Source organism: Moraxella sp. CTOTU49803 (assembly GCF_032097965.1).
Classification (GTDB): Bacteria; Pseudomonadota; Gammaproteobacteria; order Pseudomonadales; family Moraxellaceae; genus Faucicola; species Faucicola tetraodonis.
In genome coordinates this window covers 57,672-100,594 of the sequence record NZ_DAMCJP010000009.1, presented here as the reverse complement: position 1 = coordinate 100,594, position 42,923 = coordinate 57,672, and the positions used below count along the sequence as shown (strand labels likewise).

The 42,923-nt window shown below is 42.2% G+C and carries 35 protein-coding genes and 2 pseudogenes (1 of these 37 only partly in view); 20 read left to right on the top strand and 17 right to left on the bottom strand.

Features of this window, described 5'->3' with window-relative positions; genetic code table 11:
- Nucleotides 1-285: 285 nt before the first annotated feature.
- The 5 genes from dnaK to RT422_RS09850 all read right to left on the bottom strand — a co-directional run bounded on the left by dnaK (nt 286) and on the right by RT422_RS09850 (nt 6,321).
- Nucleotides 286-2,208, bottom strand: a complete 1,923-nt coding sequence (gene dnaK, locus RT422_RS09870) for a molecular chaperone DnaK (RefSeq protein ID WP_284034825.1) — start codon at nt 2,206-2,208, stop codon at nt 286-288.
- Between the two features lie 161 nt (nt 2,209-2,369).
- A complete protein-coding gene (gene grpE, locus RT422_RS09865) occupies nt 2,370-2,951 on the bottom strand; it encodes a nucleotide exchange factor GrpE (RefSeq protein ID WP_096488251.1) in 582 nt (193 codons plus the stop codon).
- A gap of 212 nt (nt 2,952-3,163) precedes the next feature.
- Nucleotides 3,164-3,769 carry an L-threonylcarbamoyladenylate synthase gene (locus tag RT422_RS09860; protein WP_284034826.1) on the bottom strand — a complete coding sequence of 202 codons (606 nt, stop codon included), beginning with the start codon at nt 3,767-3,769 and terminating at the stop codon, nt 3,164-3,166.
- A gap of 49 nt (nt 3,770-3,818) precedes the next feature.
- Entirely contained in the window at nt 3,819-5,048 is a 1,230-nt protein-coding gene (gene dprA, locus RT422_RS09855; RefSeq protein WP_096488247.1) for a DNA-processing protein DprA, read from the bottom strand.
- A 169-nt stretch (nt 5,049-5,217) separates the two neighbouring features.
- Nucleotides 5,218-6,321, bottom strand: coding sequence for a LysM peptidoglycan-binding domain-containing protein (locus RT422_RS09850; RefSeq protein ID WP_313422096.1), 1,104 nt, complete (start codon nt 6,319-6,321; stop codon nt 5,218-5,220).
- Nucleotides 6,322-6,703: 382 nt separating this feature from the next.
- On the opposite strand from RT422_RS09850, the gene def reads away from it, so the two are divergent.
- Both def and hisB read left to right on the top strand, forming a co-directional pair.
- Nucleotides 6,704-7,234 (top strand): peptide deformylase, encoded by a 531-nt coding sequence (gene def / locus RT422_RS09845; protein ID WP_313422095.1) that lies wholly within the window; start codon nt 6,704-6,706, stop codon nt 7,232-7,234.
- Between the two features lie 22 nt (nt 7,235-7,256).
- Nucleotides 7,257-7,859, top strand: coding sequence for an imidazoleglycerol-phosphate dehydratase HisB (gene hisB / locus RT422_RS09840; protein ID WP_007117432.1), 603 nt, complete (start codon nt 7,257-7,259; stop codon nt 7,857-7,859).
- Nucleotides 7,860-7,938: 79 nt separating this feature from the next.
- Here the strand turns inward: hisB and RT422_RS09835 are convergent, their stop codons facing one another.
- Complete coding sequence (locus tag RT422_RS09835) at nt 7,939-8,427, bottom strand: YajQ family cyclic di-GMP-binding protein (protein ID WP_036591734.1); 489 nt, start codon at nt 8,425-8,427, stop codon at nt 7,939-7,941.
- 279 nt (nt 8,428-8,706) lie between these two features.
- On the opposite strand from RT422_RS09835, the gene RT422_RS09830 reads away from it, so the two are divergent.
- On the top strand, nt 8,707-9,453 hold the full coding sequence (locus tag RT422_RS09830; protein WP_284034829.1) for a glutathione peroxidase: 747 nt from the start codon (nt 8,707-8,709) through the stop codon (nt 9,451-9,453).
- A 48-nt stretch (nt 9,454-9,501) separates the two neighbouring features.
- Here the strand turns inward: RT422_RS09830 and RT422_RS09825 are convergent, their stop codons facing one another.
- Nucleotides 9,502-11,475 carry an ATP-binding cassette domain-containing protein gene (locus RT422_RS09825; protein WP_284034830.1) on the bottom strand — a complete coding sequence of 658 codons (1,974 nt, stop codon included), beginning with the start codon at nt 11,473-11,475 and terminating at the stop codon, nt 9,502-9,504.
- Between the two features lie 132 nt (nt 11,476-11,607).
- On the opposite strand from RT422_RS09825, the gene erpA reads away from it, so the two are divergent.
- The 4 genes from erpA (at nt 11,608) to RT422_RS09805 (ending at nt 15,119) form a co-directional block, all read left to right on the top strand.
- Nucleotides 11,608-11,940 carry an iron-sulfur cluster insertion protein ErpA gene (gene erpA, locus RT422_RS09820; protein WP_050326059.1) on the top strand — a complete coding sequence of 111 codons (333 nt, stop codon included), beginning with the start codon at nt 11,608-11,610 and terminating at the stop codon, nt 11,938-11,940.
- 383 nt (nt 11,941-12,323) lie between these two features.
- The gene (locus RT422_RS09815) at nt 12,324-12,680 is read left to right on the top strand and encodes a hypothetical protein (RefSeq protein WP_050326054.1); all 357 of its coding nucleotides are present in this window, start codon (nt 12,324-12,326) and stop codon (nt 12,678-12,680) included.
- A gap of 214 nt (nt 12,681-12,894) precedes the next feature.
- Complete coding sequence (gshA, locus tag RT422_RS09810; RefSeq protein WP_007117438.1) at nt 12,895-14,460, top strand: glutamate--cysteine ligase; 1,566 nt, start codon at nt 12,895-12,897, stop codon at nt 14,458-14,460.
- 134 nt (nt 14,461-14,594) lie between these two features.
- Nucleotides 14,595-15,119, top strand: a complete 525-nt coding sequence (locus RT422_RS09805) for a disulfide bond formation protein B (RefSeq protein WP_284034831.1) — start codon at nt 14,595-14,597, stop codon at nt 15,117-15,119.
- 74 nt (nt 15,120-15,193) lie between these two features.
- On the opposite strand, the gene guaA is transcribed toward RT422_RS09805, so the two are convergent.
- Nucleotides 15,194-16,777 carry a glutamine-hydrolyzing GMP synthase gene (gene guaA, locus RT422_RS09800; RefSeq protein ID WP_095356239.1) on the bottom strand — a complete coding sequence of 528 codons (1,584 nt, stop codon included), beginning with the start codon at nt 16,775-16,777 and terminating at the stop codon, nt 15,194-15,196.
- Nucleotides 16,778-17,265: 488 nt separating this feature from the next.
- Here guaA and RT422_RS12170 point away from each other — a divergent pair.
- Together RT422_RS12170 and RT422_RS12165 are read left to right on the top strand one after the other, a co-directional pair.
- A pseudogene (locus RT422_RS12170) lies at nt 17,266-17,730 on the top strand (hypothetical protein); the annotation flags it as partial.
- A gap of 66 nt (nt 17,731-17,796) precedes the next feature.
- A pseudogene (locus tag RT422_RS12165) lies at nt 17,797-18,159 on the top strand (glycine zipper domain-containing protein); the annotation flags it as partial.
- 539 nt (nt 18,160-18,698) lie between these two features.
- Here the strand turns inward: RT422_RS12165 and RT422_RS09785 are convergent.
- The 5 genes from RT422_RS09785 to dnaA form a co-directional block, all read right to left on the bottom strand.
- Entirely contained in the window at nt 18,699-19,289 is a 591-nt protein-coding gene (locus tag RT422_RS09785; RefSeq protein ID WP_284034832.1) for a manganese efflux pump MntP family protein, read from the bottom strand.
- A gap of 103 nt (nt 19,290-19,392) precedes the next feature.
- Complete coding sequence (gene gyrB, locus RT422_RS09780; protein WP_313422094.1) at nt 19,393-21,885, bottom strand: DNA topoisomerase (ATP-hydrolyzing) subunit B; 2,493 nt, start codon at nt 21,883-21,885, stop codon at nt 19,393-19,395.
- A 262-nt stretch (nt 21,886-22,147) separates the two neighbouring features.
- Nucleotides 22,148-23,320, bottom strand: coding sequence for a DNA replication/repair protein RecF (recF, locus tag RT422_RS09775; protein ID WP_095356242.1), 1,173 nt, complete (start codon nt 23,318-23,320; stop codon nt 22,148-22,150).
- 52 nt (nt 23,321-23,372) lie between these two features.
- Entirely contained in the window at nt 23,373-24,548 is a 1,176-nt protein-coding gene (gene dnaN / locus RT422_RS09770) for a DNA polymerase III subunit beta (protein WP_065253946.1), read from the bottom strand.
- 103 nt (nt 24,549-24,651) lie between these two features.
- A complete protein-coding gene (gene dnaA / locus RT422_RS09765; protein ID WP_007116624.1) occupies nt 24,652-25,992 on the bottom strand; it encodes a chromosomal replication initiator protein DnaA in 1,341 nt (446 codons plus the stop codon).
- Between the two features lie 501 nt (nt 25,993-26,493).
- Here dnaA and rpmH point away from each other — a divergent pair.
- From rpmH to RT422_RS09725, 8 genes are all read left to right on the top strand, one after another.
- A complete protein-coding gene (gene rpmH / locus RT422_RS09760; protein WP_050326012.1) occupies nt 26,494-26,628 on the top strand; it encodes a 50S ribosomal protein L34 in 135 nt (44 codons plus the stop codon).
- Between the two features lie 224 nt (nt 26,629-26,852).
- Nucleotides 26,853-27,290, top strand: coding sequence for a ribonuclease P protein component (rnpA, locus tag RT422_RS09755; RefSeq protein WP_313422093.1), 438 nt, complete (start codon nt 26,853-26,855; stop codon nt 27,288-27,290).
- Between the two features lie 63 nt (nt 27,291-27,353).
- Nucleotides 27,354-27,653, top strand: coding sequence for a membrane protein insertion efficiency factor YidD (gene yidD / locus RT422_RS09750; protein ID WP_284034837.1), 300 nt, complete (start codon nt 27,354-27,356; stop codon nt 27,651-27,653).
- Nucleotides 27,654-27,834: 181 nt separating this feature from the next.
- The gene (gene yidC / locus RT422_RS09745; RefSeq protein ID WP_065253944.1) at nt 27,835-29,526 is read left to right on the top strand and encodes a membrane protein insertase YidC; all 1,692 of its coding nucleotides are present in this window, start codon (nt 27,835-27,837) and stop codon (nt 29,524-29,526) included.
- Between the two features lie 160 nt (nt 29,527-29,686).
- Nucleotides 29,687-31,078 (top strand): tRNA uridine-5-carboxymethylaminomethyl(34) synthesis GTPase MnmE, encoded by a 1,392-nt coding sequence (gene mnmE, locus RT422_RS09740; RefSeq protein WP_284034838.1) that lies wholly within the window; start codon nt 29,687-29,689, stop codon nt 31,076-31,078.
- Between the two features lie 32 nt (nt 31,079-31,110).
- Entirely contained in the window at nt 31,111-31,635 is a 525-nt protein-coding gene (gene nrdR, locus RT422_RS09735) for a transcriptional regulator NrdR (protein WP_203171251.1), read from the top strand.
- Between the two features lie 8 nt (nt 31,636-31,643).
- Nucleotides 31,644-32,723, top strand: coding sequence for a bifunctional diaminohydroxyphosphoribosylaminopyrimidine deaminase/5-amino-6-(5-phosphoribosylamino)uracil reductase RibD (ribD, locus tag RT422_RS09730; RefSeq protein ID WP_313422092.1), 1,080 nt, complete (start codon nt 31,644-31,646; stop codon nt 32,721-32,723).
- A 466-nt stretch (nt 32,724-33,189) separates the two neighbouring features.
- Nucleotides 33,190-33,858: a riboflavin synthase gene (locus RT422_RS09725; RefSeq protein WP_313422091.1), complete on the top strand. Its 669-nt coding sequence runs from the start codon at nt 33,190-33,192 to the stop codon at nt 33,856-33,858.
- 122 nt (nt 33,859-33,980) lie between these two features.
- Here RT422_RS09725 and RT422_RS09720 read toward each other — a convergent pair whose 3' ends face one another.
- Entirely contained in the window at nt 33,981-36,803 is a 2,823-nt protein-coding gene (locus tag RT422_RS09720) for a response regulator (RefSeq protein WP_313422090.1), read from the bottom strand.
- A gap of 136 nt (nt 36,804-36,939) precedes the next feature.
- Here RT422_RS09720 and fmt point away from each other — a divergent pair, with 136 nt between their 5' ends.
- The 3 genes from fmt (at nt 36,940) to thrC (ending at nt 40,808) form a co-directional block, all read left to right on the top strand.
- A complete protein-coding gene (gene fmt / locus RT422_RS09715) occupies nt 36,940-37,956 on the top strand; it encodes a methionyl-tRNA formyltransferase (protein WP_095356251.1) in 1,017 nt (338 codons plus the stop codon).
- 15 nt (nt 37,957-37,971) lie between these two features.
- Complete coding sequence (gene rsmB / locus RT422_RS09710; protein ID WP_256999081.1) at nt 37,972-39,324, top strand: 16S rRNA (cytosine(967)-C(5))-methyltransferase RsmB; 1,353 nt, start codon at nt 37,972-37,974, stop codon at nt 39,322-39,324.
- A 68-nt stretch (nt 39,325-39,392) separates the two neighbouring features.
- A complete protein-coding gene (gene thrC, locus RT422_RS09705) occupies nt 39,393-40,808 on the top strand; it encodes a threonine synthase (RefSeq protein ID WP_313422089.1) in 1,416 nt (471 codons plus the stop codon).
- Nucleotides 40,809-40,873: 65 nt separating this feature from the next.
- Here thrC and RT422_RS09700 read toward each other — a convergent pair whose 3' ends face one another.
- The 3 genes from RT422_RS09700 to RT422_RS09690 form a co-directional block, all read right to left on the bottom strand.
- On the bottom strand, nt 40,874-41,620 hold the full coding sequence (locus tag RT422_RS09700; RefSeq protein ID WP_095356254.1) for an enoyl-CoA hydratase-related protein: 747 nt from the start codon (nt 41,618-41,620) through the stop codon (nt 40,874-40,876).
- A 280-nt stretch (nt 41,621-41,900) separates the two neighbouring features.
- A complete protein-coding gene (locus RT422_RS09695) occupies nt 41,901-42,158 on the bottom strand; it encodes a GlsB/YeaQ/YmgE family stress response membrane protein (protein WP_036601338.1) in 258 nt (85 codons plus the stop codon).
- Nucleotides 42,159-42,417: 259 nt separating this feature from the next.
- A protein-coding gene (locus RT422_RS09690) for a ParA family protein (RefSeq protein WP_313422088.1) crosses the window boundary here: on the bottom strand, nt 42,418-42,923 show its 3' portion. It continues 337 nt past the right edge of the window; 506 of the gene's 843 nt are visible here — the last part of the coding sequence; its start codon lies off the right edge, out of view; its stop codon occupies nt 42,418-42,420.

Sequence of the window (42,923 nt, the reverse complement as noted above, 5' to 3'; positions counted from 1 at the left end):
ACAAGTTGTTCTTGTGTTTGTTGTTATTTAGTGTACCAAAGATATCGTCTATCATATGGTGAGCTTGATATTGTAATACGTTTTGTTTTACGCTGTCAAGCTTTATTTAATTCTTGCTAAGCTTCGTAATTTGTTTTACTTGTTTGTAAACTCTTCGTCGCTCAGTGGTGGCGTATTATACGTGAATCTAAATGGGTGTCAACACCTTTTTCTTAAAATTTTTAAATAAAATAAAAATACCGCCTTGCGGCGGTATTTTTATTGATGCTCTAATCAGTAAATTGATTATTTGTTGTCATCTTTTACTTCGGTGAATTCTGCATCGACAACCCCATCATCTTGCTGGGTTTGTTGTGGCTGTGCATCACCCGTTTCTGCAGTAGCGCCTGCGTCAGCGTAGATTTTTTGACTAACCGGTAAGAAGGCATTGTCTAGGGCTTCAAGTTTTGACTTGATGTCTTCTAGATTATCTTCTTTGACAGCCAATTCTAGCGCTTTGATAGCTTCTTCTACTGCGGTTTTGTCGCTATCGGTTACTTTGTCAGCCGCATCTTTCATGGCTTTTTGCACGCCATGAATACGACCATCTGCTTCGTTACGTACTTGCGCAAGTTCAGCAAATTTGGCATCTTCAGCGGCATTAGCTTCAGCATCACGAATCATCTGCTCAATTTCAGCATCTGATAGACCTGAATCGGCTTTAATTTGGATACTTTGTGCTTTACCCGTACCTTTGTCTTTAGCCGAGATATTCATGATACCGTCAGCGTTGATGTCAAAGGTAACTTCAATTTGCGGTACGCCACGCGGTGCGGGTGGAATATCGGTCAAATCGAAACGTCCAAGCAATTTGTTTTGTGCGGCAATTTTACGCTCACCTTGGTAGACCTGAATAGTTACTGCTGGTTGGTTGTCATCCGCTGTAGAGAACACTTGTGATTTCTTGGTTGGAATCATGGTGTTTTTCTCGATGATTGGCGTCAACACACCGCCCATGGTTTCGATGCCTAGGGTTAACGGTGTCACATCAAGCAGTAGTACGTCAGTTTTGTCACCAGACAGTACCGCACCTTGAATCGCTGCACCCATCGCTACGGCTTCATCAGGGTTCACATCTTTACGAGGTTCTTTACCAAAGAATTCTTGAACACGCTGTTGCACCAGTGGCATACGGCTTTGACCACCCACCAAGATAACGTCATCAATATCAGACGCTTTTAAGCCCGCGTCGCTCAGTGCGATTTTACAAGGCTCAATGGTACGGTTGACAAGCGCTTCAGTTAAGCTTTCTAACTTGGCACGGGTTACGTTTACCACTAAGTGTTTTGGACCTGTGGCATCGGCAGTGATATACGGTAAGTTAATATCCGTGCTTTGTGAGCTTGAAAGCTCGATTTTCGCTTTTTCTGCCGCTTCTTTTAGACGCTGCATCGCCAGTGGGTCACCTTTTAGGTTCACACTGTTTTCTTTTTTAAATTCTTCAACCAAGTAGTCGATTAAGGTTAGGTCAAAGTCTTCTCCGCCTAAGAAGGTGTCACCATTGGTTGAAAGCACTTCAAATTGCTGCTCGCCATCAACGTCTGCGATTTCGATGATTGAAATATCGAAAGTACCACCACCTAAGTCATAAACCGCAATCTTACGGTCTGCCCCGCCTTTTTTGTCCATACCGTAGGCTAAAGCTGCCGCTGTAGGTTCGTTGATAATACGTTTGACATCAAGACCTGCGATTTTACCTGCGTCTTTAGTGGCTTGACGTTGGCTGTCATTAAAGTAAGCAGGTACCGTTACTACCGCTTCAGTGACGTTTTCACCCAGATAATCTTCTGCAGTTTTTTTCATTTTCTTCAAAACTTCAGCAGAGATTTGAGGTGGTGCTAATTTTTTACCGTTGATGTCAACCCAAGCGTCGCCATTGTCAGCTTTGACAATTTTATATGGCACCATACCGATGTCTTTTTGCACGACTTTATCTTCAAACTTGCGACCAATCAAACGTTTGATAGCAAATAAGGTATTTTGTGGGTTGGTTACCGCTTGGCGCTTGGCTGATTGACCGACTAGGATTTCCCCGTCATCTTTATAAGCAACGATTGATGGGGTGGTACGTGCGCCTTCAGCATTGTCGATGACTTTAACTTTGTCACCTTCCATCACTGCAACACATGAGTTGGTTGTACCTAAGTCAATACCAATAATTTTAGCCATAATTAAATTCTCCAATTTTTATTTTGATGGTAAGTGGTGATGAGCACCACGTTGTCTTGTATTTTTATATCGGTTTACCGAGGGTTTTTTTCAAGCAGTTAGCAAAAGTTTTTTGCTACGCTTGTTACCAATCGGTCAATCCGTTGTTTACTGCTTGCCTACTAGCTGCCCACGCGAACCATGGCTGGGCGCAATAAACGCTCATTTAGCGTATAACCTTTTTGTAGTACTTGACCGACTTGGTTGGCGCTTGCCTCTGGGTCGATACCCACGGCTTCATGCAGGTCAGCATTGAATGTTTCGCCTTGTGGATCGACCACTTTTACGCCGTATCTTTCTAGCACCGTAAGCAGCGATTTGTGGGTAAGTTTGACGCCTTCAAGCACGGGATCATTGTCAGATTGGCTACTTTCAATTGCACGTTCAAGGTTATCCACGGTTTCTAATAGGTCTTTGGCAAACTTTTCTAAGGCAAATTTTTTGGTTTTTTCGGTTTCTTGCTCCATGCGGTTGCGCGCATTGTAGGCTTCAGCATTGGCACGGGCATGGGCTTCTTTGGCTTCTTTGACTTGACCTTCAAGCTCGGCAATACGCTGCTCGTAAGTGCTCAAATTAATGTCGCTAGGAATGGTTTTTTGCTCGTTACTTGGCTCAAACTGTTCCATGGCATCTTTTAACTCCGTTGAGACGGCGTCAGTTTGATTTTGCGGTTGCGTATTTTGGTTGTTATCAGCTGAATTCATCAATCATCACTCCTATTATCAAAGTAACCGTCACCAAGGTAACAGTTACACATTAAAACAGTTAAAGTTATTGGCTTTGATAATGGTTAATCCCTTTGATTTCAAGAGTGATTCGCATTATTTGCGGGTCAAAATGGCGTTTTTCCTATGAAATCCACACTAAATTTGCGTATTTATGACATGAGAAGATAAAAATTGCCAAAAACAAGGTGTTAAGCGCGTACTTGTTGTTGGGTTAGTGCATCAAAAATTTGGCTAGGTCGAACAAATCCAAGGGTGTCGCCGAGTAAATAACCGATGGCATCACCAAAGTATTGATAAGCAGCCGCGAAATCAGTAGCAGGTGTTAGACCAGATAGGTTACAACTTGTGGATACCAAAAATCCAAACGGGTTATTGTTGTCTACATGGGCGATGTGATTGCAAAGTTCGGCAATCATCGGATGGCTAATCACCCGTATGGCTAAGCTATCTCGCCCACCTGTGACCCACTCGGGGATTTTGCCTTGCAATGATGCAGGAATCGGTAACAACCAAGTGGTGGCTTGTGCATCGCTAGACTGCCAACTTGCCGCAATGCTATCGACTACTTGCTGTGGTAACGGCTGTAAGAATGGCTGAATATGGGCGATATCGCCTGTGATAACAATCATACCTTTTTCGATTGGACGTTGTTTAATCGCTAAAATCTGTTTCACTGCGGTTTCGTTAAATGGGTCACAGCCGATTCCCCACACCGCTTCGGTTGGATAAGCCAGTAGATTGCCGGCTTGTAGAAATTGCTGAACTGCATCGAGCTGGGTGTCATTAAATTGCATTATATACCTCGATTATTTTGTAGTTTTTTTTGCTTATCGCTTATCAAAATTAAGGGCGGCAGCGCATATACAGACCGCCGCGCTGCATCACCAATCCCATTAGCTCAAGCTCAATCAGCCAGCCCATAAGTGTCGCAATATCGGTGCGGGTCTTATCGACCAAGCTGTCTAAATCTTGCCCGACCCAATCGAGTTGATTAAGTAGTGTCTGCAAATGCGGGGGCACATCCATCGCCAATGTCGCTTGGTGCGGCTGGGTTTTTGGTGCTGATTCGGACGGTAATTGAGGGCTATTGCTCACTGCCTGTGCAACTATCGGCGCTGTTTCAACCTCGGTGGCTTTGACAATCGGTGATTTAAAAATTGATAAATCTTCCAAAATTTGTGATGGATGATCGACCAAGGTCGCACCTTCACGAATCAATTGGTGGCAACCTTTGGCGTTGAGGTTATCAATATGACTAGGAATAGCAAAAACTTGTTTGCCTTGCTCGTTGGCTTCTCTGGCCGTGATGAGCGAGCCACTTTTTGCAGCCGCTTCTACAACCAAAGTTGCTAAACTTAGCCCAGCGACGAGACGATTGCGCCTTGGAAAATGGTAGCGATTGCTCGGCATATCAGGCAATAATTCACTAATGACGCAGCCACCTGACGCAATAATATGGGCTTTAAGGCTGGCGTGATTTTTTGGATAACAATGTTTAATACCATTGCCCAGTACCGCAATAGTACCACCTTGTGTGGCCGTCATCTGTAAACTTAACGCACCTAAATGTGCTTGTTTGTCAATTCCTTCTGCCATGCCACTGGTGATCCATAAGCCTTCGTGCGCCAAATATTGCGCCATATCAAAGGCAATTTTTTCGGCATGTGGGCTAGGTTTACGACTTCCAACGATCGCCAATTGTGGTTGGCTTAAGGCAGATAAGTTGCCTTGGTACAATAGCAAAGGGGGTGGGTCATAGATGTTTTTTAACTGACTCGGATATAAAGGGTCATTATCAAACACCACACCATACTGCCCTTGTGATAGTTCTAATAGCGTATCATTCAAAAATTGGCTGGTTCGACTGGCGCTGATAAACTCAGCAAAGCGTTTATGGTGATTATCATGCAAGCCCAGTGCTTGCCAATCTGCCAGCGTGGCTTGAATCGCTTGTTCAGCGCTACCAAAACGCGCTACAAGCTTATTATAAACAGGTACAGATAAGTTCACTAAATGCCATAACAATAGGGCAGCCTGCTGCGCCGGGTTTAGGTTAGGCTGATAGTCCTGCATCACGTATATTCCTTAGGCATGTATATGGCTTATGGTGTTTGCTATTATAAATTTTTCTCACGATAAAAACTTTAAAGACAGCAAAGCCAGTCAAGGTGACTGGCTTTTGAACAATCGCTTACCAAGCCAAGCAAGCATAACCAAGGGCAAGCAAAGGTAAGCGAAAGCGTTAGTTGCCGACCGCAGGCAATAAAAAATCTTGCTCATGAATTGGTGCTTCTGCATCGAGTACATAAGCGTAGCTAATATCGTTAAATGCTTTAAATACCATCACATGACCGATTTGCTCACTTGGCAACCGTACTGCCCCACCTTTCACGGATGAATAGTCGTCCAAGACTAAAGCGCCTTTTTGATAAACCGTTAACACATCGCCTGGCTCAGCGCCTTGGCTGGTGCCCAAATTAATGGCAATCACCCCATCTCGACCCGCACTACTAATTGAGTTTAAAATACGAATCACGCGACCGCCACGAGTAACGCTGGCAGGTTTTGGATAAAAAGCGGGTGGCAAGTACTGACCGACTTCGACAAATACACGGTCACCTTCGCGCACTTCTTGACCATACGATTTTTTAAGCTCGATACTAGAAACACCGTTTGATGCTACGCTAGTGACGATACCTGCAGCAACCTGGGTGACTTCAAGACCGATGACTTTACGGGTAGTTGGGTCAACATACGGTTCGCCCTCACGATACACGCCATAGCGTTGTCCCACAATGAGTGGCACGCCTTTGGCATAAATTTTGTTACCGACACCTGTGATAATGTTTTTATCTTTTGAAGCCAGCACATAGGGAGTAGTTTTAAAGTCATCAGGCGATACGATGATATTGCGTTCAAGCCATGTTTCAATGGCAGTCAAAGGAATCGCAGGGATACTACCGGCAGCACTCACCACGGTGGTTGTAGTGGTTGGCGCGCTCATGGCTTTTTTAATGCCTGCACAGCCTTCCCCCGTATCTACACCGACCAATTTTTGCCCTTTAATCACACATAAGATAATCACATCTTTTGGATAAATCAGATGCGGATTACGAATCTGTTTATTAGTCGCCCAAATTTCTTTCCAGCGCCACGGACTTTCTAAGAATTTACCGGAGATATCCCAAAGCGTATCACCTTTTTTTACCACATAACGGTTGGGCGCATCGGCTTTGATACGAGGTGGCGGATTATTAGCAGCGGCTAGCGAAGTCACTGTCATACCTAGGGTTGCCAACAAAGCGAAGGATAATTTTTTCATTGTCGTGGTGTTATAGTTCATCATAGCCCAATACTCAAGGTTAACGGCTTAACGCTTTAAAATGGCATATGCTTTACCATCACTTATAAAAATCATAGCCGAATGTTGTGTTATGTGTCGCAAAATCACCCATAATTTGCACTATGTAAATTTTGGTTAGCATAGCATAAAATAATTGGGGCTTCATAAATTTTCTCTTTAATTCTCTTTAAATAGTTTTTTTAAATAATTGGTTTTTGGTAGATTTTAATCACTCAATAATTATCATTGATTATTTGCTATTGTGAAGCGATTGGATTGCACCTATATATAGGTTATAGTAGCCAAACTTTAGCGTTTGCGTTACCCTATGCCAATTTTTTTAGAGAATTTTTGCCAGATTAACCAAATTAAAAGTTGACCCATTATGGCCTTACGTACTATTTTAAACTACCCAGACCCGAGGCTTCGTACCCTTGCCAAGCCTGTTACCCACTTTGATGATGACCTAAAAACCTTGATTGATGATATGTTCGAAACCATGTATGCCGCCAAAGGTATAGGTCTGGCGGCAACGCAAGTGGATGAGCACATTCAATTGGTAGTGATGGACTTATCTGAAGATGGCAGCCAGCCTCGGGTGTTTATCAATCCCATTGTGACCCCGTTAGCCGATGAATTATATAGCTACGAAGAAGGGTGTTTGTCTGTGCCCGAGTATTATGACAAAGTCGATAGACCCAAACATGTCAGAATTGAGGCTGTCGACGCGCAGGGCAACCCGTTTGTTGAAGAAGCACAAGGCCTACTTGCCGTATGTATCCAACATGAAATTGACCACTTAAACGGTAAAGTTTTTGTGGATTATTTATCCAAGCTCAAACAAGACCGTGCACGTGATAAGGTGCGTAAAGTTGTCAAACAACGTGAAAAAGATGCTGAACATAAAAGATTGTGATTTTTAACTGTAAGGGAAAACCATGACCACTCGCCCATCGCGTATCGCCACCGTAACACGAAATACTGCCGAAACCCAAATCACCGTGTCTATCAACCTTGACGGTACAGGTCAAGGCAGCATTGACACGGGTGTGCCATTTCTTGACCATATGCTTGACCAAATCAAACGTCATGGCTTAATTGACATGGATATCACCTGTAACGGCGACACCCACATTGACGACCATCATAGCGTCGAAGATGTCGGTATCACGCTAGGTCAAGCCTTCAAACAAGCGATTGGTGATAAAAAAGGCATCGTGCGTTATGGACATTTTTATGCGCCGCTCGATGAAAGCCTCAGCCGTGCGGTAGTGGATATTTCAGGTCGCCCTGGACTGCATATGGATATCCCGTTTACCCGTGCGATGATTGGTGGGTTTGATGTGGATTTGTTCAGTGAATTTTTTTATGGCTTTGTCAATCACGCCATGATAACTATTCATTTGGATAACTTGAAAGGCAAAAACAGCCATCACCAAATTGAAAGTACCTTTAAAGCCTTTGCTCGTGCGCTGCGCATGGCAGTGGAATATGATGAACGTGCACTCGATAGATTGCCAAGTACAAAAGAAAGTCTTTAATAGCAAACTGTAAAAATAAAAGCCCTGTTTGAGACGAGGGCTTTTTTTATGCTAGTTGTTTTGTACTAATTTTCGGGTGTTAGTCCTTAAAATTATTAAATTGCAGGGGCACACCAAATTGCTTTTCTTTCAAAAACGCCATCGCTTGCTGTAGCGTATCTTTTTTCTTATCATTGACCCGTACTTTATCGCCTTGAATCGCTGCCGATACTTTCAAGTCCGACTCTTTTAATGCCTTACTGATTTTTTTGGCGGTATCGCCATCAAGTCCATCTTTGAGATTGACTACCTTTTTCATTTGTTTGCCCGAACCTTGATTATCCTGTGGGTCGAGCGACTGCAAATCCACCCCACGTTTTATCATGTTTTTCTCAAGCATGGCATACACGTTTTCCATCTGCAACTCATTGTCTGCGGTGATGGTGATTTTTTTGTCTTTCTCATTGAGTTCGACTTTAATATCACTGCCCTTAAAATCAAAACGGGTGGCGATTTCTTTCTCGGTATTTTGTACGGCATGTTTAACTTCAAATAACTGTAATTCTGAAACCACGTCAAATGATGGCATGAGGTTTTCCTTATCAAATTTGTTGAATAAAATCTAAAAAATCTGCCCTATCATAACTGATTTTGTCAATTTTTAACAATTGACCCAATATTTACTCAAAAGATAATTGTATAAAATAAATCATATATTTCATTATGTTTCAAAATATTAATTAAAATGATTAACTTTTTGATAACGCTGATTACAGTTTTTTACCTTATTTGTTTGTATAATGAGTAAGCAAATAGGTCATTTACTAAAAAATGTAATATAACAATTTACGATAATAAGGAGTAGGACATGGCGTTTAGCGATATGATTGGCAAACAAGTGCCAAGCGTGACTTTTCATACCCAACAGCAAGGCAAATGGGTAGATGTTAGCACAGATGAATTATTCAAAGGCAAAAAAGTAGTATTGTTCGCATTACCAGGGGCGTTTACACCAACGTGTTCATCACTGCATTTACCCCGCTACAACGAATTGGCAACTGAATTTGCCAAACTAGGCGTTGATGACATCGTGTGTGTCTCGGTCAATGATACCTTTGTTATGAATGCTTGGGCAAAAGACCAAGACTGTAGCAATGTGACCGTGATTCCAGATGGTAACGGTGAGTTTACTGAAGCAATGGGGCGCCTAATTGATGACTCAGCAATTGGGTTCGGCAAACGTTCATGGCGTTATTCGATGCTGGTGGATGATGGCAAAATCGTCAAAATCTTTGACGAACCCCAAGACAGCGGCAGTGATGACCCATACGAAGTATCAGATGCCGATACCATGATTAAATATATTGACCCAAACTGGCAAGACAAACCCTCTGTCTCAATTTTTACCAAGCCTGGTTGCCCACATTGTGCCAAAGCCAAAGAAACGTTAACACAAAAAGGCTTCAAGTTTGAAGAAATTGTACTTGGTAAAGACGCTACTATTACCTCAGTGCGAGCCATTACTGGTCGTGAAACTACCCCACAGGTGTTTATCGGTGGCAAACACATCGGTGGTAATGATGACTTACAAAAATATTTTGCTGATGCAAAATAATGTTTGATTAAATAAAAAAAAGACAGTCTAGGCTGTCTTTTTTATTGGCTAGTTAAAATTATTTTCCATCTCTTCAAGCGTCATCATCAAATTCATCACCTGCTCTTCCACTGCTTCAATCTCACTTTTTAATGCCGTCTGCTCATCGAGCAACGTTAACAAATCGGCTTTTCGGCTATCATCATACAGACCTGCATCACCCAGTTTTTCTTCGATCTCACCCAACTGCGCCATGAATTTTTCTAGTTGCTTTTCCTCGTTTTCGATTTTTTTACGGATGGGCGCGGTGAGTTTACGCTGTTCAGCGGATTTTTTGCGTTGTTCTTCTTTGGATAACGCATTGGGCACGTTAGACGTTTCACGTGAAACATCTGTTTTATGGTCGGCTAATTTTTTGTCTTCGAGCTTTTTATTGTCGTTCGCTTGTTTGGCTTGCTGTTTACGGGTCTGTGATAACCACTGACTATAATAAGCGATGTCATTGTCAAAGATGTTACATTGACCATCATGCACCAAATATAGCTCATCGCAAACATTGGCTATCATTTCTCGGTCATGTGACACCAGAATGACCGCCCCTTCAAATTCTTGCAAAGCCATGCTCAATGCTTGCCGCATTTCCAAATCTAGGTGGTTGGTCGGCTCGTCTAATACCAAAACATTGGGACGCTGCCATACGATGAGCGCAAGGGTGAGTCTTGCCCGCTCGCCGCCAGAGAATAACTTGCTTTTGGTATCAATGCGCTCACCGCGAAAGTCAAAACTACCTAAAAACGCCCGTAAATCAGCGTCTGAGGTTTTGCCTGCGAGACGCTGCAGCATCAACATGGGTGATGCTTCGCCATCAAGGCTATCCATTTGGTGTTGGTTAAAATACCCTAGTACCAAACTATCTGCGGCTTTACGCGTCCCAGACAAGATAGGCAACTCACCCACCAAGCCTTTAATAACCGTTGATTTGCCTGCGCCATTCATCCCTAGCAGACCGATGCGGCTGTCAGGGGTAATTTGTAGGCGAATGTTCTCGATGAGTGCGACACCGTTGTAACCCACACTGGCATTGTCTAGCACCAATAATGGCGATGTTAATTGCACAGGGGCTTTGAAACGAAATTGAAACGGATTGTCCGCCATGATAGGCGCTAGCTCGGTCATCCGTTCCAGCTGTTTGACACGGGCTTGTGCTTGTTTGGCTTTGGAGGCTTTGGCTTTAAAACGGCGGATAAAATCTTCAAGGTGCGCACGGGTTTCTTGCTGTTTTTCAAACTGTTGCTGTTGCTGGGCTAAGCGCTCACTGCGGGTACGCACAAAGGTGCTGTAATTGCCTGTATAAAGGGTCATTTGCTGGTTTTCAATGTGCAAGATATTGCTCACCACATTATCCAAAAACGCTTGGTCATGCGAAATCATGAGTAGCGTGCCGTCATAGGCTTTGAGCCATTCTTCAAGCCACAAGATGGCATCCAAATCCAAGTGATTGGTCGGTTCATCAAGCAGCAATAAATCTGCTCGGCTCATTAAGGTTTTGGCAAGGTTTAGGCGCATACGCCAGCCCCCTGAAAAACTACTCACAGGTTGGCTTTCTTGGGCGACATTAAATCCAAGTCCTGTCATGGTTTGGGAGGCTTTTGCAGGGGTACTATAACCATGGATATCATCGAAGCGCGCGTGCACATGGGCAAGCTCATCTTCTGACAAAGTATCTGGATGGTTAATCTTATCTTGCAGCTCAAAGTATTCTTTGTCGCCACTCAACACAAAATCTATTGCCGACTGGTCAGTGCTTTCAATCTCTTGCGCCATATGACCGATTTGCCAACTGTTGGGAACCGATAGACTGCCTGTATCGAGTGCCAATTCGCCTTCGCCTTTTTGGTTCAATAGCGTCGCAAAAAAACTGGATTTACCTGTGCCATTGTTGCCTGTTAACCCGATTTTCCAACCTGGATGGATTTGCAAATTAACATCTTTAAATAATACCCGCCCATCACGGCGAATACTGGCATCTTTTAGTTCTATCATAATCGGCTCAAAACTCAAAAAATTTGACTAAAATTAAATGGGAAAATTCTTGATAGTATAAAGCAAGCACCCCATAATAAGAAAAAAGTTTTTATAAGGAATACCCCGATGAGCGATACCGTAACTGATAGTATGGTTGATGGCATGACCTTGACCGATAATGCTGCCAAAAAAGTGCGTAGCCTACGTGATTCAGAAGGCAATAACGACTTGATGCTGCGGGTATATGTGACGGGTGGTGGCTGCTCGGGTTTTTCGTATGGTTTTAATTTTGAAGAGAACTTGGGCGATGATGATGCTACCTTTAGCAACGATGATGTAGCACTGGTCGTTGATAGTTTGAGCTACCAATATCTACATGGCTCAACCATTGATTATGTGGAAGGATTAGAAGGCTCACGTTTTACCGTCAACAATCCAAACGCCACTACGACTTGTGGCTGTGGTTCGTCATTTTCTATCTAGCTTTACTGGCTAATTTTACTGTGGTTTTTTACCTAGTTTATTTGAATGATTAAAAGGCTTTAGCTTAAATATAGTAAGTAACTGTTAAGTTTAGCCTTTTAATTTGCGTTTATCCTGTATTTGTTACCTTTGAACAAAATCATCTACATTTTTTTAGCGTTTATCAGATTTTATTTGTGTTGTCAGCCTTTATCCATAATAATGGTGTGATCTACAGCGTAATAACACCTAAGTGTTATCATCAAGTACCCTAATATAGGTTGACATTAATTTATTCTTGTTAATTACTTAACGTTAAATGTGTTAATGATTTAAGTTTGTTAGCTAAGCAATGATAATTAAGCAATCTTTATTATTAATTTAATAATACCAAGGAGCTTATCATGGCTAAATTATCTTTAGACTCACTCAATAACATCGATGGTTTTATTGCAGCTGCATTGGTTGACAGCGAATCAGGTCTAGCCCTTGCCACAACGGGTAATGGTATCGACCTTGAAGTTGCAGCAGCGGGAAACACTGAAGTAGTACGTGCAAAACGTAAAGCTTCTAAAGCTTTAAACCTTAATGATAATATCGAAGACATCCTAATCACATTAAGTAAACAATATCACTTAATCCGTCCGCTAGTCCGTAACGAAAACCTATTCTTATACCTAGTACTTGATCGTCAAAAATCAAACTTAGCCATGGCGCGTCATGAATTAAAAGGGTTTGAGACTGAATTGGATTTCTCTTAATGCCTTTTTCATTAAAAGTGACAGATGTCAGGTAAAAATTACCAGTTAATCGAGTAATACGATAGTTTTTATCATACCCACGGTATTATTACTGTGGGTTTTTTACGTTTGGCGAATATCGCAATTGGTAATTTCGTCATCACGATATTTTGATAGTGTTTGCCTAAATTTGGTGGCATAATTTCACACAATTAAAAATACTATTAGGATAACTATGACTCAAGCGCCTCAAACTTGTACTTCTTTGCAGCTACCTACTTGGCTAACCGCTGAAAACATTCATGGCATGCTCCGGGGTATTGAAAAAGAAGGCTTACGTATGAGCCCTGAGGGATATATTGCCACTACCCCACACCCTGCCAAGCTTGGCTCAAAACTCACTCACCCTTTTATCACTACTGACTATGCCGAAAGCTTGTTAGAGCTAATTACTGAGCCAAAACCCACGGTGAAAGAAGCGCTTGATATGCTGCGTGATTTGCATATTGTGGTTCAAAATGCTTTGACCGATGATGAGCTGTTTTGGTCGATGTCGATGCCTTGTATGATTTCGGACGATGAAGATATTTTGCTGGCAGACTATGGCACCTCAAACTCAGGTAGATTAAAAACCCTCTATCGTCACGGCTTGGGTATTCGCTATGGTCGCCGTATGCAGACCATAGCAGGATTGCATTATAATTTATCATTTGGTGATAATTTATTCACCGCTTGGCAACAGCAGTTAGGTGATACCCAGTCATTAACTGAATTTAAAAATGAAAAATACTTGGGTCTGATTCGTAACTTCAAGCGTCTAAGTGGTATGGTGCTGTATTTGGTTGGTGCAAGTCCTGCCGTGTGCGCGTGTTTTTTAAAAGGTCGCGAGCATCCGCTAAAGCCAATGAACGCATCAACTTACTATTTACCCAACGCCACTTCCCTGCGTATGGGCAAACTGGGTTACCAAAATAGCGTACAAGATGATTTAGATATCCGCTACAACAGTCTTGATGAATATGTCGCTGGTTTGCGTAATGCCATCCACACGCCGCATCCTAATTTTAGCGCGTTGGGACTCGATGACGACAACGGCTACCCCATTCAAATCAATGACCATATTTTGCAGATTGAAAACGAGTACTACAGCCCGATTCGACCCAAACAAATCACCCAACCTGGCGAAAACCCCAGTGATGCCTTAGCCAAGCGCGGTATCGCTTATGTGGAACTCCGAGCGATTGACTTAGATCCGTATAGCGAAATCGGTATCAGCTTAAATACCGCCTGTTTTATGGAAATTTTAGCATTGTACTGCCTATTGCTAGATAGTCCTGACTTATTGCCCGATGAAGATGCCCTACTTGCTCAAAACCAAGAAAAAATTGTCAATCAAGGGCGCGAGCCAAACTTAATGATTGATACACTAGCAGGGCAAGTCGCATTTAAAGACTGGCTAGTACAGCATTTGCTAGGTATGCGTAAGCTATCAGAACTCTTAGATGTCACCTATGGTAGTAATGATTACCGCAACGCGTGGCAATCAATGATGGCAAAAGCGCAAAATCCCGACAATACCCTATCAGCACAAGTATTAGCCGATACCGAACGCTTTGATAGTAGCTGGCAGTTTGGTAAGTCACTGGCGCAAATGCATGCCAATCGCTTAAGACATCAAGGATTGGTCCCTGAGCAAATGACTTACTTCGAGCAGCTTGCCAAAGACTCTGTGCGTGAGCAGGCTGATATCGAGCAGAATGACACACAAGATTTTTATGCATATGTAGGTCAATTTCGCTAATTAGTAGGTGCTAGTTATCAGGTGCCAGTTAGCAGGTATCGTTGCGCTGATTATTTTATAGGGTTAAATTTCTAAAATTCTAAGCGCTATTGTTTGGCTTATTCTTTTTCACTAAATTGTTTGATGGTTTTTTTATGCGTGATGCTTCATTGACCCACAGCTTGTTAAGTTATCGGGGACTGACAGGACTATTGACGTTAGCCAGCATTATTGGCATGAGTTTCGCCTATTTTTATTTGCAAGGGGTGGTAAAATTAGACCCGTGTCCGCTGTGTATCTTTCAGCGAGTGGGTTTGATTGTGATGGGGATTTTTGCCTTTATCGCCTTTTTGCTCAATCCAAAACAAGCTTGGGCAAAGATTTTGTTGATGTTTGGCGCGCTGCTCGGCATTTTGTGGTCAATTGCTGTGGCGATTCGCCATGTCTGGATTCAACACCTGCCACCTGACCAAGTCCCCTCATGTGGTCCTGGGTTAGACTATTGGATGGATACGTTGCCGATTGCCCAAGTGCTGAAAGAAGTATTTAAAGGTTCTGGCGAGTGCGCGGTGATTGACTGGACGTTTTTAGGCTTTAGTATCCCAGAATTATCCTTGGGGTTTTTTAGCATTTTATTGGTAATGATTATTTTGGCGATCCGTAAAAGCAATACTCGATAACACTATCGGTCGTGGTTTAAACCCATAAAAAAGGCGATAATCAATCGCCTTTTTTATTAGCTTTTTTAGTCCCTTTATTCCCATTCAATGGTCGCTGGTGGCTTACTTGAGATATCGTAGGTCACACGTGATACCTCTTTGATTTCATTCATGATGCGATTGGACACTGTTTCAATCAAATCATACGGTAAATGGGCAAAACGTGCTGTCATAAAGTCAATGGTTTCAACCGCCCGTAATGCAATCACCCACGCATAGCGGCGACCATCACCGACCACGCCCACTGATTTTACAGGTTGGAACACGGCAAACGCTTGTGCGGTTTTCTCATACCAACCAGATTTTTCCAACTCTTGCATAAAGATGGCATCGGCTTGACGCAAAATATCGGCATATTCTTTTTTCACTTCACCCAAGATACGCACGCCTAGACCTGGACCTGGGAAAGGATGACGATAAATCATCTTTTCAGGTAACCCTAATGTCACGCCGAGCTTACGCACTTCATCTTTAAACAGATCACGTAAGGGTTCAATGAGTTTGAACTGCAAATCGTCTGGCAAGCCACCGACATTGTGGTGCGACTTGATCACATGCGCTTTGCCTTGGTGACTTTTTGCAGATTCAATGACATCGGGATAAATGGTCCCTTGTGCTAAGAATTGAATGCCTTTGCCCTCACCCGACAGTTCACGTGCCGTATCTGCAAACACATCGATAAAGGTTTTGCCAATGATTTTACGTTTGGCTTCTGGATCACTAACACCGGCTAATGCGGTCAAAAAACGTTCTTCAGCATCCACGCGAATGACTTTAACGCCCATGTTTTCAGCAAAGATTTGCATCACTTGGTCGCCTTCATGTAGGCGTAACAAACCATTATCAACAAACACACAGGTTAGCTGCTCGCCAATCGCTTTGTGAAGCAGTGCGGCTACCACCGAGCTATCAACGCCGCCCGAAAGTCCCAACAATACTTGCTCATCGCCAATTTGTTCTTTTAACTGGGCGACACGCATCTCAATGATGTTATCCGGCGTCCATGCATTGGCACAGCCACAGATTTGGTGGACAAATCGGCTAATCAATGCCTCACCTTGCAGCGTATGGGTCACTTCTGGATGAAACTGCACCCCATAATAATGCTTGCTTTCATTTGCCATCGCAGCAATTGGACAGCTTGGGGTTCTGGCAGTCACTTCAAAGCCTGCAGGTAACTCAACAACTTTATCGCCATGACTCATCCAAACGTGTAATTTGTTGGGCTCATCTTCAATGCCTTTAAAGAAGCTATCTTGAGCGGTTTTTTCAATGATAGCAGCGCCAAACTCTTGGTGACTGCTGGCTTCAATTTTGCCACCAAACCGATCTGCCATCGCCTGCATACCATAGCAAATGCCTAGTACCGGCACATTGATATCAAATACGGCGTCATTAATTTTTGGGCTATTTTCTGCATACACGCTCTCTGGACCGCCCGATAAAATAACCCCTTTTGCACCAAAGTCGTGAATGCGCTGTGCGTCAATATCGTATGGGTACATTTCACAGAATACCCCTGCTTCACGCACGCGGCGCGCAATCAGTTGACTGTACTGTGAACCATAATCCAATACCAAGATACGGTCTTGTTTGATTGAGTTGTTGGATGTTGACATACGAGCCTCTTTAAATTTGGATAAATAGCTTAATTAAACCAATGCTAACAGGTTTCAAAAATTTATGGGTATTGTACCAATTAACGGCTTTATTTGCTGATTTTTATAGACTGAAAAATGGCTACATGAATGTTTTAAGTAAAATTTTCTCTAAAAAATTTCTATGATAAACGGTCATTAATTGCGTTTTTTTTGTATCGCTTTCACCAATTGATTATCTTTGTTACACAAACCTCATCTAATAGGCTTTAGGTTTACCAAACTCTACGAAAAAATTGCTCATACTGCTACAGACGGGCCGCAAAAATTTATTATTATGAAACAGTAATAACCGAAAACGGGTTTACGAAAAATTGATTTTAATTTATTGATTTTAAGTTAATGTCACGTTTAATCGTTTTTCGACAATAAAAATAATAGCCGTATTAACAATTTTTTCTAAATACTAGTATGGCTTGGATAAAAAAACTTCAAATGAGGATACAATCATGGTAGATAATATTAATAATTCAGACTTAAACCGCGACCCTATCACTGGTGAGCCAGGCTCACACCCAATTGGTACTGCAGTAGGCGGTATGGGTGGTGCAGCTGCAGGTGCAGCTATCGGTGCTATTGGTGGTCCATTAGGTATGTTAATCGGCGGCGCAATTGGTGCAATCGCTGGTGGTGCTGCAGGTCACGCCGCAGGTGAAGCGATTGATCCAACTATCGAAGATACTTATTGGAACGATACCTATTCACAAACAACCTACTATAAAGATGGTTATGATTATACCACTGACTATCAACCAGCTTATGCCGTCGGTTATGCCAATCGTGCAAAATACCCAGCCGGTACAACGTTTGACAGTGTTGAATCAGACCTTGAACGTAGCTGGCATGAAGTAAAAGGTAATTCACGTCTTGCATGGGAAGATGCCAAAGAAGCCATTCGTGATGGTTGGGATAGAACAGACGCGCGTATTGCTGGTCAAGAATATTCACCACGTCTTCGTACGGTGGATGGCTATGCAGAAGGTGAAGAAAAAGGTCATCCTGTTGCTACTGGTACAGGTGCATTAGGTGGTGCCGCAGCAGGTGCAGCCGTTGGTTCAGTAGCCGGTCCTGTTGGTACCTTAGTGGGTGGCGCTATCGGCGCAGTAGCAGGTAGTGCTGCAGGTCATGAAGTTGGTGAAGCAGTCAATCCTACTACTGCTGAAGATGCTTACGAAAAACCTCATCCAGTTGCCAGTGGTTCTGGGGCACTAGGTGGCGCCGCAGCCGGTGCAGCCGTTGGTTCAGTAGCGGGTCCTGTCGGTACCTTAGTGGGTGGCGCGATTGGCGCTGTAGCTGGCGGGGCAGCAGGTCATGAAGTCGGTGAAGCAGTCAATCCAACTGAAGCAGGCGAACAACGTAAAGAAGCTAACCCTGTTGCCAGTGGTACAGGTATGGCAGCCGGTGCCGCTACAGGCGCAGCGATTGGTGCGGTAGGTGGTCCCGTAGGTTCAGTGGTGGGTGGTGCAATTGGTGCCGTAGCAGGTGCAGCCACAGGTAATGCCGTAGCAAATACGCTTGAAGGTAATACAGAAGAAGATACCTACTGGCGCAATAACTACAATACCACGACTTACTATACCCAAGGCTATGATTACGATACCGACTATCGCTCAGCGTATGATTATGGTTACCGTGCCCGTCATCATTTTAATACCGCTAATGAGTTTGAAAGTGTTGAAAATGATTTACGCAATGATTGGGAACAATTCAAAGGTAATTCACGTTTGACTTGGGATCAAGCTCGCCTAGCAGCACGTGATGCCTGGTATCGTATTAAGCGTTAATCTTCCGACTAAACTAGCTCAACATAAAAAAAGACTTTCATTAATTTGGAAGTCTTTTTTATTTGACTATTAAAATTAAGGACAAAAAAGCTAGTCTATTAAAGTACCATTTTAATGCCAATACCGATTAACACTAACCCACCAAAAATTTCAGCTTTACTCTCAAGCCACGTACCTGATTGCTTGCCCATAAAGACGCCAATAAAGCTAAAAATCCCTGTTACTACGGCAATTACTGCACAGGATACATAAGGATTGACTGGGATTAAATTTAAGGTAAATCCGGCTGCCATTGCATCAATACTGGTTGCAATCGCTAAAGTAGTCATAGTTTTATGGGTGATGACAACATTGGGATCATTGGCGATATCTAACGCAATATTGTGCGGGGTGGAATCTTGTGATGACGCAGCTTCATCATCGCCAGATAAGGCTTCATACAGCATTTTTCCACCAAGCCCCACCAAAATAATGCACGCAATCCAAGGCGCCCAATTTGCGATAAATCCTAAGATTGAACGTCCACCGAGATAACCAATCAACGGCATCAAACCTTGAAAGACGCCAAAATATACGCCCGCCATAACCGCAATTTTGCTCGTATCTTGGCGGTGTTTGGCACCGAGTCCAATCGCCACAGCAAACGCATCCATCGATAAGGCTATCGCTAGCAGTAATAAAGCAATCATGTGATATCTCTTTTAAAAATTCTAGCTGAAATAAAACCACCTTATTACAACATAAGGTGGTTTCCATTGTATTAAAGTATTAAAACACGATCCTAAAATTGGGTTAAATATCTAAGTTGGTCACCGTTAACGCGTTCTCCTCAATAAAGGCACGACGCGGTTCTACATCATCCCCCATCAGACACGAAAACAAATGGTCAGCAGCAATCGCATCTTCAATGGTGACTTTTAGCATATGGCGGTTTTCTGGGTCCATTGTGGTTTCCCACAATTGATCAGCGTTCATCTCCCCTAGCCCTTTATAACGCTGAATCGCTAAACCACGGCGCGCATAACTCATGATAAATTGCCATAGATAACCCATGTCTTTGATCGGCAGTTTTTTATCACTTTTAGCGATATAAGCGGTATCTGACAACATGTCTTTCCACTGGCTGGTCAAGCGATGCAAACGGCTATACTCACCTGAACCAATAAATGCGGTATCTAACAAGTATGCGTGTGGCAACTGATGGATAAAAATCGTCACGCGCGGTAGATAATAGGTTTTTTGATGATCGCCTTCTTGTTTGCTAAAGGACTCTAATTCAATTTGTGGGTCTAATCCGTCTGCCGTCACTGCTAAATTCTGCGCTAACGCTTCTACCCAATTTCGCATTTGCGCTTCATCTTCAATCATCGGTATGCTAAGCTTGCTGGTGATTGCCAACGCATCCAATACGGCGCTTGGATATTTGATTTGCAAACGGTTTTTGATGGTCTGAGTTTGGTTATAATCATTGAGCAAGGTTTCTAGCGCTTGCCCTGTGACCGCAGGCGTACCTTCACTCAAATGCAACTGGGTATCGTCAATGGTTGACGACAACAAATAGGCCTTTAACGCTTCATCATCTTTAACATACAATTCTTGGCGGCCTTTTTTCACTTTATACAGTGGTGGCTGCGCAATATAAATATGACCACGTTCTAATAGCTCTGGGGTTTGACGGAAAAAGAACGTCAGGAGCAAGGTGCGAATATGTGAACCATCCACGTCCGCATCGGTCATGATGATAATTTTGTGATAGCGTAATTTATCAGGATTGTACTCATCAGGTCCGATGCCTGTACCCAATGCGGTAATCAAGGTACCCACTTCCTGCGACGATAGCATCTTATCAAAACGCGCACGTTCTACGTTTAGAATTTTACCTTTCAGCGGTAAAATCGCCTGCATCTTACGGTTACGCCCTTGTTTGGCAGAACCGCCTGCCGAGTCCCCTTCCACAATGTACAGCTCTGACATCGCGGGGTCTTTTTCTTGGCAATCAGCAAGTTTGCCTGGCAGACCTGCGATATCAAGGGTGGTTTTACGGCGGGTCATTTCACGAGCTTTACGCGCAGCTTCTCGCGCACGGGCGGCATCGATGATTTTACCAGCAATCCCTTTGGCCGCATTGGGATTTTCAAGCAAGTAAGCGCTAAACTTATCGTGCATGGCTGATTCAACCGCGGGTTTGACTTCACTCGATACCAGTTTGTCTTTGGTTTGGCTTGAGAATTTTGGGTCAGGTACTTTGACAGAAATAATCGCCGTTAGACCTTCCCGCGCATCGTCACCTGTTACCGCAACTTTTTCTTTTTTCATCAAGTTTTCGCTATCCATATAGCTATTTAGGCAGCGTGTTAATGCCGAACGAAAACCAGAAAGGTGGGTACCACCATCTTTTTGCGGGATATTGTTGGTAAAGCATAATACTTTTTCGTTGTAGCTATCTGTCCATTGCAATGCTACTTCGACGCTGATACCGTCATTTTCTTCGCTGGTAAAATGAAACACCTCATTTAATCCAGTTTTGCCCGCATTGATGTAATGGACGAACTCAGATAGACCGCCAACGTGTTCAAACTCATGGCGTTTGTCATCGCGCTCATCCGTCAATACGATGCGTACACCCGAGTTTAAAAACGACAATTCGCGTAAACGCTTGGCGAGAATTTCAAAATCAAAAATCGTGCCTGTAAAAATATCATCGCTTGGATAAAAACGCACTTGTGTGCCTGTTTGCTGGGTGGTTTCAAGCTGCTCGATAGGCGCTACAGGCTCACCATCAGCATACGTTTGGCTATAGTGGTAGCCATCACGCCAGATATCGAGCACCAGTTTTTTTGATAACGCATTAACCACTGAGACACCGACACCGTGCAACCCACCTGAGACTTTATAACTGTTGTCGTCAAATTTACCGCCCGCATGCAGTACTGTCATGATAACCTGTGCGGCTGACACCCCTTCTTCTGGGTGAATATCGACAGGAATACCGCGTCCATTGTCTTTGACGCTGACCGATTCATCTTCATGGATGATAATATCAATTTGATCACAGTGACCCGCCAAAGCTTCATCAATGGCGTTATCCACCACTTCAAACACCATATGATGCAAACCTGTGCCATCGTCGGTATCGCCAATGTACATACCAGGGCGTACACGGACGGCTTCTAAGCCACGAAGTACGCGGATACTATCAGAACCATAGGCTTTATTTTCTTGATGACTTGATTGGGTAATAGATTGTTGTGTCTGATCGGCTACATTCGCAGATGTATCAGTCATGATGACTCCATAAGTTTTGCATGGCAAAAACGTCAGAACATACTCGATTTTATGGTCAAAATCGTTGATTTTTTTCTTAGTTTTTTGGCGAAAAATAAAGGGTTTATTGTAGCAAATTTTAGGGGAAAAGTCACTGAATATCCCCGCTTATGAGAGGCAAAATGGTGATTTAGCTGAGCTAAAAAAGAAGGAGTTTAAGTTACATCAGTTTGAAAAAATACTTAATCATCTAACCTTAGTCACCTAAAAATATTATTGGTTTTCATAGGTCATTTTGAATGCCTTGTGCTTCAAGGGATAATTGTCTAACACTTCCCTGTTCCACGTGAAACAGTTTTATATTATCCTGCCAAATCTTTTGAATACTCTCAACGATATCTTGGGTGAGACTGGTGATAAACAGCTGTGAATTCACTTGTTTTAAGCCAGTTAATAACAACATAAGTGCGTCATTATCTAATTCCGCTGTGATATCGTCCACCAATACCAAGGGTACTTTATCGACCTGATTGAGTAACGGCAACTGCGATAAGCGAAGCGCCATGACCAATAATTTTTTTTCACCCCGTGACAGCATATCGGTGGCAAGCAATGTCTGCTTGTGCTTATGCCCTGCTGCATCGGTATGCACTAAATCTAGCACAACATTGATATCAGCCCGATGGCATCCCATACGCGTATAGCCAAGCTCAATGTCAGATGCTAAACGATTGGCTAAGGTAATGGCTAAGCCAGCTTCAGTATCAAACCCCGGGGTATAACGCAATCGTAATTTTTCGGCATACTGGGGTAAAAATTTTTGCACTTGCGCCAAAAAATGGGGCTGCCATTGTTCAATGATGTGGGCCCTTGCTTGGTGAATTTTCTCTGCATGTTGACTGAGCTGGTAATCCCAAGCTGACAGTTCTTGCTGTTGCAGGCTAGTTAATGAGACGTTGCCAACATTTTGCTTTAATAAGCTATTGCGTTGTTTTAGTAGACGCTGATAAGACAGCCAATTGGAGTGGAATGATTGTTCCACGTGAAACCCTAACCAATCTAACATTTCACGCCTTGCTTGACTACCGTCCTCTAGTTGGGCAAGGCTCACAGGCTCGAGTAATAGTGTGGGTAGCAGCTGCGCAAGTGGGCTTTGGGTGACAAGCGACTGCCCATTGAGTCGCAATTGCGTGGTAGCGTCTTGGGATTTGGCAATAGCGACCGTTTGATCATGATTGAGCCTAGCAAAAACCGTCGTATCGCTAAAACCATGCTCAATATAATGCCTCGGTTGATGATGGCGAAAACTTTTGCCGCGCGATAATAAATAGATGCTTTCTAATAGCGACGTTTTCCCGCTGCCATTTTGACCCAAGAACACATTACAACTGCTGGGTTGTAATTCAATCGTGTGAAGATTGCGAAAATGATGAATAGCTAATTCAATAATTTGCATGATTTATCTACTTGACTACTCATCACTAAATTGAAAAAAATTTGCCCGCTGACTAAATACGCATTGGCATAACTACAAACTCGTGTTTGCTATCGTTGACTTGCTGTACCAATACCGAAGCATTGGCTTGGCTCATATGAAAGTCAATTTCCCCTTGCAATACATTAAGTACATCTAGCAAATAAGCCACATTGAATGATATTTCTAATGGCTCACCTTGGTATTTAACCTCAAGCTGCTCACTGGCTTCATCTTGCTCAGCATTGCTAGCACGCACCATCAAATTGTTATCACCTGAAAAATCAAAAATTACGCCACGCGATTTCTCATTACTCAAAATAGCCACGCGGCGAAGCACATTCGCTAATTGCTCTTGGCTGATACGGGCAAGTTTGTTGGTTGACGACGGCATGACGCGGCGATAATCGGGAAACTTACCATCAATCAGGCGTGCGGTAAAAGCCACCATGATGGCATTTTTTAGCTGTCCTGTACTATCGACTTCACCAAAGGGTAGTAAGACTTGTAAAAATTCACGGCCGACATTGAGGGTGATTTTATTGTCTTGATTCGGTAGCATGCGTTTAAGCTCTGCTAACAAACGTTGTAATTCAAGTACAGCTTTTCTTGGTAAAATTGCATCAAGTGCCACGCTCTCATCACACGCTATCACAGTACGTGCCAATGCCAAACGGTGACCATCGGTCGATACTGTCGCCAATTGCCGCTCTTTAACCTCAAACAGCATACCGGTGAGATAGTAACGCACGTCTTGCACTGCCATCGCAAAATGCGTTTTATCGAGCAAATCGACTAGGTCTTCACGGCCCAATTGGATAGGCGTGACTTGCTCGGGCTCACCCAATAGGGGAAAGTCTTGGGCAGGCAAAGTGCTGAGTTTAAAACGACTACTACCGCAGACAATTAAACACTGATTGTCGTTAGCGACAGTGATAGAGACCGGTAAACCGTCGGGCAATAATTTTACGATATCTTTGAATTTGTTGGCAGGAACGGTGATTTCACCTGGTTGTTTGCACGCCGATGCTGGCAAATTAAGGGTGGCTTGTAATTCAAGCTCCAAATCTGACGCTACCATCACCAATTGAGAGTCGGTTAACGCCAATTTCATATTCCCCAAAATCACCATGTTATGGCGTTTGTCAGCGGCTTTTGAAATTAAATTAATCGCTTGTAGTAACAAATCGCGAGAGATTACTAATTGCATGGCACCGCCTCAAATCAAAATGAATGGTTTAACAAATGGAAAAATTACAATCTATTATACGGGGTAATTAACTAAAAATCTTTTTAATCGAGTTAACAAAATACTAGGTCTGTAACATTAATTTTAATGAGCGATAATCCTTATCAAACATCAGATCGCTGACACAAAGTTCTTGAACTTTCTCACAGGCGTGCATCACCGTGGTATGGTCGCGACCGCCAAATGATTGACCAATTTCTGTAAAGCTGTTGTTGGTTAGTTCACGTGCTAAACTCATAGCCACTTGCCGCGGACGAGCGATATGACGTAAACGCTTTTTACCCATTAAGTCTTTGACTGAGATATCATAAAACTCAGCAACAACTTTACGAATATTATCCATACTGACCGCTTGTACACGCATGGCAATCAAATCTTTTAACGCCATTTGTACCAGTTCTAAATGGATAGGCTGATTGAGCAGACGGGAAATGGCTAAAACTTTGTTGAGCGCGCCTTCCAATTCTCGCACATTGGCGATGATATGCTGAGCGATAAAAATAGCGCACTCTTTTGGCAAAATCACCTCTTGCGCCTTGGATTTTTTTTGCAAAATTTGAATACGGGTTTCTAGCTCTGGCGGCTCTAACGCCACGGCCACCCCCCAAGCTAGACGTGACTTTAAACGCTCGTCAAAATCAGTCAGTGCACTCGGGTGTTTATCGGATGCCAAAATCACCTGTTTATTTTTGCTCATAAAGTCATTGAGCAATAGCAAAAACTGCTCGCTACTTTTTTGCTTGCCGGCAATCACATGAATATCATCAATAATCAACAAATCGGCTTTTTTAATTTTATCTTTGAACTCATCGATTTTTTGTGTTCTTAATGAATGCACCAGCTGGTTGACAAACTTATCGGAAGTAAAGTAATAAAAACTTTTGCCTTGCTTTAAAATCTCATGGGCAATTGCTTGCATCAAATGGGTTTTTCCCAAACCTGTCGCACCATAAATAAACAGCGGATTATTTTTAGATTGACCCAAGTTGTTAGCAGTCTCTCGGCAAATACTATAAGCAATTTGATTGGATTTTGCGGTTACGAATTGGTCAAACGTAAAATGCGGATCGATATACTGAAAGGAGCGTTGCTGCTCAGTTTTTACCAGTGTCACTTTTTGCTCACCAAACTCTTGTTTACTAACGGCGTCGGTGATTGCGTTACCCTTATCAATTTGAATTTGCACCTGAATCGGTAAGGTGGGCTCAAGCTGTTGTAAAATCGTTTGAATTTGACTTAAATGATTTTTTTCAACATAACTGGCAAAGTACTGGTTAGGTACATTGACAACCATCGTGTTATTATGCATCGAGGCGGATAATGGGCGAATCCACATGGTAAAAATATTATCAGGTACTTGATATTTTAATTCGTCAACGCACTTAAGCCATAATGCATCAGCCATAACTTTGCTTTCCTAATCCAAGCATCTTCAAAATTGGTGTAATGTATCATAAAACAGCGATTTTACAAATAAAATTATTGTGGATAACAATGTGGATATAATTGTTGATAAGTAAAAACAGGAAATTACTAACAAGCTATCAACGGTTTATATACATACTTATCAACATGGCAAATATTTGTTTTTTTATAATTTTTAGTTAAATATCCACAGAAATAGACCTGCTTAATAATAATAAATAATACTTATTAAATATATAATAATAAAATAATTTTTTGTGGATAACTTTTGTTGAATGGTATTTGTTATACAAAAATGTTATTTTAAATAAACAAAATAATTGATTGTGTCTGTGATTTAAAGAAAGAAATTAACCAATAATCTTAGTTATCCTTGACCTATTGGTTAAAATTAAGGATAATACTAGATTAACTGTTTTGAAATTTTGTATTTTAACCGTTATCGGTTAAATATCACGTAAATTTAGCCAAGGTGAATCGCATGAAACGCACTTTCCAACCAAGCGTAATCAAACGTAAACGTACTCACGGTTTCCGTGCTCGTATGGCTACCAAGAATGGCCGTCAAGTTTTAGCTCGTCGTCGCGCTAAAGGCCGTCATCGTTTAACGGTGTAATGTCTATTTCTTAACTTGATTTAATGATAATGTTGACATTAAAACAGGTTATAGTAAAAAGCGATATACTTCTTATATCGCTTTTTTTATTGTTATACCCGAAGTCCGTTCGTAACCTACGCTTAGCGTACTCCTCTACTCTATTATTTCAGCCTGTTTTTACCCTATCCATCAAATCTTGATAGCTTTTAATGGTGCTTTGGTATTGATTTGGACTTATCCTCATGACTGCAGACAAACCTTTTAAATTTGATAAATCACAGCGGCTGCTAACGCCCAAAGATTTTAAAACGATGTCGGGTCGTCATACCAAAACTGGTGAAGATCAGTCACAGCATGTTGTCGTTTTTAAAATTCATCAACCTAATCTGTTGTTATTCGTCAAAGTGGTTTTAGCTGATAGCCAAAGACAAGCTGCAGTAAATCGGTTGGGTCTTGCGATTACTAAAAAGAAAGTCAAACGTGCCCATGAAAGAAATCGTATTAAGCGATTAACGCGAGAGTATTTTCGGTTGCATCAGCACCAGCTAAATGCCCAAGTTGATATTTTATTAACTATCAAGCAGTTTTCCGATGATATGAAAAATCAAGCAATTGTCCAGCAATTAGCGATGGGCTTTAACTTAATCAATGATAAGATTGGAAAGTTGAAGCGGAATTAATTTTAGCGGCAGTTCGTAATATCTTTACTCCAATGAAGGTAATAAAAAATCTGGGTTTAATCCATGGATAAATTATTAGCAAAATTTTTGCTGTTGATGATTATATTTTATCAGCGTTTGATTAGTCCCTGGTTGGCACCTCGTTGCCGCTTTTATCCAACGTGTTCTAGTTATGGTTTAGAGGCGGTAAGATTGCATGGGGGGTACCGGGGTGGATTATTAACAGCCAAGCGTATCGCACGTTGTCATCCTTGGGGTGGGCATGGCATTGATTTTGTCCCTAAGCCATTATATCGCTACCGTTATCATTATATTGACACATTGCCGTCTTACTTTTTGGTATATGCTTATCACTATCATTAATTTATTGGGTTGATGAAATTATAAAAACTTGTTGCGAGTCTTAAATAGCGTAATTGAGTCAACTATTTATGGAATATCTTTTTTAACTTTTTTTTAGTAGAATGTCTTCTATTTTTTAATTGTTTTTCCTTTATTAGCAACTAGTGATTTCAAGCAATATCATTAGATAGGATAGCTATATATGCAAAAAATTTTACGGACATTGATTATTATCGCAATGTTAATTACGGGTTATTTGCTGATTCTGGCATGGCGGGATGATTATACCAATGTAAATAAACCCGTGGCGATAACCCCAACAACCACAGCCGTCAGTAGTAATGATGTGCCAGTGGCGGGGGCTTCAAATACGCCAACGGGCGATATTCCCACGGCAACAGCAACCACGTCAACCCCAGCTGCTACTACCCAGCAAACGGGCGCACAGCTCATTAGTGTGATGACGGACAAATATGATATTCGTATTAATCCAGTCGGTGGCGATGTGGTATACGCCGCGCTTCGAGAGCAGACCCAGACATTAGATAGCAAACAGCCATTTGTACTCCTTGAAGAAGATAGTAATCGCGTATATGTGGCTCAGTCAGGGTTAATTGGCGCCAATGGTATTGATAATAGCAATGGTCGTGCGACTTTTACCGCGCCTAGTAACCAATTTGTCATGCAGCCCAATCAAGCCGAATTGGTCGTGCCTTTAACTTATCAAAAAGATGGTGTAACTATCATCAAATCCTATAAGTTTACCAAAGGTCAATATCCTATCAACGTTAGCTATAACATCACCAATAACGGCACGCAGCCTTGGCAAGGACAAATGTATGCGCAGTTAAAACGTGATAATAGTGAAGACCCGGGTAAAGGTGACAAAGGCGCAATTAGCCTATCGACTTACCTAGGGGGCGCATGGGGTACACCAGATCAGCCTTATAACAAACTCAAGTTTGGTAATTTCAATGAGGGTTTAAAAGCCAGCAGTGATAAAGGCTGGATTGGCATGGTACAGCACTATTTTGTCACCGCTTGGATGCCAAAGGATTACACAGCAAATTTTTATAGCCGTGAAGTTGGCAAAGATCACATCATCGGGTTTACCAGTAACCCTGTGTCAGTTGCTCCCAACAAGCAAGTGACGTTAACGTCTGCCTTGTATGCCGGTCCAAAAATTCAAACCAACCTAAAACCTTTGGCAGAGGGGTTAGATAAAACTGTTGATTACGGTATCTTATGGCCGATTTCAAAAGTGCTATTTTGGATTTTGGATAATGTGCATAAAGTATTGGGCAACTGGGGTTGGTCAATTATTGTACTCACTTTATTGGTTAAAATCGCATTGATGCCAATTGCCAATAAAAGCTATCACTCGATGGCAAAAATGCGCGCAGTTGCCCCAAGGTTGCAAGCCTTAAAAGAAGAATATGGTGATGACCGTATGCGTATGTCACAAGAGATGATGCGCATCTACAAAGAAGAAAAAGTTAACCCAATGGCAGGTTGTTTACCTGTATTACTGCAAATGCCGATTTTCTTGGCGTTGTATTGGGTACTGGTTGAATCGGTCCAATTACGTCATGCCCCTTGGATTGGTTGGATTCGCGACTTATCATCTATGGATCCATTGTTTATCTTGCCACTGATTATGGGCGCGGCGATGTTTTTCCAGCAAATGCTAAACCCGCAGCCGCAAGATCCTATGCAAGCCCGTGTGATGAAATTTATGCCGATTATTTTCACCGTGTTTATGCTATTCTTCCCAGCGGGTCTAGTGCTTTATTGGACGGTCAACAACTTGTTTAGTATGGCGCAGCAATACTTTATCAATAAGAAAGTTGAGCGTGAGCAAGCGGCAAAAGAGGCAGCACGTAACGTGGTTTAAATCCATCGAACCGTAACTTGATACTTTAACCGCCCTTTAAACAGTTGTTTAAAGGGTTTTTTATTGGCAAAAAATAATCATGTTGTAATCAGTGAACGGATGTTAAAATATCAGCATTAAGTCAATGCTGACTACCCAAAATGTTAGATTGTAAAAAACTATGTTAAATAACTCTCAAACAATGCTTACTTCAACCATTGCCGCCATTGCAACACCAATGGGTCGTGGCGGGGTTGGTGTGATACGCCTATCAGGTCCAAACAGTTACCAAATTGCCTTGGCGTTAACCGGTCGTCAAGCTTTCAAACCGCGATTTGCCCATTTTTGCCGATTTTATGATAGTGATGATACGGTGATTGATGAGGGATTGGTGTTATATTTCCCTACCCCCCATTCTTTTACCGGTGAAGATGTGATTGAGTTGCAAGGTCACGGTGGCATGATTTTGCAGCAGCAGCTTTTGACCCGTGTGTTTGAATTGGGTGCAAATCAAGCGGTAGCGGGCGAGTTTTCGGCGCGGGCTTTTGATAATGATAAGCTTGATTTGGTACAAGCAGAAGCGATTGCTGATGCCATTGATGCCACCAGTGTGGCTGCCGCAAAAAGTGCCATGCGCTCATTGACTGGTGAGTTTTCACAAAAAATTAATGCCCTGCTTGAGCAGTTAATTCAGCTACGGCTGTATGTTGAAGCCGCTATTGATTTCCCCGATGAAGAAGGGGTTGATTTTTTGGCAGATGAACATATCGCCAAACAATTACGCCAAGTTTGTGAACAACTAAACACTGTGTTAGCCACTGCCAAACAAGGGCAATTACTGCGAGATGGTGTCTCAGTTGTGATTGCCGGGCGACCCAATGCGGGAAAATCTAGCTTGCTCAATCGTCTTGCAGGGCAAGAGCGTGCCATTGTGACCGATATTGCAGGAACAACGCGCGATATTTTGCAAGAAACCATTGTGTTAAACGGTCTAACGCTAAATTTGACCGATACCGCTGGGCTGCGTCAGACTGATGATATTGTGGAACAGGCCGGTATTGAGCGAGCACGACAAGCCATTACCCAAGCTGATTTACTGCTTATGGTGTATGATGCGCACCGTGAGCATGAGCCATTACGATTAGCGACCGAATTATTTGGTAGTTTACCCAATGCCAATTCGATATTAATGATTGCCAATAAAATTGATTTATCCGACAATCACCAAAATTTGCCCAAGCAATTTTCATCACAAGAGCAGATTTACCACCCCGTCTATGTGTCTTGTAAATATGATACCGGGCTTGAGGAATTGGTCAATCAAATCTGTGATAAAGTCGGTTTTCATCCCCCTGAAAACAGCTTGATTGCACGAACACGCCATCTTGATGCGCTGCGCCGTACCCAAATGGCGCTGCAAGAAGCCGATGAGCAACTGCATTTATTTCATGCCGGTGAATTGGTGGCGGAAAGCCTACGCCAAGCACAGATTAGCCTCAACGAAATCACCGGTGAATTTACCGCCGATGATTTATTGGGCAAGATTTTTGGCAGTTTTTGTATTGGTAAATAACGTAATAGGTTTAAACTTAGCTAGGAAATCGCATGCACTGTCCATTTTGTAATGCTGAAGATACTAAAGTTATTGATTCAAGACTCGCGGCAGAAGGTGCGCAAGTACGACGTCGTCGTCAGTGTGCCGCGTGCCAAGAGCGATTTACCACCTTTGAAATTATCGAAGCGGTCATGCCTCGTATCATCAAATCCAATGGTCGTATCGAGCCGTATGATGGACAAAAACTGCGTCGCTCAGTGCAGCTACCATTACAAAAACGTCCAATATCGACCGACAACATTGAAGCTATGATTAGCCGGATTGAAAAACAGCTCAGGCAGCTCGGCGAGCGTGAGGTGCCAAGTAAAATTTTAGGTGAAATCGTCATGAAAGAGTTGAGTCAAATTGACGATGTCGCCTACGTTCGATTTGCTAGCGTGTATCGTGATTTTCAAGATATTGAAGCGTTTAAACACATGGTGTCAAACCTCACCACGGACGCCAACAAACAAGAAATCAATCAACGTATCGAAGATTTGACTCACCCACACAAGCTCAAACATCTACAATCCTAAGTTTTATTATGACGGCAACTTTATCCCCTGCTGAGCGCTATCAGCACCAATACTACATGTCATGCGCCATTGAGCTGGCTAAAAAAGGACGTTTCACCACCCGTCCCAATCCTAATGTCGGCTGCGTCATTGTCAAAGATAATCAAATCATTGGCGAAGGTTTTCACTATCAAGCAGGACAACCCCACGCCGAAGTGTTTGCCCTTCGACAAGCGTATGAGCATGATGCCAAGCAATTGCAAGGGGCAATAGCGTATGTCACGCTTGAACCTTGTAGCCATCATGGACGTACCCCGCCCTGTGCTGATGCGCTAATCCAAGCGGGTATTAGCCGTGTGGTGATTGCTGTTGTCGATCCTAATCCTAAAGTTGATGGTGGTGGTATTGCCAAACTGCAGCAGGCAGGTATCGAAATCATTACCGGTATTTGTGAGCAAGCGGCTTATCAATTAAATGAAGGCTTTTTTAAGGTCATGCGTGGCGGCTTGCCTTTTGTGCGCTTAAAGATAGCGACAAGTCTGGATGGACGCACCGCGATGGCAAATGGTGAGTCAAAATGGATAACCAGCGACCAATCACGCGAGGATGTACAGCGTTTACGAGCGCAGGCAGGGGCGATTATCACGGGTAGCGAAACCATCCTGCAAGACCATCCTGCGCTAAATATCCGTAGTCAGCAATTAGGGGTAAATTTAGACGATATGCCCCAGCCGTTATTGGTAGTGCTTGACCGTCGTCAACGCATCCAAATGACGGATGCATGGTATCAACGTCAAATTAACAAGCGTCCCGTTTTGCTTATCCAAGACGCAACTATGAGTTTAACCACACTACTCAACACTTTAAAAGACAATTACCAAATTAACGATGTGCTAGTTGAAGCAGGTGCGACGGTCGCTGCTAGTTTCTTACAACAAGGTTTGGTAGATGAATTAGTCGTGTATCAAGCGCCATGCATTTTAGGTAGCAGTGGTAAGCCCATGATTAACTTTACGGCACAGCATATGTACCAACAAATGGTAGCTTCACTGGTTTCACATGAAATAATAGGTGCGGATATCAAACTAACTTATCGGTTTGATAAGTAAATCCACATAATGGGTTGGATAAATCTCGCTGGAAATAAATAGTTAAATTATTATATTTTTTGCTTTTTAAAACTTATCCACATTGTTAGCTAAATTTAATGAAAGCGTTAAAAGGGGATTTTCTTTGTGGATAAGTGTTTCACATGAAACAGTCATTAAAGCTATTTTTTAATGTAATACTAGATTATAAGCGGTGTTTCACATGAAACATAGTACAAAACACCCGTAATCTATCACAATTAAGACCAGTGGATAAGTAGAAAAATAAGGTCAAAAGTTGTGCATAGTGTTAAGTTATCCACCAAAAGCTACCTCTATCATTTTAATTTTTTGAACGCCTGATGACCAATTTAAATTATATCTGAGAGCTGATTATAATTTAATTATTCTAAATAATATTTTATATTTGTGATAGTTGTAAAAGTACATTAAAATGCATTGATATCATAAAAAACAAGGATAAAAAATGTTCACAGGTATTATTGAAGCGACTGGAAAAATTGTTGCCATTACGCCAACACAGGGTGATGTACGCTTAAAAGTTCAATCTGACTATTTGGATTTTGCTGATGTCAAATTGGGTGACTCGATTGCAAGTAACGGGATTTGTCTCACTGTTGTAGAGCAAGGTAAAGACTGGTATGCTGTTGATGTTTCACGTGAAACACTCAATAAAACAGCGATGCAACAATGGCAAGTTGGCGATGTAGTAAACCTTGAAAAAGCCATGTTGCCTACCACACGATTTGGCGGGCACATTGTCACCGGTCATGTTGATACCACGGGTACGGTTAAACTGATAAAAAATGATTCGCGCTCGATTTATATAGAAATTGAGATTCCAAGCGAGTTTGCCAAATATGTCGCTACCAAGGGTTCTGTAACAGTCGATGGTATTAGCCTGACCAGTAATTTGGTGGAAGGTAATGTGATTAGTTTAAATATCATCCCGCATACAGCACAAGTCACCAACATAAGCAGACATTGGAAAGTGGCAACAAAAGTCAACATCGAGGTGGATGTGGTAGCCAGATATTTAGAAAAACTTCTTATGTCAACACCCGACAACATGTCAAATTCTAATCATGAAGGCATTACATTAAGCTTCCTACAACAAAATGGGTTTAGCAAATAGAGCGCAACTGCTTTATAATGATGGACAAAAAACCACTAATCAATTTACTTTTAAAACTCGACCCTCATAACGTTTTACTTCAAACAAAAAAAGACCAAGTTAACCTGGTCTTTTTTATTGTCTCAGACCATGTAATGATTGATGGCTTCGATGAGTTTTTGCTTGTTGATGGGTTTGGTCAAAAAACTGTCCATGCCCGCTTCTAAACAGATATTCCTATCATCATCAGAATCATTGGCGGTTAAGGCAACAATCGGCACACTATCTTTATTGAGGCGAATAATACGCGTCGCTTCAATACCATCTAGAATTGGCATGCGACAGTCCATCAACACAAGGCCGATTTGCTGACGATTTTCACTGAGTAACTTAACTGCTTGCTCGCCATCGGATGCTACAAGATAGCGATAACCCAAGGCTTCCAAATGCTTTTTGGCAATTTTTTGATTAACCGGGTTGTCTTCTGCTATCAATATCAATTTTTGGCTAGAAGAATGCGCATCGTTTGGGCTCTCAAGATTGGTGTGGCCCCCATCAACCACTTGAATTGGTCCATCCAATAACAGATTAGGGTTATTAACGGGTGGTGGTGCGGATGCTACGCTAACGCTAGGATGAGAGAGATTAGGGTACTGCTGCAAAAATTGCTTAAATGCCAGTTGTACGGGGAGATGGGTGTTGGTTTTTTCTTTTTTGATTTTTAAATCATATAGATGATTCACCTCCGCAATCAATTGGCTTAAAGAGGCAGGTTTTTGCAAATACCCATCAAATTGTAATTGGTGTTCGGGTGGCAAAGTTTTGGGGGATTCCATGCTTAAAATAATTTTAATCGCATCATTATAAAAATCAATATGATCTAATAACTGGTTATTGGCTTTGAGTGCTGCATCATCAATCACAAAGACCGGCATCAAGCCTTGCAAATCAAGGTTATTAATCGTATCGATAACGCCTTCATCCATAGCTGTAAAGATATGGTGCGATAATTCCACATAATTTAGCACTTTATTCACTCGCTCGAAGATAGAAAATGGCGAGATAATAATCAGTGTTATCCTTAAATTACCAGTTTTATATTGGTAAGCAGACTGCAGACTAAACTTTGGAATCGGTATAAATAGTTGGAATTCACTCCCTTGACCAAATTGACTTTCTAAATGAATAAACCCGCCCAATAAATGTGAAAAACTATTTGAAATAGCTAAACCAAGCCCTGTACCGCCAAACTGCCGACTAATGGAATCATTGGCTTGACCAAAATAAGAAAATAACTTTTGTTGGTCTTTTTCGCTAATACCTAAACCGGTATCTTTTACCGTTATTTTTAACCAATCTTCGCTGACAGTCATATTTTGGCTGGTTTTAGCCTTGATTAATGGGTGATGGCTATCGGTTTTATCAACCGTGATAGCCACGTAGCCCTCTTTGGTAAATTTTACCGCATTGGTCAATAAGTTTAAAATAATTTGCCGTAATTTGCCTTCATCACAATCAATAAAACGTGGGGTAAATGGGTCCACAAAAATATACAGACTAATTTTTTGACGTCGGGCGTTACCAAGCATCAGTTCGGTAGTTTGGCGTAGTAACTGCAAGAGATCAATAGACGTGACATTGGTTTGTAGCCTGCCTGCGTCTAATTTGGCCACATCAAGCATATCATTGAGCAGTTGAATCATGGTATAGCTAGATTGTTGCAGGGTTGCGATAGTCTCTTGTTGCTCGCTATTAAACTGTGCTTTATCTTCAGCAAGTAGATCTATCATGCCGACTAGACCACTGAGTGGAGTACGCAATTCATGCCCCACTACCGCCCACATTTTATTAAAATTGGTTAGTTTATCAGTAGTAAATTTATCTTCGACCCACGCTTTTTGCAGCTTATCGTGATAATCGGTGGTATCTTGTAAGCCACAGCTATAACCTTGTAGTTGACCAAAACGGTTATAATACGGGGTAATGCGTAAATCAAAATACAGATTTCGCTGTAGATTGGTCACGGGTAAGGTCGCATAAGTCTGAATATTCTCGAGCGAATTTAGTAACTGCTGCGTGGTTTTATTGGCACCGGTGATAAAGTCACTGAGAATATACATCGAACCCGGTTGAAACGGGGTATAAAACACTTGTGAAAATTTATGATTAAAGTAAACAATCCGACCATTTCTGCTCATGATAAATAGCAAAATTGGTGAAGTATCAATCAAAATATTTTGTCGATAGGTTAACTCGCGAACCTTATCATAATATTGCCCCATCTTATAAGCATATCGGTTAAATAGCTGAGCCAAATAGCGCGATTCAGGGTGGTCACGAAACTCATGAAGCTTGGCAGGCTGATAACCTTCACTAATTTGCAATTGCAAATTTTGGGCGTAATCGAGAAATTTATACCAAACCTCGTAACTCTTTCGTAGCTGAATCATCACATATAAAAATAGGCAAAGCCCCAGTAGCAGCGGCAGCAAATAGATAGGGTTGGCAAAATTATTCCAAAGCGGGAAGTATTGTACTTTAACGTATAAGCGGTAACCCGCTGCCAGATTCTGCCAAACTTCAAAGCCACGAGCATCATAAAATATTTTATTGCTTTGTTTGGCAGATAGCGTCCAATTGGGTAAGGGGACAGAAAAATCGTCATGGTTGTTTTTGACAACGGTAGTAGCACCCGTTGGCTCAACGATAATCAACTGATAATTTTTAATCACCGCATGGTGATCTAAAGTGATTTGGCTCCAATCGTACTCATGATAGCTAATTTTATGATTGAGTTTATCAACCAGCTCAACGAGGCAACTTTCACCGAGCTGCTGTTGCTGCTGCAACGCATAAAAACCTAGCAACCCATAACCTGCCACTATTAGTATCAGTTCGATAGCCACTAAGGTTATGATGAGTCGCCGAGCTGCTGGGCGATTGTAGAGAGAAAACTGGTTTGACACAGCGTGATATACCCAATAGAGAAAACGGTCAATGAAGGTAGAAGAAAAAAACCCATCATCACAATGCTAGATTTAAGTATTGTGCCAATTCATATTATAATAGCAGAAATTTATTGTATTTAAGACGAAATTTATCATGTCTCAAACCCCGCTTAGGGTCGTATTTGCTGGTACGCCCGAATTTGCTAAAGTCGCCTTACAAGCACTCATCAGTCACCAAAAAGCCCTTAATATTGACATTGTAGCAGTCTATACACAACCTGACCGCAAATCTGGTCGTGGACAAAAAATTAGCGCATCGCCCGTGAAAGCCCTTGCCTTAGCAAATAACATTGCGGTGGAACAACCCGAAAGCTTTAGCTTAAAATCAACCAATGGGAGTGTTTCACGTGAAACACTTAAACACTATCGACCCGATGTTATGGTGGTGGCGGCTTATGGATTGATTTTACCACTTGGCGTGCTACATACCCCAAAATTTGGCTGTATCAATATTCATGGCTCATTATTGCCACGCTGGCGCGGTGCAGCGCCCATTCAACGTGCGATTTTAGCAGGTGATGACACTACAGGTATTACCATTATGCAAATGGCGCAGGGACTCGATACGGGCGATATGCTGTATAAAGTAGCGTGCCCAATCACTGACACAGATACTACCCAACTATTGCATGATAAATTAGCCAAATTAGGCGGTGAAGCCATTGTGACGGTGTTGTCTGATTTAGAAAATTATCAACAAAACGCGCAAAAACAAGACGACGCTTTGGCTAATTATGCCGAGAAAATCACCACGGCAGAGGGTGAAATTAACTGGCAGAATGATGCCATCAGTATTCAACGCCAAATCCGTGCGTTAAATGCCTTTACCTATCTTGATGAAAACAAAGACCCCAATCAGCGTATCAAAATAATAGAAGCAGCGCCCATTAAACTTGACCAACAAACCCATGAACCTGCAGGTAAAATCGTCAGTGTGGGTCGTAATGCAATTTTAGTCGCCTGTGGCAAAAACGCGACCAACCACCAACATCAGGGTGTACAACATCTGATTAATATCACCCAAATGCAGTGGCCAGGTGGTAAGCCGTTAACCGCTGAGCAAATTGCCAATGGAGATAAACTCAAAGATGGTGATATTTTTCACTCATAACCAATTAGGCACATCATGATCCAATTACATTCTCAGCTTAACACTCGCGCCAAAGTTGTCGCCACCCTCGAGCGTATCCAACAAGGTGAGTCATTATCTAGCTTGCTTGACCCACTACTAAACCAAGTGAGCGAAAAAGACAAAGGCTTTGTCCATGAATTATTGCTTGGCACACTGCGTCAATGGTGGGCACTCGCTCGTATCGGTGAAAGCTTGATTGAGCATGAAGTCACTGACAAAGGCGTATGGGCAGCACTCAATATCGGACTGTACCAACTGCTGTACATGGACACGCCAGATTACGCGGCAATTGGTGAAACGGTCGAAGCAGTCAAACAACTGGATAAAGGTTACGGTGCTGGACTTATCAATGCCATACTGCGAAAGGTGCAAAAAAACCCTGCCAAATTTGCCAAAAAAATTGAGAAAAATCACAGTCTACCCAATTGGCTTGCCAAACAGCTCAAACAGGATTGGGGTGAATACTATGCCGAGCTTGGGCAAGCGCTTCGCCAACCTGCGCCCATATTCTTACGCGTCAATCGCAAGTTTTGTAGTGTAGAGGATTATGCCGATATATTAACCCAACAAGGCATCGGTTTTGCCCTAGTGTTAATTGGCTTTGAGAAAGTGCAAACCATTCAACTCACTGACGCTATAAGAATCACCGATTTGCCTAAATTTGCCGAAGGCTGGGTCAGTGTGCAAGACAGACATGCCCAGTTATCAGCACATATTTTGGCAAGCCTCGCCTTAGATAAATCTTTGACGGTACTAGATGCTTGCACTGCGCCTGGGGGTAAACTGGCGCATTTATTGGAGCTTGAGCAGTCAAAAACGTTTCACGTGAAACATCAAAATATCGCGCATGTAATCGCTTTGGACAACGATGAAAAACGTTTACAACGGGTAAGCCAAAACCTTGAGCGTTTGCAGTTAAACCAAGAAAATGTACACTTGGTATGTGAGAATGCCACAACGTTTCAAGTAGATACCCAATTTGATGTGATAGTGCTTGATGCACCTTGTACCGCAACAGGTGTGATTCGCCGCCATCCTGATATCGCACTGCTACGCACCGAAGAAGATGTGGGGCAAACTGCCGCGTTACAAGCCAATATTTTAGCCAACTGTTGGCATAATTTAGCAGGTAACGGCTATCTACTCTATATCACTTGCTCGATGTTAAAAGCAGAGAATGAAGACCAATTACAAGCGTTTTTAGCCATCCACAAAGAGGCGCAAATCGTGGATTTTAGCCTTAATTTATCCAACCAAATCAAACGGGACATCGGTTATCAATGCTTACCGCTTCATCAAAACGATGGCGATGGCTTTTATTATGCCTTACTGCAAAAACGTGGCTAAAAAATTGGCATTCATCGCAATGCTAGGTTTATGCTAAACTGCATCAAATTGATTAAATGGATGGAAAGATGAACTATATCAGCACCCGTGGCAAAACCGCCCCTATGCAATTTAGTGATGTGTTACTGATGGGGCTTGCCCCAGACGGCGGCTTAATGCTACCCGAAGAATACCCACAGATTGATGAAGCAACCCTCACCCAATGGCGCACTTTAAGCTACCCTGAGCTTGCCTTTGAAATCATGCAATTATTTGCCACCGATATTCCAAAAGATGATTTAAAAACACTGATTGATAAAACTTACACCGTGCAGGCATTTGGCAATCCCGATATTACCCCTGTTCGTACACTCAAAGATGGCATCAAAATCATCGAGCTATCAAACGGTCCAACACTGGCATTTAAAGACATCGCCATGCAGTTTTTGGGCAATGCTTTTGAATATGTGTTAAAGAAAAAAAATGAGCGTCTGACCATCATCGGTGCAACATCAGGCGATACAGGCTCAGCTGCTGAATATGCGTTGCGTGGCAAAGACAATATCGAAGTGTTCATGATGTCACCCCATGGCAAAATGAGTGAATTCCAGCGCGCACAAATGTATAGCCTTGATGACAAAAATATCCATAACATCGCCATCAAAGGTATGTTTGATGACTGCCAAGACATCGTAAAAGCCCTGCAGCAAGATGCCGAATTTAAAGCCAAATACAGCCTTGGGACTGTCAACTCCATTAACTGGGGTCGTATCCTCGCGCAAATCGTCTACTATTTTAAAGGTTACTTTGCCAGCACCACCGACAATAGCGAAAAGGTGAGTTTCTGCGTGCCATCGGGTAACTTTGGTAATATCTGCGCGGGACATATTGCCCGTGAAATGGGATTACCCATCGAGCGGTTAATCGTTGCCACCAACGAAAACGACGTTCTGCACGACTTTTTTACTACTGGCAAATATAGCCCCCGTACTGCTGACAAGACTTATGTGACATCAAGTCCATCGATGGATATTTCAAAAGCGTCGAATTTTGAGCGTTTTGTGTACCTGCTCGCTGAGAAAAATGGCGAAAAAATTAATACACTTTGGCAGGATGTCAACGTAGGTAAAGGCTTTGATATGTCGGATTTGATGGCAAATATCAATGGCAAATATGGCTTTGCATCGGGTAAATCAACGCATGCCGACCGTATCGCCACGATCAAACAAGTGTATGCCGAAGACAACCAGCTAATTGACCCGCATACCGCTGATGGGATAAAAGTGGCTCGTGAAGTACGCAAAGAGGGTGAGGTCATTGTCTGCGCCGAAACCGCATTGCCAGCCAAATTTGCCGAGACCATCACCGAAGCTGTTGGTCAACTTGACATTCCCCGTCCCAAACATACCGATAATATCGAAAGCTTGGCACAGTATGTGACTGTGCTTGATAACGATGCAAATTTGGTGCGGGCGCAAATTGAACAGTTTGTGGTAGCCAAATAATAGCTATCTAATAAATTGACTCAAATAAAAGCCTTTTAATTTGCTAGTTAAAAGGCTTTTTTGCTTTACTGTTTATGGACAAATTTGCGCAGTATCGCTTTGACTTCATCCGTCTGTAGACGGTTACTAAAGTGAATGTTTTCTTGTTGGATACGCGCTAGGATTTCCGTGGCATTACGCATCAAGTCTTTGGTTTGTCTTACCGATGGCACCGATTTTTTGGCGAGTATTTCTGCTTTTTGGCGCGCCGTGCTTAGTACTTCATCGCTACTAGCAAAAGCTTGGTTGGCTAAGCCCAATTCAACTGCCTGTTTGCCTGTGATTTTTTCACCCATCACAAACACCTCAAAGGCACGCTGATAACCAATTCTATGCGTCAGCAAAAGCGTCGAACCTGCTTCTGGCACCAAAGATAAATCCACAAAGGGGGCTAATAATTTAGCGTTTTCTACGATATACACCAAATCACAATGAAGTAGCAGCGTCAAGCCAATGCCAACGCCTGAGCCTGTCACCGCTGCCACGATGGGTTTAGGATAATCGCCCAAAAACTGCACGAAATCTAACGCATTAAGCTCAGCATCATCATTTTCTGCTTTGGTTAAAAAATCGACAAGATCATTACCTGCGGTAAAAAAATCACCGGTTGACGTAAACAAAATCACTCGAATATTATCGTCACTTTTTGCCTGTTCCATCGCGGTTTGTACGGATTGGTACATGGCATTGGTTAGGGCATTTTTTTTATCGGCACGATTAAATTGGATTTCTAAAACGCCATTTTGCGTGTGAAAATTGACAAGTTGTTCCATGAAAGTGTTTACCTTAGTATCTCATCAGTGTCTAATAGGGGTCTAGTAGATATCTAGTGCTAAAAACCAAGTCAACAATATAGCATTATTCTAAGCTGAGATTCTAAAATTAGTAAGACAATGACGGCAAAAAAAATGAAACTGAAAAAATTTAAAGCCAAAATGCCAAGTGTTAGCTACCATACGTTCAGAAAATTTTAGCCAATAAAAAAGGCATTTAAATTAAATGCCTTTTTTAAATTGATATTTTAAATTGATTGCTTAATTAACTCATACAGCATTAACCAATACGGCGTTTACCCGTCGCTAGTTCATAAACGAATAGCACAATAATGGCACCAATCACTGAAAAGATTAAACCGGTAAAGCCACCATTGGCATTCATGCCTAGCATACCTGCTAAAAAACCGCCCACTAATGCACCAATAATACCCAGTACAATGGTAAGAATCCAACCCATTGCGTCTGCACCTGGCTTGATAGCACGGGCGATAACACCAACGATAAGACCCATGATAATCATATAAATAAAGCTCATTTTAACACTCCTCATTTTTTAACTTGTCTAATTTTTAACTTATCTTGTTGCCTAATCGATTGGCAGGCGTTACAGGGCTAAATTGTTATATTTATAGTTTTAACTAATAACTGCCTCTCTGATGACTGTTATTTTATAGACAAGCTATCAGCAGTTAAAATGTTGGTTTGTTAATTATGTAAGTTCTCTTTGAAGTATTAAGAGGATTTTTTATTTAATGTAATGCTATGTCAGTAGAGACGATTAAATGTAAGTTCCGTTATCTAGATTCAATTTCTTGATAAAGCGCAGCATATTGCTGAGTGAGTTTATGTTTAGCGTCCAAATAAATCAGCGGTAAGCTTTGATGGTGGGATTGTTTCATGATAATCGAAGGGCTAAGTTTGGTGTCATACACAGGATAGCCTTCATTGACCAACGTTTGTACCACTTCTTTGGGTAAATTGGCACGTGGGTCAAACTGATTGACGATAATACCTTCAATTAACAAGTCACTATTATGGTCCTGGCGCGTCTCTAAGATATTTTGCACCAAGGTTTGCAGCGCGCGTTTGGAGAAAATATCACAATCAAACGGAACGATAACACGATCAGCCGCGATCAATGCCGACAAAGTAAAAAAATTAAACGCCGGTGGCGTATCAATGTACACCCGATCAAACTGCTGCGTTAAAAGGTTTAAGCCGTCTTTTAATTTATAAATTTTATGTTTGCTTTCAAGGGGCTGCAAAATATCGGCAAGCATGGGACTGGCTGGAATCAGTG

Bases quoted from the DNA above. Each gene is read 5' to 3' on its own strand.
- dnaK (WP_284034825.1), bottom strand. From the start codon at position 2,208: ATGGCTAAAATTATTGGTATTGACTTAGGTACAACCAACTCATGTGTT.
- grpE (WP_096488251.1), bottom strand. From the start codon at position 2,951: ATGAATTCAGCTGATAACAACCAAAATACGCAACCGCAAAATCAAACT.
- RT422_RS09860 (WP_284034826.1), bottom strand. From the start codon at position 3,769: ATGCAATTTAATGACACCCAGCTCGATGCAGTTCAGCAATTTCTACAA.
- dprA (WP_096488247.1), bottom strand. From the start codon at position 5,048: ATGCAGGACTATCAGCCTAACCTAAACCCGGCGCAGCAGGCTGCCCTA.
- RT422_RS09850 (WP_313422096.1), bottom strand. From the start codon at position 6,321: ATGATGAACTATAACACCACGACAATGAAAAAATTATCCTTCGCTTTG.
- def (WP_313422095.1), top strand. From the start codon at position 6,704: ATGGCCTTACGTACTATTTTAAACTACCCAGACCCGAGGCTTCGTACC.
- hisB (WP_007117432.1), top strand. From the start codon at position 7,257: ATGACCACTCGCCCATCGCGTATCGCCACCGTAACACGAAATACTGCC.
- RT422_RS09835 (WP_036591734.1), bottom strand. From the start codon at position 8,427: ATGCCATCATTTGACGTGGTTTCAGAATTACAGTTATTTGAAGTTAAA.
- RT422_RS09830 (WP_284034829.1), top strand. From the start codon at position 8,707: ATGGCGTTTAGCGATATGATTGGCAAACAAGTGCCAAGCGTGACTTTT.
- RT422_RS09825 (WP_284034830.1), bottom strand. From the start codon at position 11,475: ATGATAGAACTAAAAGATGCCAGTATTCGCCGTGATGGGCGGGTATTA.
- erpA (WP_050326059.1), top strand. From the start codon at position 11,608: ATGGTTGATGGCATGACCTTGACCGATAATGCTGCCAAAAAAGTGCGT.
- RT422_RS09815 (WP_050326054.1), top strand. From the start codon at position 12,324: ATGGCTAAATTATCTTTAGACTCACTCAATAACATCGATGGTTTTATT.
- gshA (WP_007117438.1), top strand. From the start codon at position 12,895: ATGACTCAAGCGCCTCAAACTTGTACTTCTTTGCAGCTACCTACTTGG.
- RT422_RS09805 (WP_284034831.1), top strand. From the start codon at position 14,595: ATGCGTGATGCTTCATTGACCCACAGCTTGTTAAGTTATCGGGGACTG.
- guaA (WP_095356239.1), bottom strand. From the start codon at position 16,777: ATGTCAACATCCAACAACTCAATCAAACAAGACCGTATCTTGGTATTG.
- RT422_RS09785 (WP_284034832.1), bottom strand. From the start codon at position 19,289: ATGATTGCTTTATTACTGCTAGCGATAGCCTTATCGATGGATGCGTTT.
- gyrB (WP_313422094.1), bottom strand. From the start codon at position 21,885: ATGACTGATACATCTGCGAATGTAGCCGATCAGACACAACAATCTATT.
- recF (WP_095356242.1), bottom strand. From the start codon at position 23,320: ATGCAAATTATTGAATTAGCTATTCATCATTTTCGCAATCTTCACACG.
- dnaN (WP_065253946.1), bottom strand. From the start codon at position 24,548: ATGCAATTAGTAATCTCTCGCGATTTGTTACTACAAGCGATTAATTTA.
- dnaA (WP_007116624.1), bottom strand. From the start codon at position 25,992: ATGGCTGATGCATTATGGCTTAAGTGCGTTGACGAATTAAAATATCAA.
- rpmH (WP_050326012.1), top strand. From the start codon at position 26,494: ATGAAACGCACTTTCCAACCAAGCGTAATCAAACGTAAACGTACTCAC.
- rnpA (WP_313422093.1), top strand. From the start codon at position 26,853: ATGACTGCAGACAAACCTTTTAAATTTGATAAATCACAGCGGCTGCTA.
- yidD (WP_284034837.1), top strand. From the start codon at position 27,354: ATGGATAAATTATTAGCAAAATTTTTGCTGTTGATGATTATATTTTAT.
- yidC (WP_065253944.1), top strand. From the start codon at position 27,835: ATGCAAAAAATTTTACGGACATTGATTATTATCGCAATGTTAATTACG.
- mnmE (WP_284034838.1), top strand. From the start codon at position 29,687: ATGTTAAATAACTCTCAAACAATGCTTACTTCAACCATTGCCGCCATT.
- nrdR (WP_203171251.1), top strand. From the start codon at position 31,111: ATGCACTGTCCATTTTGTAATGCTGAAGATACTAAAGTTATTGATTCA.
- ribD (WP_313422092.1), top strand. From the start codon at position 31,644: ATGACGGCAACTTTATCCCCTGCTGAGCGCTATCAGCACCAATACTAC.
- RT422_RS09725 (WP_313422091.1), top strand. From the start codon at position 33,190: ATGTTCACAGGTATTATTGAAGCGACTGGAAAAATTGTTGCCATTACG.
- fmt (WP_095356251.1), top strand. From the start codon at position 36,940: ATGTCTCAAACCCCGCTTAGGGTCGTATTTGCTGGTACGCCCGAATTT.
- rsmB (WP_256999081.1), top strand. From the start codon at position 37,972: ATGATCCAATTACATTCTCAGCTTAACACTCGCGCCAAAGTTGTCGCC.
- thrC (WP_313422089.1), top strand. From the start codon at position 39,393: ATGAACTATATCAGCACCCGTGGCAAAACCGCCCCTATGCAATTTAGT.
- RT422_RS09700 (WP_095356254.1), bottom strand. From the start codon at position 41,620: ATGGAACAACTTGTCAATTTTCACACGCAAAATGGCGTTTTAGAAATC.
- RT422_RS09695 (WP_036601338.1), bottom strand. From the start codon at position 42,158: ATGAGCTTTATTTATATGATTATCATGGGTCTTATCGTTGGTGTTATC.